Raw genomic sequence first — 57218 nt, 5'->3', positions numbered from 1 at the left:
GCGGCCAAGGGCATGTGGCTGTTCTACGAGCATCCGGAGACCAGCTTTGACGGCCTGCGCCAGCGTTTCCTGGACATCCGCAAACGCGCCTTCAAGTTCCCGAAACTGGGCAAAAAGACCAAACTGGTGGCCATCCCCACCACTTCCGGCACCGGTTCCGAGGTCACCAGCTTCTCCGTCATCACCGACAAGAAGAACGGCAACATCAAATATCCTCTGGCGGATTACAGCCTGACCCCGGACGTGGCCATCATCGACCCGCAGTTCACCTGGTCCATGCCCAAGAGCATTGTGGCGGACACCGGTCTGGACGTTCTGACCCACGCCATCGAGGCCTATGTCTCCGTCATGGCCAACGACTACACCGACGGCCTGGCCCTGCACGCCATCGAAATGGTGTTCACCTATCTGGAGAAATCCTACGCAGGCGACAAGCTGGCCCGTGAGAAAATGCACAACGCTTCCTGCATCGCGGGCATGGCCTTCACCAACGCGTTCCTGGGCCTGAACCACTCCATGGCGCACAAGCTGGGCGGCGAGTATCACATCCCCCACGGACGTGCCAACGCCATCCTGCTGCCCTACGTCATCAAGTACAACGCCACCAAGCCCACCAAGTTTGCGGCGTTCCCCAAATACAAAGAGTATGTGGCCGACGAGCGCTATGCCAAGATCGCCCGCCGCGTGGGCCTGTGCGACGCCAGCACTCCCACGGACAAAGCGGTGGACTGCCTGATCGAAGCCATCGTCAAACTGATGAAAGCCACCGACCGTCCGCTGTCCGTGCAGGCCTGCGGTGTGTCCGAGGCCGAGTTCATGAGCAAGGTCAACGAGCTGTCCTACAAGGCCTTCGAAGACCAGTGCACCACGGCCAACCCGGTGTATCCTCTGGTCAGCGAGATCGAGGATCTGTACAAAAAAGCCTACTACGGCAAATAAGCCCAACGGTTTTCGCCCCCCTGACACCTGTCAGGGGGGCTTTTTTTGCGCGCGCGAAGCCTGTGCCGAAAAAGCAGGGCCCCTTTTGTGAAGATTGAACACTGCAACGTATAAAACAATGTGCTATAATAAAAGAAAAATCAACGGACGGTAGAAGGAGGGGGTTATGGAACAACAAGAGATCACCACGCCCGGTCCGGTTCTGGACCAAAAGGGGGCCATTGCGCCGGGCTATTCCCGCCGGGCGGTGCGCACCTACCGCCGGGCGGAGATCCGCGCGCCGTTTTACCGCATCAAGGAATGGGACTTCTACCAGGCGTCCGACGGCGAAAAGTGCATTCAGTTCACCTACGGGCACGCGTCCTACGCCGGACAGGTGGGCGTGATGCTGTTCGACTTTCAAAAGGGCGAGAGGATCGCGGACATCAGCCGCCTGCTGGCACTGCCCTTCGGCCGGCTGCATCTGCCGGAAAGCGCCGAGGAGGACAGCGACGTCCGTTACGAGAAAAACGGCATGCTGCTGCGGTTCAAAACCCAGGGCGACACCCGCTATCTGTCCTTTGTCACCCAGGACTTTGAGGCGGAACTGACGCTGATGCGCAAAAATCCCAACTCCATTGTGGTGAACGTTCCCTTTGCGGAGTCGCCCACGGCGTTTTATTACAACCAGAAGATCAACTGCATGTCCGCCTGCGGGTATGCCAAATACAAGGACAAGACCTATTATTTCGGCGAGGACGCCTTCGGCCTGCTGGACTGGGGCCGGGGCGTGTGGCCCTTCCACAACGAGTGGTACTGGTCCAACGGAACGGGCCTGCTGGGGGACAAGCTGTTCGGGTTCAACCTGGGCATGGGGTTCGGCGATACCCGCGCGGCCACCGAGAACTGCCTGTTCTATGCGGGCGGGTTTTCCAAGCTGGGGCGAGTGCATTTTCTGCTGGACAAAAACGACTACATGCGCCCGTGGCTGCTGCGGGACGAGGAGGGACGGCTGGATTTGACGCTGAAGCCTTCCTACGACCGGACCACCCGCACCAAAGCGCTGTGGGTGAACAACTGCTGCCATCAGATGTTCGGCCGCTTTTACGGCACGGCCGTGTGGGAAGACGGCACGGTGCTGCACATCGACGGGCTGCCGGCCTTTGCCGAGCACGCCGTCAACAACTGGTGAAAAACAAAAAAAGAGCGCGCGGACCGCACCGGGTCCGCGCGCTTTTTTGTTTGGGGGACAGAGAAGGAATAAGGCTCCCGCGCCCGGGAAATACTGAACAGAAAAGGGCGCAGGCCCGAAAAGGAGCCGTTCTCATGAAAATGGACAATCAAACCTATGACGAAATGCGAAAGAAAGCGTCGCCGCCCTCTCCGGTGGTCCGGGACTGCCTGTGGGCGTTTTTTGTGGGCGGGGCCATCTGCTGTGCGGGCGAGGGCCTGGGCACGCTGTACCGGGCACTGGGCTTTACGCTGACCGATGCGGGCACCCTGACCAGCGCCACGCTGGTGGCGCTGTCCGGCCTGTTCACCGCCCTGGGCTGGTACCAGAAGCTGGCGGCCAAGGCGGGCGCGGGCACCCTGGTGCCCATCACGGGGTTCGCCAACGCCGTGGTGTCGCCGGCCATCGAGTTCCGCAGCGAGGGGCTGGTGCCCGGCGTGGGGGCGAAAATGTTCATCATTGCGGGGCCGGTGATCGTGTACGGCATGCTGGCCAGTGTGGCCTGGGGCGTTCTGTACCATGTTCTGCGGCCCTGGATCGGAGGTTGAAACAATGAAAAAAGGCGATACCATTCCCTTTGAAAAGCTGCCCCGCCCGGCGCACAAGCCGCCGGAGAAAAAGGGCCGGACCATTTCCTTTGAAAAGCTGGGAGGCGGGCACAAGTGAGACGAAAGGGCGATACCGTTTTGTTTGACAGACCGCCCCGGGCGGCCGCCTGGGCGGCGGTGGGAGGCAAAAAGGAAAGCGAAGGCCCGCTGGCGGACGCCTTTGACCTGCTGCTGACCGACGCCAGCTGCGGCGAAAAGAGCTGGGAAAAGGCCGAGAGCGATTTTGCCCGCTACACGCTGGAAGCCGCCCTGAAAAAGGGCGGGTTGTCCGCGGCGGAGCTGGACGGCGTGTTCGCCGGCGACCTGGAGTTTCAGTGCACGGCGTCCGCCTATGCCATGCGCGGGTTTGACGTGCCCTATCTGGGGCTGTACGGCGCGTGCAGCACCATGGCGGAGGGCGTGGGGCTGGCCGCCTGCATGGTGGAAGGCGGGGCCATGCGCCGGGCGGCCGCCATGGCCAGCAGCCATTTCTGCGCGGCGGAACGGCAGTTCCGCACCCCGCTGATGTACGGCGGCAAGCGCACGCCCACCGCCCAGTGGACCGTGACCGGCGCGGGCGCGCTGGTGCTGGACGCCGCCCCGGGCGGGCCCCGGGTGCAGGCCGTCACCTTCGGCCGGGTGCGGGATTACAACGTGACGGACATCAACAACATGGGGGCCGCCATGGCGCCTGCCGCCTGCGAGACCATTCTCAACTATCTGGCGGACACGGGCCGCACCCCCGAGGACTTTGACGCCGTTTACACCGGCGATCTGGGCCTGGTGGGAAGCCGGCTGCTGGCCCAGCTGCTGGAGCGGGAGGGCGTGCGCCTGCCCAACCATCAGGACTGCGGCCTGCTGGTGTACAGCGTGGACAGCCAGAACGTGCAGGCCGGGGGCTCGGGCGCGGGCTGCAGCGCCGCGGTGCTGTGCTGCCACGTGCTGCCCCTTCTGGCCGAAGGGCAGCTGCGCCGGGTGCTGTTTCTGTCCACCGGGGCGCTGATGAGCCAGACCACCTTTTTGCAGGGGGAGAGCATTCCCGGCATCGCCCACCTGCTGGAGCTGAGCAGCGGGGAGGAAGGACAATGAATTTTGTGTGGGCGTTTGTGGTCGGCGGGCTGATCTGCGTGGTCGGCCAGCTGCTGATGGATTACACCGGCATGACGCCGGCGCGGATCCTGGTGGCCTATGTGGTGGCGGGCGTGGTGCTGTCGGCGCTGGGCTGGTACGACCCGCTGGCCGAGTTTGCCGGTGCGGGGGCCACGGTGCCGCTGCTGGGCTTCGGGCATCTGCTGGCCCAGGGCGTCGTAGACGCGGTGGAGCAGCAGGGGCTGCTGGGCGCGCTGACCGGCGGGTTCACCGCCGCGGCCGGCGGCGTGACCGCCTCGCTGACGGTGGGCTTTCTTTTGAGCCTGGTGGCCAAAAGCCGGGACCAGAACTGACAAAAGGAAAAGCCGCCGCCCAAACGGGCAGCGGCTTATCAAGTTCAATCATTGAGCAGCTTTGTTCGCAGCTTTGGCAAGGCGGGCAACTTTGCGGGAAGCGGTGTTCTTGTGCAGAACGCCTTTCGCAGCGGCCTTGTCGATCGCGACGACAGCGGCTTTCACCTTTTCGTCTTTATCAGCAGCGCCGGTGGAAATGGCGGCGTCAGCCTTCTTGACGACTGTTTTCAGGTTGGACTTGATGACCTTGTTGTGCATGGCCTCTTTCTTGGCTTGCACCACGCGGTCTTTCTGAGATTTAATGTTAGGCATCGTACCACCTCCTTAGTACCCATAACAGTGCACTTTATGATACCACTTTTTGCGCTCGGGCGCAAGTGTTTTTTGAAAAAAGTTTTTTCAAAACAGCGCCGTTCCGGGCGCGGGAAAGGAAGGATTCCAGTATGGGCATGTATACGGATATCGCGGCGGAGATCTATCCGCCGGGCAAGGGGACGGTTCCCCAGGGAGTCAAGATCTATACCGCCAGCGCGGCGGGCATCGGGCTGACGCGGGTGGACGTGGAGCGCTCGGGTCTGCGGCGGCCGCAGGGGCGTTACATCACCCTGGATATGCCCCAGTTTGCCGCCATTGACGACAAGAACGAGGCCTATGTGTGGGCCATTGCCAGCCAGCTGCGCACCCTGCTGCCCAAAGAGGGGCTGGTGCTGGTGGCGGGCGTGGGAAATCCGGGCGTGACGGCGGATGCCCTGGGCCCGGCCACCGCGGCCAAGGTGTTCGTCACCCGGCACATCTGCGAAGCCGGGCAGCTGCCCCCCGGCACGCGCCTGCGCCCGGTGGCGGCCTTTGCGCCGGGCGTGGAGGGCACCACCGGCATGGCCACCGCGGAACTGCTGCGCAGCATGATCCAGCAGATGCGGCCCGCGGCGGTGCTGTGCGTGGACAGCCTGTGCACTTCGGACGCGCGCCGCCTGGGGTGCAGCGTGCAGCTGTCCACCGCGGGGCTGGTGCCCCAGAACGCGGCGCCCCTGACCCAGCAGACGCTGGGGGTGCCGGTGATCGCTGTGGGGGTGCCCACGGTGATGGAGGCGGACAGCCTGCAGACCGGCGGCCGCCCCATGGTCATGACGCCCAAGGACATCGACGCCATCATCCGCCACGGCGCGTCGCTTTTGTCTCTGGCCATCAACAAGGCGCTGCAGCCCGCCTTCAGCGTAGGCGAGCTGACGTTCCTCACATCCTGAGCTCCGGCCGGCCCGAAACAGGGGCCGGCCTTTTCCGTTGCCCGCTGTTTTTTAGAGATTTTGCCAAAATTGGAAGAAAATTTTCGTCAAATATCATGGTTTGTCAATTGCAATTTTTGATTTAATCATTAAAATAGTAATGTAATAAGATTAAAATGGAAGATTTATATCGCAAAGAGAAAAGGATTTGGAATGAAAATAGGGCTTGACATTGGTTCCACCACCATCAAGTGTGTGGTTCTGGATGGAACAGACAGTATCATTTATAAGGCTTACGAGCGGCATTACTCCCACATTGTGGAAAAGGCCGCCGAGGTGTTGGCGCGGCTGGACAAGGAGATCTGCAAGGGCGAAAAGGCGCTTTTGTCCATCTCCGGGTCCGCGGGCATGGGGCTGGCCACGGCCTGCGACGTGCCCTTCGTGCAGGAGGTGTTCGCCACCCGCGTGGCGGCCAAACGCTACGCGCCCGACGCGGACGTGGTGATCGAACTGGGCGGCGAGGACGCCAAGATCCTGTTTTTGACCCACGGCACCGAAGTGCGCATGAACGGCAGCTGTGCCGGCGGCACCGGCGCGTTCATCGACCAGATGGCCACGCTGCTGAAAATGACCCCCGACGAGATGAACGAGGCGGCCCGCCACGCAGAGAAGACCTACACCATCGCCAGCCGCTGCGGCGTGTTTGCCAAAAGCGACATTCAGCCGCTGCTGAACCAGGGCGCCAAAGCCAGCGACGTGGCGGCCAGCATTTTTTACGCAGTGGTCAACCAGACCATTGCGGGCCTGGCGCAGGGCCGGGTCATCCAGGGCAACGTGCTGTACCTGGGCGGCCCGCTGACCTTCCTGCCCCAGCTGAAGAAAAGCTTTGACAAGGTGCTGAAGCTGACCGGCACCTGCCCGGAGAACAGCCTGTATTATGTGGCGCTGGGCGCGGCGCTGTACTCGGACAAGGCCCTGAACCTGGCCGAGGTGGCCGACCGGCTGGAAAAATACAGCGCCACCGCCAGCTATGCCTTTGACCCGCCCCTGTTCGCCAGCAGGGAGGAGTACGAGGCCTTCCGGGCGCGCCACGCAAAGGCCAGCGTGCCCCGCCGCCCCTTCACCGGCGATGTGGGCAAAGTGTACATCGGCATCGACGCGGGTTCCACCACCGTGAAAGCGGCGGTCATTGACGAGGAAGAGAACCTGCTGTTCACCAGCTATCAGCCCAACAGCGGCAACCCCATTCCCATCATCCGCCAGCTGCTGATGGAGATCTACCGCGCCCATCCGGGGCTGGAGATCGGCAGCGTGACGGCCACGGGCTACGGCGAGGACATTGTGAAAAGCGCCTTCGGCGTGGACTACGGCGTGGTGGAGACCGTGGCGCACTTTACGGCGGCCAAGCATTTTATGCCCGACGTGGATTTCGTCATCGACATCGGCGGCCAGGACATGAAGTGCTTTAAAATCGAGAACGGCGCCATCTCCAACATCTTTTTGAACGAGGCCTGCTCCTCGGGCTGCGGCAGCTTTTTGCAGACCTTTGCCCAGGCGCTGGGCTACGACGTGCCCGAATTTGCCAAGCTGGCGCTGTTTGCGGACCGGCCCGTGGATCTGGGCAGCCGCTGCACGGTGTTTATGAACTCCAGCGTGAAGCAGGCCCAGAAGGACGGCGCTTCCATTGAGAACATTTCCGCGGGGCTGGCCATCAGCGTGGTGAAAAACGCGCTGTACAAGGTCATCCGCGCGTCCGGCCCCGAAGAGCTGGGCAAAAAGATCGTGGTGCAGGGCGGCACCTTCTACAACGAGGCCGTGCTGCGCGCCTTTGAACAGGAGATGGGCGTGGAGGTCATCCGGCCGGACATCGCGGGCCTGATGGGCGCCTTCGGCGCGGCGCTGTACGGCAAGGCCAAGGGCCGCAAGCAGTCGACGCTGCTGAGCCTGACCGAGCTGGAAAACTTCACCCAGGAAGTGCGCAACGTGGCCTGCGGGCTGTGCGGCAACAACTGCCAGCTGACGGTGAACCTGTTCCCCGGCGGCAAAAAATACATCAGCGGCAACCGGTGCGACCGGCCCATCACCCACCGGGGCGCCGAGAACCCCCTGAACCTGTACGAGTACAAGCTGCATCTGCTGGAGAGCTACCGGCCCGAGCCCGGCCCGCGGGGCACCATCGGCCTGCCGCTGGCGCTGAACATGTACGAACTGCTGCCCTTCTGGCACACGTTCTTTACAAAGCTGGGCTTCTCGGTGGTGAACAGCGGCGCGGCCAGCCGCAAACTGTACCTGGAAGGGCAGAGCACCATCCCCTCGGACACGGTGTGCTACCCCGCCAAGCTGGTGCACGGCCACATCCACAAGCTGAGCAAAATGGCGGTGGACACCATTTTCTACCCCTGCATGACCTACAACGTGGACGAACACCTGGGCGACAACTGCTACAACTGCCCGGTGGTGGCCTATTACCCCGAGGTCATTGCGGCCAACTGCCACGAGCTGCAGAACATCCGCTTTTTGTATGATTATGTGGACATCCACCGGCATAAGGATTTTGTGAAGAAGATCGGGGCCATTCTGGCCCGGATCTGGCCGGACATCACCCGGCCCGAGGTGTACGCCGCGGCGGTCGCGGCCTATGCCGAATACGACGCACACATGGCGCAGGTGCGCGCCAAAGCCACGGAGATCATTGCCAAGGCCCGCAGCGAGGGGCGGCAGATCATCGTGCTGGCCGGCCGGCCCTACCATGTGGACCCGGAGATCAACCACGGCATTGACAAGCTGATCTGCAGCCACGGCGCGGCGGTCATCACCGAGGACAGCATCTCCCATCTGGTGGAAAAATTCCCCACAAGCATTCTCAATCAGTGGACCTATCACTCCCGCCTGTATGCGGCGGCCAAATACATTGCGGATCAGCCGGACATGAATCTGGTGCAGCTGGTGAGCTTCGGCTGCGGCGTGGACGCCATCACCACCGACGAGACACGCGAGATCCTGCAGGAAGAGGGAAAACTGTACACCCAGATCAAGATCGACGAGATCGCCAATCTGGGCGCGGTGAACATCCGCCTGAGAAGTTTGTTCGCGGCGCTGGAGCAGTGAGCTTCGCGTCTGGCCCATATTGCCCGAAGGAGGGGCAGATCATGGAATATCAGTACCCCCGGTTTACGCCGGAAATGAAGAAGACACACACCATTCTCATGCCCAACATGGCGCCCATCCACTTTGAGATGATCGTGGAGGCCATGCGGGACGAGGGATACAAGGTGGAGCTGCTGGACAACAGCGGCCACGACGTGGCGCAGGAAGGTCTGAAGTACGTACATAACGACACCTGCTATCCGGCGCTGCTGGTCATCGGCCAGTTTATCAACGCGCTGAAAAGCGGCAAATACGATCTGGACCGCACGGCCCTGATCATCACCCAGACCGGCGGCGGGTGCCGCGCCTCCAACTACATTCACCTGCTGCGCAAGGCGCTGGTGAAGGCGGGCTTTCCCCAGGTGCCGGTGGCCAGCCTGAACTTTTCGGGCCTGGAGAAGGACAGCGGCTTTCAGCTGACCCTGCCGCTGATCCGCAAGGTGCTGGCGGCGGTGTTCTACGGGGACGAGCTGATGAGCCTGGCCAACCAGACCCGCCCCTACGAAAACCGGCCCGGCAGCGCGGACGCGCTGGTGCACCGCTGGGTGCGGGAGATCGCGGACCAGTTCGACAAAAAGCACGGCGTGACGCTGGCGGACATGACCGCCAACTTCAACGCCATCGCCCGGGATTTCGCCGCCCTGGATGTGACCTACACCCCCAAGGTGAAAGTGGGCGTGGTGGGCGAGATCTACGTGAAATATTCGCCGCTGGGCAACAACCATCTGGAAGAGTTCCTGCACAGTGAGGACTGCGAGGTCAACCTGCCGGGCCTGATGGGCTTTGTGCAGTACTGCATCGCCAACACGTCCATCACCATCCGCCTGTACGGCGGCAGCCGCCTGGTGGCCCTGGGCGCGGACGCGCTGATGAAATGGCTGACAAGGCGCGAACAGCGCATGATCGACGCCATTGCCCGCTATCCCCAGTTCCACGCCCCCACGCTGTTTGAACACACCATGCAGCTGGCCAAGGGCGTCATCGGCTACGGCAACAAAATGGGCGAGGGCTGGCTGCTGACGTCGGAGATGATGGAGCTGCAGAAAACCGGCTTTGAGAACATTGTGTGCGCACAGCCCTTCGGCTGCCTGCCCAACCACATCTGCGGCAAGGGTATGATCAACAAGATCCGCACCATTTACCCCAACGCCAACATCACCCCCATCGACTACGACCCCAGCGCCACCCGGGTCAACCAGGAAAACCGCATCAAGCTGATGCTCAGCGTGGCGCGGGAACGCCTGAACGACCACGGCAGCGGCAGCGCCGGCACGCCGGCGCCGGTGTACGGCCAGGTGAAGGTGCCGGGCGTGAAGGTGCCCGGGCTGTCCCCGGCGTTTGCGGAAAACTGAGCCGCAGGAAAAACGTTTTTGACCCCTCCGAAGATGTTTTGAGGAGGTACGCAGATGGGAACGGCCCTGTATTCTCTGGGACCCATGCAAGGCGCAAGGCTGTGGCGGTGACCGCCCGAAACAAACGATGGAAATAATAGGCAAAGAACCCCCGGGCCAATGGCCCGGGGGTTCTTTTGGTGGGGGAGAAGAAGGCTAACGCCGCGGCCCGTGGGGAAGGAAAAACGAAAGACGGGCTTCGCGGACGGCTTTCGAAGCGGGGGCGGCATGCAGCGCCCGGTAGCGCTGCCACACGCCGCTGTACAGAACGTTGCACAGCAGGGTGTCCTGCCGGGCGGCGTCCAGCTGTTCAAAGCCCGCCAGACAGCGGGCCATGGCGCCTTTTAAAAGGGCCTGACACTGCTGCTCATAGTCCGGGCTGCCGGCCAGCGCGGCCAGCGGGTTGTAGCGGCCGGCGCGCAGGTCCGCCTGCAGATCGTCGTAGGCGTCCATCAGGTAGGAAAATTCCCCCAGGCCCGCGCCCAGCTGGCGCAGCGCCTCGGCACAGTCGCCCTTGACGGGGGACACCACGTCTGCGGTGAGCTGGCCGAAATAACTGGCGGGGACGGTGGGGTCCGGGCACTTTTGGGCTTCGCACCGCTGCAGCTGCTGCAGGCCGTGGCTGATGGCCAGGCACTGGCGGGGGTACCGGTGGCTGACCGCCGCGTACCGGCCGCGCAGCTGGTGCAAAAGCGCCAGCGCCATGTAGTTGTGGTCGTCGGACCAGTCGTCCTGGGCGCTGTGAAAGGCCAGGGCGATGCTCATGTCCGCGGCGTAGCCGCTGAACCCGTTGGAAAAGCGCGGGTCCAGGGGGGCGGCCTTTCGCCCGTCGCCGTACACATCGGTGAGCAGAATGTCCAGAAAGGTCAGGTCGTGCGACAGAGCCAGCTGTGCCAGCGGGCCGTGGCGCTGGCGCAGCGACTGCGCCAGTGTGCGGCGGTACGCCTGATAGCGCCGGGCGTCGTCTGAACAGAGGGTCTTCCGGTCCAGCGTCACATAGCCAAACATACCGCAGCGCTCCTTTCCGTGAAATGATGGTTCTATTATCCGATATAAATATGGCTACTTTATGAAGAAACGAAAAATTTTCGAAGATTGGATGGAAAAAAACACCGTTTTTGCAAAAAAGGGGAGAGGCGGGTCTGCCTCTCCCTTTTTATGGAAACCGTCAGAAATTGCGGCCGTTCCAGCCCCAGTGCGGGGTCTCCTGGTACTGCACATAAATGCGGTCCGGCTCGATTTGAAAAATGCCGGACAGAATCTCCGTGATGCGGCTGGTCAGATCGTCGTAAGCCTCTTCCGGCGCGCCGCCGTACAGGCTGACCGTGACCATGGCGGCGGGCTCGTACGAGCCCTGAAACCACAGGTAGGCCGCGGGGTCGATCTCCACCATCAGCCAGGCTTCGCTTTTGCCGGGCAGCGCTTCCACCGCGTGGCCCAGGCGCTGCTTGGCCAGCTCACAGGCGATGTCCGGCGCTTCCACATTGGTGCGCACATGAATAAAAGGCATGGTTTACTCCTCCTGTAAATCCTGAATCATTTCCCACATGGCCTGCACCGAGTTGAAATGCTCGGGCACCACGTCTTCGGGCGGGATCTCCACGCCGAATTTTTCGCTGATCTCGTAGATCAGGTTCACCACGTCAAAGGAATCCAGCAGCCCGTCGTCGATCAGCGCCGTTTCGCTGAGAAAATCAATGTCGGGCTTTGCATCCTGTAATAATTCAAGCAGTTCGTCCATTTTGTATTATTCTCCTTTCTTCGAAAATGCGCTGTTCAGAAAAGCCGTGGAAAGCGCGGGGCGCACCACCTGCGCGCCGTTTTGCCCGGTGTACAGCGCCACCAGCGGCAGCGCCCGGCTGAGGAACAGGTACATGCCCTCGGTGACGGAGTAGGCCCCGATGGAGCCGAAGCACAAAAGGTCTCCGGGCTGAGGGTCCGTCAGGGGAAGGCCCTTGACCAGCACGTCGCCCGCCGTGCACAGCGAGCCGCACACGTTCCAGGGGGCGGGTTCGCCCGGGCGCGGGGCGGCGGGCAAAAAGCGCACCGGCGGGATGCGCATACCCAGCGTCTGTCCGTAGTAATTCACGTGGTGGATGCCTCCGTCCACAATGCACCAGCCGCGGCCGGCCGTGGTTTTCACGTCCATCACCTGCGTCAGATACGTGCCGCAGGGCGCGGCCAGAAACCGGCCCAGCTCGCACACCACCCGGCGGGTGCGGGCCGCCTGCCGGACCGCGCCGGCCAGCGCCTCCAGCAGCTGCGCTTCGCCGTCATCCGGGCGGAAGTATTCCACGCCGATGCCCGGGCCGTACTCCAGTTCGGAAATGGAAATGCCGCATTCCGCTTCCAGCCGGGCGGCCAGCGCCTCCAGCGTCTCCAGCTCCTGCCGGAACACCGCGGGCTTGCGCTTCTGGGTGCCGGAATACAGCTGAAGCCCCGTCACCGGAAGCCCGGACCGGCACACCCGGCGCACGCCGTCCTCGTCCATGCCGAACTGGTTGCCGCTGGACAGCCGCACAAGCACCCGGATGGACGCGCCCGTGCGGCGCGCGCACGCCGCCAGCAGGTCCGCCTGGCGCAGCGATTCCACCGTGTACATGATAACGCCTTTTTGCATGGCCCGCAAGAGGTCTTTTTCCTCTTTGTTCACGCCCGAGAGCACGATACGGGCCGGGTCCAGCCCGGCGGCCATGCACAGCTCGAATTCGCCGGGCGAACACACCTCCACCCGGACCGCTTCATCGGGCAGGGCGGCCAGCAGAAAGGGGTTGGCCTTCATGGCATAGCACACCTGCCCCGGCGCCAGCGCCCGGGACACCCCGCGCACCCGCGCGGCAAAGGCGTCCGCGTCAAAAAGATAGCAGGGTGTGCCCAGCCGGGCGGCCAGGCTTTTCAACAATTCATCGGTCAACCGGACCGCCTCCTTTTTCCGTCAGCCGGGCGGTGAGGGCCGCCCGGTCGATCTTTCCGTTTTTGTTCATGGGCAGCTGCTCCAGCCGCAGGTACAGGCCGGGCAGCATGAAGGCGGGCAGCGTTTTGCGCAGCTGGGCGGCCACGTCGGCCTTTTCGGCCGTGCCCGCGTAGCAGGCCGCGATGCGGCGGCGGTCCGCCAGGTACACGCAGCAGGCCCGGTCCACGCCGTCCAGCGCGGCGAGGGCTGCTTCAATGTCCCCCAGCTCGATGCGGTGGCCCATGTGTTTGATCTGAAAATCCCGCCGGGCGGCGTAGTACCACTGGCCGTCGTCCCCCACCCGGGCCAAATCGCCGGTGCGGTAGACCGGGTCCCGGTAGGCGTTGTGCAGCGGGTTCTGCACGAACACGGCCTGGGTGCGCAGCGGGTCGTTGTAATAGCCCAGGGCCAGGGCGCTGCCCGCCACGCAGATCTCGCCCAGGCCGCCCGGCCGGGTGACAAGGGCGTTGTTTTCGTCCAAAAGGAACACCCGTTCGTTGGGGAAGGGCGTGCCCAGGGGCAGGGGCTCGTCGTCGGCAAAGTCCCGGTCTACCACGTAGTACAGGCAGTTGCAGGTGATCTCCGTGGGGCCGTACAGGTTGACAAAGCGGGCGTTGGGCAGGGCTTTGCGCCAGGCGCGCAGATGCTTGGGGGGCATCACTTCGCCGCTGAACAGCACCTGCCGCACCCGGTCGGGCGTTTTATAGTTCAACCCGTTCATGGCGGTGACCAGGCACAGGGCCGAGACCGCCCAGGTCAGAGACGTGACGCCCTGCCGGCACAGCAGGTCCAGCAGGCGGGCGGGCATGGAAAAGTACTTGCGGGCGATGAGATACACGGTGGCGCCCGTGGCCAGGCCGGTGTACAGGTCCTTCACGGACACGTCGAAGTCAAAGGGGGCCTGGTTGCCCAGCACGTCCTGATGGGAGAAGCCGAACAGCCCGGTGAAAGCGTCGATGAAATCGATGGTGGAGCGGTGGCTGACCACCACTGCCTTGGGAACGCCCGTGGAGCCGGAGGTGAAGATGGCGTACAGGGGGTCGGCGTCCGTGGCCTGGGCTCTGCGCGCGGCCAGCAGCGCCGGGTCCGCGGGGGGATCGTCCTCCGGCAGGACCAGCACCCGGCCGGGAAACAGCGCCCGGGCCCGCTGGGCATGGGCGGCGTCCGTCACCAGCAGCGGCGCGTTCAGCACCTGAAACAGGCCCACAAGGCGCCGGTCCGGCAGGCTGGGGTCCGCCATGGCGTAAAAACAGCCCGCGTACACCGCGCCCAGAAAGGCGGCCACCGCCCCGGGGCTTTTTTCCAGCAGCACCGGCACCGGTGTGCGGGGCGCAAGCTCTGCGGCCAGCAGGCTGCCCAGGCCCTGCGCCCGGGCCTGCAGCTGCGAAAAGCTGAGCGCGCCGTCGTCGTCCGCAAAGGCGGTCTTTTGGGGGAACCGCAAGGCCGTGCGCTCCAAATATTCCAGAACATTGATCTGCATTTACAGTCTCTCCTTTGCCTGTTCCGGCGTGTAGAACAGCCCGGACACGTCCTCGCCCGCCGCAAGGCGCTGCAAAAAGGACGCGAAAGCCGCGCTGAACGCCCGGGCGCCGTCCGCGTTCATGTGGGACAGGTCCCGGAACATCTCCGGCCGGGGAGAAAACAGCTCCGGCCGGGCCAGATTGAAGTTGTAATAGGGCACCCCGGCCTGCCGGGCGCTTTCGGCGATGGCCGCGTCCGCCTCAAAGTACCGGGGCATGGCGCGCAGGGCCTGCGCCGGGCGGGGCGTGTTCACCAGCATCAGCTGCGCGCCGTGCTGCCGGCACAGCCGGGCGATCTTCTGCACGTATTCCCGGCTCTCGCCGGTGAAGTCCTCGGGGCCGGTCTCGTCCACGGTGTCGGGCAGGGGCGCGGCGGGGGCGGAGGGGTCCACGTACACGTAGCCGTCCCGCACGTACTGCAGGCCGTCCTGCGGGGCGGGGTCCGGGTCGGGGAACAGCTTTTCCCGCACGTTCTGCAGCGCCGAGCGCGGGCCCTTCACATGGTAGCCCCGCCACCACAAAAGCCGGTCCAGATAGGAGCCGTCCTGGGCGGTGGCCCAGTAGTACCGGGCCCGGATCAGGGGGCTTTTCAGATAGGGCGCCAGCGACACGTAGACCAGCGGGTCCTCCTGCTGGCGGGCGTACTGCCGGGCCTCCACCGCAAGCACCACCAGCCGGGGGCTTTGGGTGCGGAACATCTCTTTTAAAAGGTAATAGCTGGCGGGAAAGTCCGCGCTGGACGCGCCCAAATCGAACACACGGGCGTTCAGCGCCGGTTCCAGCACGTCCGGGTCAAAGTGATACAGCGCCAGCGAAGAGCCGCAGAACACCACGTCCAGCGGTTCGCTGCGGTGCAGGTCTTCCAGCATGCGCCGGGTGAAGTTGCCCGCGGGCATGAGCACGAAATTCAAAAGGCTGTTCACCAGGGCCAGAAACACCAGAAAGGCCGCCGCGCGCACCCAGGCGCGCCGTTCAGAATTGCGCATACAAAAACCCTCCCGTGAGATCGGTGCCCTGGGCCGCCAGCCCCAGCACCGCGATCAAAAGCCCGGTGTAGCAGGTCCAGCGCAGCCAGAGGGGCCGGGCGTCCAGCCCGGTGCGGATGGAAACGCCCCGCTCCTGCAAGACGCTGACAAAAAACAGCACGGCGGTGGCGGCGGCCAGCACCAGAAAGTCCCGGCCGGTGAGGCCCAGCTGCAGCAGGATGCCCTGCCCCAGGGCGGCGATGTCCGGCCGGGCAAAGGTGCGCACCAGCATATCCGCGCCGGCCCGGACGGTGAGCGCCCGGTCAAAGTACCAGCCCACGTTCACCACCGCGAAGGTGCGCAAAATTTGAAACACCCGCCAGCCGCGGCTGTGCACGTTCACCCGCAGGGCGGTTTTCATCCGGTCAAAAAGCGGTTCCAGCAAAGCGGCGCCGGCAATGACAAGGCCGTTGTACAGGCCCCACACCGCGTAGTGCGCGCTGGCGCCGTGCCACACGCCCACCACCAGGAACACCGCCACGTTGGCCAGGCACACGGGCAGCACCCGGCCCACGCTGCGGCCCAAATGCGCCTTGGCCCACTTGCCCAGCCGGGCCATGGGCCGGGAGATGGACAGCGGGTAGAACAGGTAGTCCCGCATCCAGGCGCCCAGCGAGATGTGCCAGCGCCGCCAGAATTCCGACAGGGAGTGGGAAAAATAGGGACGGGTGAAGTTTTCCGGCAGGCGGATGCCGAACAGCTCGGCCGCGCCCAGCACCACGTCGATGCCGCCGGAGAAGTCCGCGTACTGCTGCAGCGAGTAGAACAGCACGCCCACGGCCAGCACGCTGCCGGGGTAGGTGTCGTACGAGCCGAACACCTGGTCCACCAGCACGGCGGCCCGGTCCGCGATGACCATTTTTTTAAAGTAGCCCCACAGCATGCGCTGGATGCCGTGCTGCAGCGCCGTCAGCCGGAAGGAATGGGGCTCCAGCAGCTGGGGGCCGGTCTGGTCCCAGCGGACGATGGGGCCCTGCAGAAGCTGCGGGAAAAAGCCCACGAACAGCGCCAGGCGGGGCAGGCTGCGCTGGGCCTGCACGGTGCCGCGGTACACGTCGATCAGGTACCCCATGGCGCTGAAGGTGTAAAAGGAGATGCCCAGCGGCAGCAACAGCCCGGTGCGGCCCCACAGCGGCCCCACGTATTTCAGCCAGGCCAGCACGCCGAAGTTCAGCCCCAGCACCGCCCAGAAAAAGCGGCGCTTTTTGGCTTTGGCGGCGGCCCGCCGGGCCTTTTTCTCCGCGGGGGTGCACCCCTGGGTGGGGCACAGCCGGTCCACCCGGGCCATGGCCAGGCCGCCCAGCCAGGTGGTCACGATGGTCACGGCCGGAAACAGCAGACCCGCCGGGCCCGCGCAGGCGTAGAACCCGCCGCTGAGCACCAGCAGGCACACCCACTGCCAGCGCCCGGGCAGAAGGTAGTACACCAGCACCCCGACGCACAGAAACACAAAAAAGGAAAAAGAAAACAGGGACATGCCGGGCTCCTTTCAAAAAAGTCGGGTCACAGGACCGCGCGGTATAGTTGGGCCACCTGGCGCAGCGCGTCCACGCTGGCCACAATGTCTCCGGGCACCTCCAGCGAATGGTTCGCGCCGGGGATCTTCGTCAGCCGGACGGCCGGGTCCTGCTCCATGCGGGCGGCGCAGTCGGGCGTCATCAGCGGGTCGGCGTCGCCGTACACGGCCCAGCAGCTGCGCCCGCGCATGTAGGCGTCGTAGGTGCGGGGCAGGGGCGTCAGGTAGATCTGCACGGGGCGCAGGGCCAGACGGCGGGCCACCTCGCCCGCCACCAGGGTACCCAGGCTTTTGCTGACGAACACGCACCGGCCCAGGCACCGGCCCGCCAGCTGCGCCAGCGCGTCGTTGACGCAGCCGGACAGCGCGGCCTGGGCCTGCAGCGGCGCCGGAACGGACGGGTCCGGCGAGAAGGACGGGTAGTCCACGCAAACCACTTCGCTGCCGGTTTGCTGCGCCTGTTTGCGGGCGTAATAGAACAGCGGCCGGTCCACGCCGTAGCCCATTCCGGGAAAGAAAACAACTGTCGTATCCAAAAACGATTCACTCCCTGAAAAAATTTCATTTTGCCGTTTTTTTTCATGCACAGTATAGCACGTCCGTGCCCCGGGGACAATTGAACCGCCAGGGAAAGTGTGGTATACTGTTGATAAAATCAGCATCCTGTGAGGAGAGTTCGGAGCATGGAAGAAAAAATCAGCAATTTCCTGACGGAAATCATCGACAAGGACCTGGCCCAAGGCCGTGTGAAAGAGATCCACACCCGGTTCCCGCCCGAGCCGAACGGTTATCTGCACATCGGCAGCGCCAAGGCCATCTGGATCAACTGGAGCATCGCCAAACAATACGGCGGAAAGTTCAATTTGCGGTACGACGACACCAACCCCTCCCACGAGGATGTGGAGTACGTGGACAGCATTCTGGAAGATCTGCGCTGGCTGGGGGCGGAACCCACCGGCGGCATCTATTACGGCAGCGATTATTTCGACCAGTGCTATGAATACGCCGAGCAGCTCATCCGCGAGGGCAAGGCCTATGTGGACGATCTGACCCGGGAGCAGATGCAGGAGTACCGCGGACAGGACGCGGGCAAGCCGTCCCGCCCCAGCCCCTGGCGCGACCGCACCCCCGAGGAGAACCTGGATCTGTTCCGGCGCATGCGCGCGGGCGAGTTTGCGGACGGCACCAAAACTCTGCGCGCCAAGATCGACCTGGCCAGCCCCAACATGAACATGCGCGACCCGGCCATCTACCGCATCATGCGGGCCCACCACCACCGCCAGGGCGACAAGTGGTGCATCTACCCGCTGTACGACTTTGCACACCCCATTCAGGACGCCATCGAGGGGATCACCCACTCCATGTGCAGCCTGGAGTTTGAGAACCACCGTCCCCTGTACGAGTGGGTCATCGACAACCTGCATCTGGGGCCCTTCCCCATTCAGAGAGAGTTTGCCCGTTTGAACATCACCCATACGGTCATGAGCAAGCGCTATCTGCGCAAGCTGGTGGAAACGGGCGTGGTGGACGGCTGGGACGACCCGCGCCTGCCCACCCTGTGCGCGCTGCGCCGCCGCGGCTACACCCCCGAGAGCATTTTCGAGTTTGTGAAAAAGGCGGGCGTGGCCAAGGCCAACAGCCTGGTGGACAACCGCCTGCTGGAGCACTGCATCCGCTCCGAGCTGGACCCCGTGGCCCCGCGCCGCGTGGCGGTGCTGGACCCGGTGAAGCTGGTCATCACCAACTATCCCGAGGACAAGACCGAGGAGTTCCAGCTGCCCAACAACCCCAAGGACGAGAACGCCGGCACCCGCGCGGTCCCCTTCACCAGAGAGGTGTGGATCGAGCGCAGCGACTTTGCCGAGGTGCCGCCGCCCAAGTATCAGCGCCTGAAGCCCGACGGCGAGGTGCGCCTGATGGGGGCGTACATCGTCAAGTGCACGGGCTTTGAAAAGGACGAAGCGGGCAATGTGACCAAGATTTTGTGCACCGCCGATCTGGAGACCGGCAACGGCATGCCGGCCGACGGCCGCAAAGTGCGCGGCACCATCCACTGGGTGAGCACCGCCCACGCGGTGGACGCCGAAGTGCGCCTGTACGGCGATCTGTTCGGCGAGGAGAACATGGGCGAGCTGCCCGAGGGCAAGACCTACGACGATTACCTGAATCCTGAGTCGGTGCAGGTGCTGCCCAACGCCAAGCTGGAGCCCGCGCTGAAGGACGCCCGCCCCGGCGAGCGCTTCCAGTTCGTGCGCATGGGTTACTTCACGCCGGATTCCAAGCATCCGGGCGTGTACAACCGCATCGTCACGCTGAAGGACAGCTTTTCCAAAACGCTGACGCAGAAATAAGAACAGACAGGGACGGCGCGCGGCGCCGTCCCTGCTTTGGCTTGCAAGGAGGGAAATGCCATGCAGCAAACCATGCTGGCCGCCGTGTGGGACGGCGGCAGCGCCCCGGTTCTGACCCGGCGGCCGGTGCCCGTTGTGCACGAGCCGGGCGACGCCATTGTGCAGGTGACCCGTTCCACCATCTGCACCAGCGACCTGCACATTCTGCACGGGGCCGTGCCCCGCGCCGTGCCGGGCATTGTGCTGGGGCATGAATTTGCGGGCCGGGTGGTCGCGGTGGGCCCGGGGGTCACCCGGCTGCGTCCGGGCGACCGGGTGGCCGCCAACTGCGAGAGCTTCTGCGGGGACTGCTGGTTCTGCCGGCGGGGCTATGTGAACAACTGCGAACAGGGCGGCTGGCTGCTGGGCTGCCGCATCGACGGCTGCCAGGCGGAGTATGTGCGGGTGCCCTTCGCGGACCAGTGCCTGTACCCGCTGCCCCACGGCGTCAGCGAGGAGAGCGCGCTGTTTGTGGGGGACATTCTGGTCAGCGGTTACTGGGGCGCTTTGCAGTGCGACATCCGCCCCGGCGACACGGTGGCGGTGGTGGGCGGCGGCCCCGTGGGGCTGTGCGCAGCCCAGTGCGCCCGCTTTTTGGGGGCGGGCCGGGTGGTGCTGCTGGAGCCGGACCCCGCCCGCCGGGCGCTGGCCCTGGCCCAAAAGCTGGCGGACGAGGTGCTGGACCCCTGCCGGGAGGACGCGCCCGCCTTTGTGCAGCGCCTGACCGGGGGCCGCGGCGCGGACAGCGTCATCGAGGCGGCGGGCGCGCCGGACACCTTCGAGCTGGCCTGGCGCGTGGCCCGGCCCAACGCCGTGGTCAGCGTGGTGGCCATGTACGAGAGCGACCAGATTCTGCCGCTGCCCCGGATGTACGGCAAAAACCTGATTTTCAAAACCGGCGGCGTGGACGCCAACTGCTGCCCCCGTCTGGTGGAACTGATCGCCGCCGGGAAGCTGCGCACGGATTTCCTCATCACCCACCGCGGCCCGCTGGAAGCCATTCCGGACGGGTACCGCACCTTTGCCGCCCGGCAGGACGGCTGCCTGAAATGGGTGGTCACAGGCCCTTGTAAAACAGAGGAAAGTGTTTCATAATAAGAATGAAAAAATGGTTGCAAATTATACAAATATAGTATACAATAGAAGCGAACAAAAAAGGAGGCCTTTTTGAATGGGTGCAATCAAAGCAAAAGAGCATATTTGGTATGTGGGTGTGCAGGACCCGGACCTGCGTGTGTTTGACATCATCATGCATTCGGACTACGGCACCAGCTACAACGCATATCTGGTGCAGGGCACGGAGAAGACGGTGCTGTTCGAGACCAGCAAAGCGAAATTCTTTGACGAGTTTCTGGACAACATCCGCCAGGTGACGGACCCCGCCAAGATCGACTACATTGTGGTGGACCACACCGAGCCGGACCACACCGGCAGCATGGAGAAGCTGCTGGAGCTGGCCCCCAACGCCACGGTGCTGGGGTCGGGCACGGCCATCACCTTTTTGAAGGAGATCGTCAACCACCCGTTCAACGCCAAGGCTGTTTCGGAGAAGGACCGCATCGATCTGGGCGGCCTGACGCTGACCTTCCTCAGCGTGCCCATGCTGCACTGGCCGGACAGCATGTACACCTACATCCCCGAGCTGAAGGCGCTGTTCACCTGCGACAGCTTCGGCTGCCACTACGCGGATGAGCGCGTGTTCAACGATTTGATCGAGGGCGATTTTACCGAGGCGTACAAATATTACTTCGACAACATCATCGGGCCGTTCAAAAACCCGTTCATGCTCAAGGCGCTGGACCGCATCAAGGACCTGCCCATCGAGTTTGTGGGCAACGGACACGGACCGGTGCTGCGCAGCAACATCCAGCATTATTTTGATCTGTACCGCGCCTGGAGCACGCCCCAGCCCCGGGACAAGAAAGTGGTGGCGGTGGCCTATGTGTCCGCTTACGGATACACCCGCCAGCTGGCCGAGCAGATCTGCAAGGGCCTTTCCGAAAGCGGTGTCGAGGTGAAGTGCTTCGATCTGGTCAGCGACGACAACGCCGCGGCCAAGGCCGCCATTGCGGACGCCGACGGCTTTTTGCTGGGCAGCCCCACACTGGTGGGCGACGCGCTGCCCCCGGTGTATGAGATGCTCATCGGGCTGAACCCCATCATCCACAAGGGCAAGTTTGCCGCCGCCTTCGGCAGCTACGGCTGGAGCGGCGAGGCCGTGCCCAACCTGACGGCCCGTTTGCAGCAGCTGAAGCTGAACATGCCGTTGGAGGGCATGAAAGTGCGCTTTAAACCCACCCAGACCGATCTGGACGCGGCCAAGCAGTACGGCCTTGCGTTCGGCAACGCGGTGCGCGGCGTTTAAACGCCCGCGGCTTCCCCATACTAAGAAAAAAGAAAGGAGACTCTCCCCATGAAAAAGTGGCTTTGCACCATCTGCGGCCAGGAATTCGAGGGTGACCAGCCTCCCGTGCCGTGCCCCGTGTGCGGCGCCGGCGAGGAAGCCTTTGAAGAAGTAGCCGAGTAAGAAAAACAGCCTTCCGCTTTTGCGGAAGGCTGTTTTGTTTGGCGGGCAGCAAAAAGGCCCTCCGCAAAGGCGGAAGGCCGCAAGCACATTATTTCTTTTCGGTGACGTAGGCGCGCAGCGCGGTGCACACCGCGTCCAGGTCGATCTTCCGCTCCTGCAGAAAACGGGACTGGCCCAGCAGGGAACGGAACTCCTTCACGGTGTAGTGGCCGGTGCTGCGGGGCAGAGCCAGCGAGGCAACGGGGTTGGTGAACACGCACACCGTTTCCACGGGAATGTTTTTCAGCTTGGCGCTGAACAGAATGTCGCGCACCAGACGGGTGTCGCGCTCGGCTTCCAGAATGGGGTTGGCGAAGGAGATGCGGTCCTGGTTTTTCACCTGCAGCCACATGGCGTCCCCGGCGCTGCCGTAAATGGAGCCGCCGCGGCCCACGCATTTGACGCACAAAACGCCAAAGGTGCCCACCAGAATGAAATCCAGGTCCGCCAGCTTGCCGTCCTTGGCCAGGCACGCGGGGGAGATGACCTGGTAGCCGTTCATCAGCGCCATGCGCCGGGCGGCGCCCAGGGGCTTATCCGCTTTTTTGGCGTCGGGCAGGTCTTTGGGTTTGCGGCGGAAAAGCGGGGAATCGCTGCGCCACAGAAAATAGATGATCAAAAACAGGCACAGGAGGGTGATGATCACAATGCCGACAATCAGATACAAGTCTTCCACGAAAAAACCTCCAGAAAAAGCCGTTCGACCGGCTTTTTAGAATCATTTTTATCAGTATAGCAAAAAGTGAGAAAAAACACAATTGAACCGGCCAATTCGGCGCAAGAATTTTGGTGAAAATTGACCGGTCAAAAATGAAAAAAATCATTGACAATCCGATAATGCTGTGGTATGATAATTCATGCACTCAAGAGTGCGAAGTGAAAATGCGCTGCTAGCTCAGTTGGATAGAGTGTTTGGCTACGAACCAAAAGGTCAGGGGTTCGAATCCCTTGCAGCGCACCACGCCGGAGCAGAATTTCTGCTCCGGTTTTTTTGTGTTTGCGGCGTGCAAGGAAAAACGCCTTCTGACGCGCGTCAGAAGGCGTTTTTTGCGTGAAGGTGCCGGTCAGCGGCAGGGCTTGGGCGTCAGGGCGTAGCATTGGCGGATGATGGTGTCGTACAGATCGTTGTAATAGTCCAGGTACGCTTTCCGGCGCTGCCGGTCGGCGCGGTTTTGACGCTGCATTTCGTCCCAGACGGCGCAGTGCTTGTGGCAGTTTTCGCAGTAGCGGTCGCAATGGCTTTTACACGGAAGCATGGGGCAGTCCTCCTTCTTGCATTCACCTTGGCTTCAGTGTAGCGCGTTGCGCCGGGTTTGACCACGGATTTTGGGTCAAATGTTTGAAAAGTTTTTGTGAAACCGCCCGGTTTACACAGATTTGGCCCATTCTTTTCAAAAAAAGGGTGGCACACCGGGCGGGACTGTGATACCTTTTTAAGAAGAGAAGTGTGCCGCGCAGCCGGCACGGGAGAGGAAGAGGAGAAATGATGGAAAACGAGTGCTTTGAAAACCGGGAGCTTTCCTGGCTGCGCTTCAACGAGCGCGTGCTGGAAGAGGCCGAGGACGCACGGGTGCCCCTGTGCGAGCGGCTGTCCTTCCTGTCGATTTTTCAGAGCAATCTGGATGAATTTTTTATGGTGCGCATCGGCAGCCTGCACGACCAGATGCTGCTGGACAAGGACAGCCGGGAGAACAAGACCCACATGACCCCCGGCGAGCAGATCGACGCGGCGCTGGACCAGGTGCGAAGCCTGTGCCGCCGCCGGGACGCGGCCTACACCGCCCTGATGGGGCTGCTGGAAGAGCAGGGCGTGACCATTGTGGACTTTCACAGCATCCGCCCCGAGTCGGAAAAATATCTGGAGACCATGTTCCGGCGGGAATTTCTGCCGTTGCTGTCCACCTTCATCATCGGCAAAAAGCAGTCCTTCCCCTTTCTGGCCAACAAGGACATTTACGCCATTGCCGTGCTGAACACCAAGACCGAGAAAAAGAAGATCGGCATTGTGCCCTGCGTCAGCGGCCTGTTCCCCCGGCTGATCCCCGTGCCCGAGCGCGCCGGCTGCTACATTCTGGCCGAGGAGCTGATCCTGCACTGCCTGCCCATGATGTTCCCCGGGTACAAGATCACCAGCAAAACGCTGGCGCGGGTGACCCGGAACGCGGACATTGACGCCGACAACATTTACGACGAGGAACTGAACTACCGCGACCACATGGCCGAGGTGATCAAGCTGCGGCGCAAGCTGTGCCCGGTGCGCATGGAGCTGAGCCGCGCCATCGACATCGAGGTGATCGAGACCCTGTGCCGCCAGCTGAAGCTGGACACAAAGCGGGTGTATGAGTACGACGCGCCGCTGGACCTGTCCTTCCTGTACATGATCCGGGACCATCTGCGCACCCGCAGCGAGCTGTTCTACGCGCCGCGCCACCCCCAGGACAGCCCCGAGGTGGACCTGAAGAGCTCGGTGCTGGAGCAGATCGCCCGCAAGGACATTCTGCTGCACTACCCGTACCAGAGCATCCGCCCCTTTTTGCAGATGCTGAGCGAGGCTGCCCGGGACCCGGAAGTGGTGTCCATTAAAATGACGCTGTACCGCCTTGCCCGGGACAGCAAGGTGGTGGAAAGCCTGGAGGAAGCCGCCGAGAACGGCAAGCAGGTGGACGTTCTGGTGGAGCTGAAGGCCCGGTTTGACGAGGCCAACAACATCGCCTGGAGCCGCCGCCTGGAGCGGGCCGGCTGCCATGTGATCTACGGCCTCAGCGGCATGAAGGTGCACAGCAAGCTGTGCGTCATCACCCGCAGAACGCCCCAGGGCATCCAGTACATCACCCAGATCGGCACCGGCAACTACAACGAGCGCACCAGCCGCCTGTACACGGACCTGTCCCTGATGACGGCCCGCCGGGAGATCGGCATGGAAGCGGCGGCCGTGTTCCAGGCGCTGACCCTGGGCGAGACCGTGGACCACACCCAGCACCTGCTGGTGGCGCCCCACTGCCTGCAGAACAAGCTGCTGGACATGATCGACGATGAGATCTGCAAGGCGCGCCAGGGCGGCGAGGGCTATCTGCGCATCAAGATCAACAGCATGAGCGACAAGACCCTCATCGACAAGCTGATCGAAGCCAGCCGCGCCGGTGTGCGGGTGGACATGATCGTGCGGGGCATCTGCTGCTTGCGGGGCGGCGTTCCCGGCTGGACCGACAACATCCACATCATCAGCGTGGTGGGCCGGTATCTGGAGCACTCCCGCATTTACATTTTCGGCAGCGGCGAGGACGTGCGGGTGTACATCGGCAGCGCCGACTGGATGACCCGCAACACCTTGCGCCGGGTGGAGGTGGCCGTGCCGGTGTACGACCAGGGCCTGAAGCAGCGGCTTTTGCGCATTTTTGACGTGATGTGGCGCGACAACCGCCAGGCCCGGGACCAGCAGCCCGACGGCAGTTATGTGCGGCGCATGCCCAACGGCGAGCCCGCCCTGGCCTGCCAGGACTGGCTGTACGACGAAGCGTACCGCCTGGCCGGCCGCAAGCTGGAACAGAGCGAATCCTGAAAAAAGCCCCGGAACGACGGTTCCGGGGCTTTTTGCACTTATTTTGCGTGTTTGCAGATGGCCAGAAGGATCTTGAACGGGAACACCACCACCAGTAAAACCAGATACAAAAGCAGTTTCATGGGTCAGCCTCCTTATTTTAAAAGGTTGTGACGGACGAACTCCAGCACCTTCTGCTCGGCGGCGGGGCACAGAAGCCGGGGCAGCTGATGAGCGGCCAGCCACGCCAGCGCCGTGGCCACGCCCAGACCGCCCACGGCCAGGCACAGGGTCTTGGCCGGGTCCGGCGAAGTGAGCGCGGCGGCCAGCGCCGCCACCCACACCAGCGCGCCCACAGGGCGCAGAATGTGCACGGTGTGCGGGTCCGGGCCGAATTTGCCCTGAATGATGCAGCCGCCGGCGGTCTCGGTCACCGCGGCGGTCAGGCACAGGCCCCGGGGTTTGTGCGGGCCGGGCGCCCAGGCCAGCACGAAGCCGTCCCGGGTGGGGCGGCTTTCCAGCTCGCCCGCGGCCGGCGCTTTGCGCTGCATTTCCCGGGTGCCGTGGCGCAGGCGCTCCAGCACCTGGCGGCGGGTCAGGGTGCTTTCCAATCGCATGGGGGCACCTCCTCGTTCAAAAACTGTTCCAGAATGTCCGCGGCGCTGCGGGCCAGCTCCGGACAGGGACGCTTGCGGTAATACTCCGGGGTGCGCGCCTCGGGCCGGGGCGTTCCCTCGGGCCGGTCCAGGCCCAGCAGCTCCTTGCAGACAATGCTTCCGTGGCACTGCCGGAACCGGTTTGCCAATGCCTGCACGTCGGTGTACACAGCGGTTTTCTCCTGCAGGTCGCCGGGCACGCCGTAGCCCCGCAGGGCGCTGTACACAAAGGTCATGCCGCTGACGCAGCCGCACACTTCCCGCAGGCGGCCGAAGCCCCCGCCGAAACCGCTGACCATCCGGGCCACGGTCTCCAGCGGAAGGCCCAGCTCATCGGCAAAGGCGCCGGCTACGGACTGGGCGCAGTTGTAACCGCTGCAGAACAGGCGGCAGGCTTCGTCTCCGTGCGCGCTCATACCTGCTCCTCCTGCACGGGTGCGAAGCGCACCACGTCGAACAGGCCCCGGTCGGTCAGGCGCAGCTCCGGAATGACCGGCAGCGCCAGGAACGACAGGCTGGTGAAGGGGTCCACGTGATAGGGGATGCCCATCTGGGACGCCTGCTTGAGAATGGCTGCGGTGTTGCGCTGCACGTCTTCCCAGGGGTCGGTGCTCATCAGGCCGGCCACGGGCAGGGGCAGCTGGCCCAGCACCTGCCCGCCGGACACCAGCACATAGCCGCCGCCCATGGATTTCAGCTGATTGATGGCCAGGGCCAGGTCTTCGTCGTTGTCGCCGGCGGCGATGACGTTGTGGCTGTCGTGGGCCACGCTGGTGGCGATGGCGCCGCCCCGGATGCCGTAGCCCTTCAGCGGGCACACCGCAATGCCGCCGCTGCGGCCGTGGCGCTCCACCACGCACAGCTTGGCGTAGGTCTCGTTGGGAACAAACAGGCCGTTTTCCGAGGGGACCGGCTCCACCACGTGTTTGGTCACGATCTGATAGGGCACCATCTCGATGCAGTGGGCCGTCTCGCCCACGGGCAGGCGCAGGTCCTGCGCGGTCACGGGGGAGAAGCGCACGGTGTTCAAAAGCGCGTCCGGAACCGGGGCGGGCCGGCAGGCGGCCAGCGCCTCTTCCACGGGAACGCCGTCCTTATAGACCTGCTCCACCTTGACCTTTTTCAGGCTGCTGAGCAGCACCAGGTCCGCCCGGTAGCCCGGCGCCACAGCGCCCAGGTCCCGCAGACCGTAGACCCGGGCCGCGTTGATGGTGGCCATTTTGATGGCGGCCACCGGGTCCATGCCCAGGCGGATGGCCTGGCGCACGTTCCAGCGCACATGGCCTTCCCGGGAGATGTCGTCCAGATGTTTGTCGTCGGTGCAGAACAAGAAACGGTCCGCGGGCAGCTTGGAGTCCAGCAGGCCGTTGACCAGAGCGGTCAGGTTTTTGGCGGCGCTGCCCTCGCGCACCAGGACCGCCAGCCCCGCCCGCAGCTTTTCGGCTGCCTCGGCAAAGCTGGTGCACTCGTGCTCGGTGCGCACGCCCGCCGCGGCGTAGGCCTGCAGCGGACGCCCGGTCAGGCCCGGGGCGTGGCCGTCCACCTGTTTGCCCGCGGCTTCGGCCGCGTTCAGTTTTTCCACGATGGCATCGCCGGCGGCCACCACGTCGGGGTAGCACATCACCTCGCCCAGGCCCAGCACCCGGGGATGGTCCCAGAAGGGAGCCATGTCCTGGGCGGTGAAGTCCGCGCCGTTGGTCTCAAAGGCGGTGGCGGGCACGCTGGAAGGCAGCATCAGATACACGTTGACGGGCAGCTGCTCGGTGGCGTCCAGCAGATAGCGCACCGCCGCCGCGCCGCACACGTTCACGATCTCGTGGGGGTCTGCGATCATGGTGGTGGTGCCGCTTTTGGTCACAAGCCGCGCCAGCTCGAAGGGCGTGGCCAGGGTGGACTCCATGTGCAGGTGGGCGTCGATGAAGCCCGGGCACAAAAACTTGTCCGTGCCGTCCACTTCCCGCACGCCTTCGTAGGAGCCCAGGCCCACCACGCAGCCGTCGGCCACGGCTACGTCGGTGGTGACCACCTCTTCACTGAACACGTTGACCACATTTACATTTTTAAACACCAGGTCCGCTTTCACGCGGCCCATGGCGGCGTCGATCCTCTTTTTTCGATCCATTTGGGGAGCACCTCCGTTCTTTGATTCTTATTATATCATGATGCGAAAGCAGAATGGTATAATTCGCCCTCTTTTTCGGTTGCCCCTTCGGGGCGAGAAAAAGGGCGATTTAAAATAGAGTATAATGGTCGTTTTGCGGCCATTATACCATATTTTGGCCCGGGGCGGTAGGGAAAAGACGACGGGGGATTTGTGGATAAATTGTAAAAGTTGAAAAATTTTTCGCATTTTGGCCCGCAGCTCTTGACATACTAAAAAAGTGTTGTACAATAATTTTAGCACTCGGGAACATAGAGTGCTAAAACGATGAGAGAGGAAGCGATGCAAATGCCGATCGACGATCGAAAGCAGCGCGTGCTGCGGGCGATTGTATCGCTGTATTCCGACGACGGCGAGCCGGTGGGCTCGGGTCTTCTGGCCGAACATTTCGGCCGGGCGGTCTCATCGGCCACGCTTCGCAATGAGATGGCGGCGCTGACAAAGCTGGGGCTGCTGGAGCAGCCGCACACATCCGCCGGCCGGGTGCCCAGCGCAAAAGGGTACCGGTATTACATCGACAATCTGCTGGACACTTCGCTCAAGCTCAGCGAGAGCGAGAAGCGGGCGGCGGAACAGGCGTTTCGGGAGATGGATTACGACCCCGAGCGGCTGGCCCAAAGCGCGGCCCGGGCGCTGGCGGACTGGACGGGGTACACGGTGGTGGCCACCACGCCCAAAAGCGAGGATATGTGCATTGCGCATTTTGAGGTGATGCAGGTGGGCCGCTACACGGCGGCCGTTCTGGCGGTCACCGGCGCGGGCGGCGTGCGCACGCGCACCGCAAAACTGGACTTTGAGCTGCGGCCCGGCGACGCCGAGCGGCTGGCGCAGACGCTGAACGAGCACCTGACCTTCCGCAGCGCGGCGGACGTGAGCCAGCCGCTGCTGCACGCGGCGGCCGAGGGCATGGGCGCCGGCGGCGCGGTGTTCTATCCGGTGATCAGCGCGGCGTACACCCTGCTGAAGGAAGCGGGGCGCCCCAACGTCTATCTGGAAGGCCAGCAGAACGTGCTGGGATACAGCCCGCAGGAAGAATGCCTGCGCACCCTGATGGAATTTTTCGGGGACGAGGAAGCGGTCAAGCGCTTCATCAGCCCCAAGTCCGAGCGGACCACGGTCCTGCTGGGAGACGAGATGCCCGAGTACCGGATGCCCGGTGTGTGCATCCTGTCCAAGCGGTACGTGGCGGGCGGCGGTCTGACCGGCGCCATCGGCATTGTGGGCCCCACCCGGATGCGGTACCGCGAAGTGATTCCGCGGCTTGAATATTTTGCGTTGCTGCTGGGACAGTGCATGTCGGGCAAGACCGAGCACGGACAGCGACAGGAGGAGTAGCCAACATGGCAGAGAAAGAAAAGAAAGAGAAAAAGGTCTCCGAACAGCCGGAGACGCAGCCCGAGAGCCGGGAGCAGGCGCAGCCGTCCGCGGACTGCGAAGCGGAGCTGGCCGCGGTGAAGGAGCAGCTGGAAAAAGCCGCCAAAGAGCTGGCCGACGCCAAGGAGACGCTGCTGCGCACCGCCGCGGAGTACGACAACTTCCGCAAGCGCAGCGCCAAGGAAAAGGACGCCGCCTTCGGAAACGGCGTGAGCTTCGCCGTGGAAAAGCTGCTGGGCGTTCTGGATACGCTGGCACTGGCTGCCAACGCACAGACCGAAGACGAGAGCTATAAAAAGGGCGTGCTGATGACGCTGGACAAAGCCGGCGCCGCCTTCAGCGCCATGGGCGTTGAGGAGATCGAAGCACAGGACAAACCCTTTGACCCGGAACTGCACGCCGCCGTGATGCAGCAGCAGGCGCCCGAAGGCGTGGAGAGCGGCACGGTGGTACAGGTGCTGCAGAAAGGGTATACGTACAACGGCAAAGTCATCCGCCACGCGGCGGTGGCCGTTGCGCAATAAACCGCCGAAAGCGCACCGCGCTTTTTGCATAGAAACTGAAAACCATTCCAACTTTGAATTGCAATAAAAGAGGAGCGATTATTTATGGGAAAAATCATTGGTATCGACTTGGGCACCACCAACAGCTGCGTGTCCGTCATTGAGGGCGGCGAGCCCGTTGTCATCGCCAACGCCGAGGGCGCGCGCACCACGCCCAGTGTGGTTGGCTTCACCAAAACCGGCGAGCGTCTGGTAGGCCAGGTGGCAAAACGCCAGGCCATCACCAACCCCGACCGCACCATCTCTTCCATCAAGCGCCACATGGGCACCGACTACAAGGTGGAGATCGACGGCAAGAAATACACCCCGCAGGAGATCAGCGCCATGATCCTGTCCAAGCTGAAAGCGGACGCGGAAAGCTACCTGGGCGAGAAGGTCACCGAGGCGGTCATCACCGTGCCGGCCTACTTCAACGACTCGCAGCGTCAGGCCACCAAGGACGCCGGCGCCATTGCGGGCCTGGATGTAAAGCGCATCATCAACGAGCCCACCGCCGCCGCGCTGGCCTACGGTGTGGATAAGGAAAACGACCAGAAGATCATGGTGTACGACCTGGGCGGCGGCACCTTCGACGTGTCCATCATCGAGATGGGCGACGGCGTGACCGAGGTTCTGTCCACGGCCGGCGACACCCACCTGGGCGGCGACGACTTCGACAAACGCATCATCGACTGGCTGGCCGACGAGTTCAAGAAAGAGAACGGCGTGGACCTGCGCCAGGATAAAATGGCGGCGCAGCGCCTGAAAGAGGCGGCCGAGAAAGCCAAGATCGAGCTGTCCGGCGTGGCCTCCACGGCCATCAACCTGCCGTTCATCACGGCGGACGCCACCGGCCCGAAACATCTGGACACCACGCTGACCCGGGCGAAATTCAACGAGCTGACCGCGGACCTGGTGGAGCGCACCATGGGGCCTGTGCGCCGCGCTTTGAGCGACGCCGGCCTGCAGCCGGGCGATCTGCACAAGGTGCTGCTGGTGGGCGGTTCCACCCGTATCCCCGCCGTGCAGGAAGCTGTGAAGAACTTCATGCACACCGAGCCTTCCAAGGGCATCAACCCGGATGAGTGCGTGGCCATCGGCGCGGCCATCCAGGGCGGCGTTCTGGGCGGCGACGTGAAGGGCCTGCTGCTGCTGGACGTCACCCCGCTGAGCCTGGGCATTGAGACCATGGGCGGCGTGTGCACCCGCATCATCGAGCGCAACACCACCATCCCCACCAAGAAGAGCCAGATCTTCTCCACCGCGGCCGACAACCAGCCGTCGGTTGAAGTCAACGTGCTGCAGGGCGAGCGTGAGTTTGCCCGCGACAACAAGTCTCTGGGAACCTTCCATCTGGACGGCATCGCCCCGGCTCCCCGCGGCGTGCCTCAGATCGAAGTCACCTTCGACATTGACGCCAACGGCATTGTGAACGTGTCCGCCAAAGACCTGGGCACCGGCAAGGAGCAGCACATCACCATCACCTCTTCCACCAACATGAGCAAGGAAGACGTGGAGAAGGCTGTGAAGGAAGCCGAGCGCTATGCCGCCGAGGACAAACAGAAACGTGAGGAAGTGGACACCCGCAACGCCGCGGACCAGATGGTGTTCACCACCGAAAAAGCCCTGAACGAACTGGGCGACAAAGTGACCGCCGAGGAGAAGGCGGACATCAATGCCAAGCTGGATGCGCTGAAAGAGGCGCTGAAAGGCTCGGACATCAACGCCATCAAGGCAAAACAGGAAGAGCTGCAAAAAGCTTTCTACGCTGTGAGCGAGAAGGTCTATAAAGAGGCCGCGGCGGCCCAGCAGGCTGCGGGCGCGCAGGCCGGCCCGGATATGGGCGGCCAGCAGGCAGGCAGCGGCAACGGCGACGACAACGTGGTGGACGCCGACTACAAAGAAGTTTAAACCATATCTCTCACAACAAGGGCGGGCGGCGTGGCCGCGCGCCCTTGTGCCGTGAGGACGAGGGAGAGAAAGTATGGCAGAAAAACGCGATTATTATGAGGTGCTGGGCGTGCCCAAGACCGCTTCGGACGACGAGATCAAAAAGGCGTACCGCAAGCTGGCCAAAAAATACCATCCGGACCTGAACCCCGGCGACAAAGTGGCCGAGGAGAAGTTCAAAGAGGTGGGCGAGGCCTACGAGGTGCTCAGCGACAAAGATAAAAAGGCACGGTACGACCAGTTCGGCCATGCGGGCGTGGACCCCAACTACGGCGCGGGCGCCGGGGCCGGCGGCTTCGGCGGCGGGTTCGGCGGATTTGGCGGCGGCATCGATTTGGACGACATTCTGGGCTCCATGTTCGGCGGCGGGTTCGGCGGCTTCGGCGGACAGCGCCGGGCCAACCCCAACCAGCCCCGCCGCGGCGCGGACATCCGCGTCAGCCTGGTGCTGAGCTTTATGGAGGCGGTGCACGGCTGCACCAAGACCGTGACCGTGAACCGCCAGGACGTGTGCCCGGAGTGCGGCGGCACAGGCGCGGCCAAGGGCACCAGCCCCGAGACCTGCCCGGACTGCCGCGGCACGGGTTTTGTCACCGTGCAGCAGCGCACGCCCTTCGGCGTGATGCAGTCCTCGCAGCCGTGCCGTAAGTGCGGCGGCAAGGGAAAGATCATCAAGACGCCCTGCTCCAAGTGCCACGGCGCGGGCAAGGTGTCCAGCACCAAGCGCGTGGAGGTCACGGTGCCGGCCGGCATTGACGACGACCAGAGCCTGCGTTTGGCGGGCCTGGGCGACGCGGGCCAGAACGGCGGCCCCGCCGGCGATCTGATCGTCATCGTCACCGTGCGGCCGGACGCCATGTTTGAGCGCGACCGCTACGACGTACATGTGACCGTGCCCATCACCTACAGCCAGGCGGTGCTGGGGGCGGATGTGGTGGTGCCCACCATCGACGGCAAGGTGCAGTACACCGTGCCCGAAGGCACCCAGTCCGGCACCACGTTCCGGCTGCGGGGCAAGGGCATCCAGTACGTGAACGGACGCGGCCACGGCGACCAGTACGTGCACGTGGTGGTGGAGATCCCCAAAAAGCTGACCAAAACCCAGCGCGAGGCGCTGAAGACCTTTGAGGACAGCCTGAAGGAAGACAACTACGAACAGCGCAAGGGCTTTTTCAAATCCCTGCGCGACATGTTCGGCGGAAAAGAATAAAAAAAGACGCGGCTCCCACCGGAGCCGCGTCCTTTTTTTGTTTACAGCAGCTGTGTGATGCGGGCGCACCCCCTCTTCAATGGGGCCGCGCAGGGCCAGCGCCCCGTCGGTATCGCCCGCGCGCAGGGCCTCCACCTGCCGGGTCAGCAGCTGATGCAGCTGCGTGAAGGACAGGTTGCCGCACACCCCTTTCAGGCTGTGGGCCGCGGCCAGCGCCGCCGCCCAGTCGCCTTTGTCCAGCGCGGCGGACAGGGCCGCGGGGTTGGGGTCTGCCGGGAACTTGGACAAAAACCGCTCCCACAGGGCCTCGTTGTTCATGAAGCGCTCCAGCCCTTCTTCCACATTGACCCCCGCATCCCGCAGGGCCTGTTTTCTGCTCTCGTCCATGCTCAATTCTCCTTTCGCCGGTACAGACGCCGGATCTCGTGCTCCACAGAGAAGAAGCTGTCCAGCAGCTGCGGGCTGAACACCCCGCAGGCGCCGGTGCGGATCATCTCCAGCGCCTGCTCGACCCCGAAGGCGTCTTTGTAAATGCGCTTGCTGACCAGCGCGTCGTACACGTCCGCAATGGACACCGCCTGCGCCCAGACGGTGATCTCGTCCCCGCGCAGCCCGTCGGGATAGCCCCGGCCGTCCCACCGCTCGTGGTGGTGCCGGGCAATGTCGCAGGCATAGGGGAAAATGGGGTGGCTGCGCATTTGGGGAATGCGCTCCAGCAGGCGGGCGCCCTGCACCGTGTGGGTCTTCATAATCTCGTACTCCTCGGGCGTCAGGCGGCCGGGCTTGTTGAGAATGGCGTCGGCAATGGCGATCTTGCCCACGTCGTGCATGATGGACGCCAGGGCGATGTGCTGGATCTGCTCCTCGCTGAGACCGTCCCCCAGGCGGGTGCGGCGCAAAAGCAGCCCCGTGATGTCGTGAATGCGGTGGACGTGCTCGCCCGATTCGCTGCTGCGGAACTCGATGGATGTGGCCAGAGCCTCGATCATGCCCCGGTTCAGGTCCACGATGGTCTGGGTCTGGCGGCGGATCTCCTCTTCCTGGCGCTGCACCATGTGGGCCAGTGCCCGCCGGTTCCGGAACAGCTCCACCACCGAGTTCACCCGCCGGGTGACGATGTAGGGAACCACCGGCTTTTCGATCACGTCCATCACGCCCAGGCGGTAGGCCTCCCGGCTGACCTGGGACGCTTCGGCTGTGATGAGAAACACCGGGGGCCGCCGGTCCGGCGCAAAGGACGCGTTGATCCGGCGCAGCATCTCCATGCCGTCCATCACGGGCATCTGCACGTCCAAAAGCACGGCGCACACCTGGCTGCGGTGCTCTTCCAGCAGGCGCAGGCCCTCGGCCCCGTCGCCCGCCTCCAGAATGAAATAGCTCTGTTTGAAAATCTCGGCCAGAATGGCACGGTTCATTTCCGAATCGTCCACGATGAGCAGTGTGTTCAGCATGGAAGACGGTGATTTTGGCTCGTCCATGGGAAATTCCCCCTTTTTCAACTGGAATTATTATACCAAAAAGAAAAGAATTTGTCAGCCGCGCGGGAACATGGTATCATAGGGGTGCGCACATGCGCGCGGGAGGATTTATGAACAGGAAACAGAAAAAATGGAAGCACGTTCTGCTGACGCTGGTGCTGGCGATGCTCTGCGTGGCGGGCTTCAATATTTTCAGTATGAACCGCATTCTGCTGGACGAAGCACAGGTGATGGGCACCGAGATCGCCAAGCGGCTGGCCGCCCAGGAGATGCACAACATTGTACAATACCAGTGGGTGCTGGACACGCTGGAGGCCTCCATGCGGCCCCAGAACCGCACCGAGGACACCGCCGCCTGGATGCAGGAGTACCTGGTGTACGCCAGGGACCTGACCGGGCTGGATGAAATTGAGATCTACGCCTCGGTGGACGGCAAGATCGTGGCCGCCACCTACTGGGAGGGCGACGAGGACTACGGCCCCACCGCCTCGCAGTGGTATCAGCAGGCCATCGAGGCCGGCGGCGGGATCGTGTACACGGACGCATACATTGACGTGCGGCTGCAAAAGCCCGTGTTCACCATTGCAAAGCAGGTGCGGGGCACCCAGGACGTGGTGGCCATGGACATCTATTCCGACCAGCTGGGCGTCAGCGGTATTCGGGAGGAGCTGCCCGAGGAGGGGCACTATTACCTGTGCGATTCCCAGGGGCAGCTGCTGTACTACGTGGCTCACGGCGAGGCATCCCCCGAGGTGATTCAGGAGCAGATCAGCCAGCTGTTCAACGAGATTCAGGCCGGGGAGCACACGTCCTATCAGTCCTTCACCCAGGGCATTGACGGCCGCAAGCGGGGCGTGTATTATCATCCCATGGAGAACGGGTGGTGCTCCATCATCACCATCCCCTATTCCACCCTGCTGGCCCAAAGCGGAAAGGTGTGGCTGCCCTTTGCGGTGCTGCTGGGGCTGTTTGCGGCGGCCTCGGCGGCGTATCTGGTGTCCCAGTGGCGCAGCCGAAAAAGCGCGGCCCTGTACAACTCCATTGTGGGGGTGCTGAGCAACTCCTACTATGCGCTGTATCAGGTGGATTTGAACCAGGGCACCTACGAGATGCTGAAGGGCTCGGACTACGTGCGGGAGAACGCGGGCAACGCCGGCGACTACGCCCTGCTGCTGCAGAAGCTGGCCGAGGTCATTGAGCCGGAGGCCTACGAGGAGTTCAGCGGCTGCTTTGACATTGAGAACATGCGCCAGCTGATGAAAAAGCGGGTGCGCAACTACGGCGGCGACTTCAAGCGGCTGTTCAACGGCCGGTACCGCTGGGTGCACGTGCAGATGCTGTACGACGAATCGCTGCAGCCGGGCAAGGTGGTACTGTGCTTCCGGGACGTGCACGAGGAAAAGGAGCACGATCTGGCCCGGATGGAGCTTTTGCAGAACTCCATCCACTCGGTGACGGAGATGGCCGATTCCAAAAACCGGTTCTTCTCCTGCATGTCCCACGACATGCGCACCCCGCTGAACGCCATTCTGGGCCTGACCAGGCTGGCGGAAGACCAGGTGGACCAGCCGGACAAGATCCGCGCGGCGCTGGGCAAGGTGCGGGCCGCGGGCGAGCAGCTGCTGGGGCTGATCAACGACATTCTGGAGATCTCCAAGCTGGAAGAGGGCAAGCTGGACATTGTGCACCAGCCCTTTGACCTGGCCGAAAACCTGCGCCAGACCGCCGAGCTGTTCAGCCTGCAGGACGGCGGCCAGCGGACCTTCCGCTGGAAGACGGACCTGCGGGACACGGCCGTGGAGGGCGACTGGCGGCGGCTGCAGCAGATTTTGAACAACCTGCTGTCCAACGCCTTCAAGTACACAAAGCCCGGGGACTCCATCGACTTTGAGGTGACGGAGTTCGCCGACACCCAGAGCCGGTACCCCAACTTCCGCTTTGTGGTGCGGGACACGGGCGCCGGCATGAGCAAAGAGTTTCTGGGGCGGCTGTTCGTGCCCTTTGAACGGGAAGTCCGGTTCGGCGCGGCCAACGTGGCGGGCACGGGGCTGGGCATGCCCATCGTGCACGATCTGGTGCGCCAGATGGAGGGCCGCATCGAGGTGGAGAGCGCCCTGGGCAAGGGCACCACGGTGACGGTGACGCTGCCGCTGCGCCTGGCCGAGGAGCGCCGCCCCGAAGAGACGCCCCCTTCCTACGAGCCCGCGGACATGACCGGCAAGCGGGTGCTGCTGGCCGAGGACAACGAGATCAACATGGAGATTGCCTGCGCGGTGCTGGAGATGCACCATCTGGAGGTGACCCAGGCCTGGGACGGCCGCCAGGCGCTGGAGCTGTTTGAAAACAGCGAACCGGGCCATTTTGACGCGGTTTTGATGGATATGCAGATGCCCGTGATGGACGGCTGTGCCGCCGCCCGGGCCATCCGCGCGCTGCACCGGCCCGACGCGGCCACGGTGCCCATCATCGCGGTGACGGCCAACGCCTTTTCCGAGGACATTGCCCGCCCCCAGCAGGCGGGCATGAACGCGCACATTTCCAAACCCATCGACTTCAACGTGCTGGAGCAGGTGCTGGGCCGCCTGCTGGCAGCCCCTTCCAACAGACAGGAGAGTGAACCATGAGTTACGCAGACGATTTGTTCCTTGCCAACTGCAGGGATATTCTGGAAAACGGCGTGTGGGACACGCAGCTGGAGGTGCGGCCCCGCTGGGCCGACGGCACCCCCGCCCACACGGTGAAAAAGTTCGGCATTGTGAACCGGTACGACTTGAAAAAGGAGTTTCCGGCGCTGACGGTGCGGCGCACGGCCTTCAAGTCCTGCGTGGACGAAATGCTGTGGATCTGGCAGAAAAAGTCCAACCGCATCGCGGACCTGCACAGCCACATCTGGGACCAGTGGGCCGGCCCGGACGGCACCATCGGCAAGGCGTACGGCTATCAGCTGGGGGTCAAGCACCAGTACCGGGAAGGCATGTTCGACCAGGTGGACCGGATGCTGTACGATTTGAAGCACAACCCGGCCTCCCGGCGCATCATGTCCAACATTTACGTGCACGCGGATCTGCACGAGATGAACCTGTATCCCTGCGCCTACAGCCTGACGCTGAACGTGTCCGGCAACACGCTGAACGCCATTTTGAACCAGCGCTCCCAGGACATGCTCACCGCCAACAACTGGAACGTGTGCCAGTACGCGGTGCTGGTGCACATGTTTGCCCGGGCCAGCGGCCTGGAAGCGGGCGAGCTGGTGCACGTGATCGCGGACGCGCACATCTACGACCGGCACGTGGACATTGTGAAAAAGCTGATGGAGCGCCAGCCGTATCCCGCGCCCCGGCTGTGGATCAACCCGGACGTGACCGATTTCTACGCCTTCACACCGGAGGATTTCAAGCTGGAGGATTACCGCTTCCACACCCTGGAAGAGAAGATCCCCGTGGCGGAATAAGGAGGAGCCCATGGAACTGATCGTAGCCGTGAGCAAAAACTGGGGCATTGGAAAAAACGGCGATCTGCTGTTTTCCATCCCCGAGGACATGAAGTTTTTCCGCACCAGCACCCAGGGAAAAACCGTGGTGATGGGCCGCAAGACCCTGGCCAGCCTGCCCGGGGGCAGGCCCCTGAAGAACCGGCGCAACATTGTGCTGACCCGGGACGCGGACCTGCAGGTGGAGGGCGCCCTGGTGTGCCATACCCCCGACGAGGTGCGCGCCGCTGTGGCGGATGTGCCCGGCGACCAGGTGATGGTCATGGGCGGCGCCCAGATCTACCGCCTGCTGCTGGACGACTGTGACAAGGCCTATGTGACCCGGGTGGACGCCGAGGCCGAGGCCGACAGCTTCTTCCCCGACCTGGACCGGCGGGAGGACTGGGTGCTGGACAGCCAGAGCGAGGAAAAAGAGCACGAGGGCCTGCGGTATCGTTTCTGCACCTATGTGCGCAAATAAACAGGAGGACCCGGCAGCGGAACCGCTGCCGGGTTTTTTGTGGGAAGAGAACAGGAGGCTTTTGGCCTCCTGTTTCTTTATACCAAAAAGTAATTTAAACAATAATTAATATGAATGGTTTATTTGTTTTGTTTATATTGCCAACAAGTATTTCCGTATGCTATTATAACTACAGGAAACACGGAAAACCAATAACTATTTTACATAGAAAGCAGGGGATCGCGTGAAACTGGGACTGGTACAGATGATGGCCGCGCCCATGGAAGCGTATGAGGAGACCGCGCAGCGGATTCTTCGGCTGACAGAGCAGGCCTGTGAACAGGGGGCGCAGCTGGTGCTGCTGCCGGAATGCGCCTACCCGGCCTACATGATCGGCCGGGACCCGGAGCGCCGGTTTTTGCAGCGGCTGCCCTCGCTGCTGGAAGAGCTGGGCCAGCTGGCCCGCCGCCGCGGCGTGTACGTGGTGATGGGCGCGGCGCTGCCCGGGGAAGACGGCACGCTGGAAAACGGCGCGGTGGCGCTGGGGCCCGACGGCACGCAGCTGGGCCGGGCGGCCAAGTCCAACCTGTGGCACTTTGACGGAAAGTGGTTCACCGCAGGGCGCACGTCCTTCTTGTTCGACACACCTTACGGCCGCATGGGCGTGATGATCTGTGCGGACGGACGCATTCCCGAAATTGCCCGCATGCTGCGGCTGCAAGGCGCCCAGATGATTTTGGACACGGTGAACCTGGTGGCTTCGGCCGCGGCGCCGGCGCAGCTGTCCAACCAGCAGTATCAGTTTATCCTGCCCATCCGCGCCTGGGAAAACGGTGTGCCCATTGCCGTGTGTGACAAGGCCGGGTTGGAGAGCGGCGCCGTGTGCTGCCTGGGCCGCAGCTTCATCGCTTCGGCCGAAGGCGAGATCGTGGCGCAGTGCTCGCCCGACAAAGAGGAGATCCTGGTGTGGGATGTGGAGCCGGCCGAGCCCCTGCCGTTGCAGGGACGGCGGCCGGAGCTGTACGGCGCGCTGTGCAATGGGCACACGCCCCGCCCGCAGCTGCCCCGGGACCCTGCGGACGCGGAACTGTTCGCGGCGCTGGTCCGCTTTGAGGCGGACACGCCCCGGGAATATGTGGAAAAAGCCTGCGGCGCGCTGGAGCTGTGCCGCATGATGGACGCCCGGCTGATGGTGCTGCCCGCGGCCCGCGGGTTTGCGCTGAGCCCGGAAGACACCGCGGCGCTGTGCGCGGCGCTGGGGGAAGGGGACGCGGCCGTGGCGGACTGGGGCCAGGGACCGGAACGGGGCGCCCATGTGCTGCGGCACACCGGCGAAGCGGACCGGCTGATGCCCACCCACCTGCCCGGTGCGGATTCACCCATCCGCACGGTGGAACTGTGGCCCGGATGCCGGGCGGCGGCGGTCTTTGACGGCGAGATGGCGGTGCCCGAGCTGGCCCGGGTGGCCATGCTGGAGGGCGCGGACCTGGTTCTGTGGTTTGACGCCCAGGGCGGCACCCCGGACTTTGCGCTGGCGCAGACCCGGGCGGCCGAAAACAAGATGTTTGTGCTGCGCAGCGGCCCCGCCGGTGAGAAGGGACGCAGCTACGCGGTTTCGCCCGACGGAGCACAGCTGTTCACCACGTTTTTCACCGCCGAGCAGATCGGCGCGGGCATGGTGAACCTGGCTTTGAGCAAATGCAAGACGGTGGTTCCGGGAACGCACATTCTGGACGGAAGAATCCCGGATTTTTACAAATCAATGACAGAGTGAAAAGGAGTTGAAAAGATGGAACGAGGAGATCTGTTGATTCAAAATGCAGTGGTGGTCAGTTCCAAAAACTGTACCCCGGCGGACATTCTCATCCGTGAAGGAAAGGTGCTGGCGCTGCTGGCCCCGGACAGCGGAGCCGAGGCGGACCAGGTGGTGGACGCGCAGGGCAAGTACGTGATGCCCGGCTGCGTGGACGGCCACACCCACATGATGGACCCCGGCTTTACCGAGCGGGAGGACTTCACCACCGGCACCATGGCGGCGGCGGTGGGCGGCATCACCACAGTGGTGGACCATCACCGCACCACCCCCGCGGTCTATTCGGTGGGACCGCTGCTGGAGAAAATCGATTATCTGAACCAGAAATCCTGCGTGGACTTCGGCCTGAAGGGCGGCATCTCGCCCGACAACGTGGAAGAGCTGGAAGCCATGTGGAACGAGGGCATCACCGGCTTTAAGACCTTCACCTGCAATCTGCACGGCGTGAAGGCCATGCACTCGGCCTTCCTGATGCGCAGCATGACCGAGGTGGCCCGCCTGGGCGGCACGGTGCTGATCCACTGCGAGGACGACGGCATCTGCCAGTACAACGAAGAGACGCTGCGGGCCGCGGGCCGCACGGATTATCACTCCCAGTACGAGTGGCGCTCCAAACTGGCGGAATACGTGGCGGTGCAGACGGTGATCTCGGTGGCAAAGGCCACCCGCTGCCGCACAGTGATCGCCCACGTCAGCCAGCCGGAACTGCTGGAGCAGATCCGGGCCGCGCGGGAAGAGGGCTACGAGATCTACGCCGAGAGCTGCCCCCACTATTTCAACCTGACGGTGGAAGATCTGGAGCAGCTGGGCCCCTGGGCCAAGTTTACCCCGCCCATGAACACCGCCGAAAAACAGGCGCAGCTGTGGAAGCTGTTTGATTTGGGCCTGGTGACCACCATCGGCTCCGACCACTGCCCGTACCCCAAAGAGCAGAAGGAGCCCGGCGAGAAAAACATTTGGGACGCACCCAACGGCATTCCCGGCGTGGAGACCTCGCTGCGGCTGATGCTGGACGGCGCGGCCAAGGGCAAAACCACCATCAACCGGGTGGTGGAATGCATGTGTGAAAACCCGGCCAAAGTGTACGGCCTGTACCCCCGCAAAGGCCATTTGAACCCCGGCGCCGACGCGGACCTGGTCATTGTGGACCTGCAGCGGGAAAAACAGGTGCGCAACGAGGACATTGTGTCCAAGTGCGGCTGGTCCCCCTTCAACGGGCGTGTGCTGAAAGGCGTGCCGGAAAAAGTGTTCGTGCGCGGCACCCTGGTGGCCGAGGACGGCCGCTTTGTGGGCAAACCCGGATACGGCCGGTTTGTGCGGCGCATTCGGTCCTGCCTGAAATAAGTGGAAAGAAGCTGTTTGGCATACATACATAATAAGGAGGAAGTATTGTGATGAAAAAGCGTTTGTTGTCCGTTGTGGCCGCACTGGTAACGGCCCTGTCCCTGCTGACTGCCTGCGGCGGCGGCGCCGCATCCACGGCATCCACCGGTGAGACGGCGTCCACGGCGTCCACGGCCGCCGAGAACACCGGCGATAAGATCGTCATGAAGATCAGCCACGTGTCCTCGCCGGGCAGTGCCCGCGACCTGGCCTGCCAGAAGCTGGCCGAAGTGGTGGAAGAAATGACCGACGGCCAGGTGGAGTGCCAGATCTATCCCTCGTCGCAGCTGGGCGGCCAGCGCGACCAGGTGGAAGGCGCGCAGTTCGGCACCATCGAGTGCGTGGTGGTTCCCACCTCGTATCTGGGCGGCACCGTGCCCATGCTGACTCTGCTGGACACCCCCTATCTGCTGCCGGAAGACCCCGAACAGCTGTTTGAGCTGTATCAGTCCGACGCCATCAAGGCGCTGCTGGACACCACCCAGGAAAAGGGCATTCTGACCCTGGGCCTGTGGCAGACCGGCTACAAACAGTGGTCCGCCAACAAACCCCTGCTGGACCCCTCTGAGATGAACGGCCTGAAGATCCGCGTCATGAACTCTCCCATTCTGTTCAAACAGGCGGAAGTGCTGGGTGCCACCGGCATCACCATGGACTTCGGCGAGACCTACGGCGCACTGCAGAACAAGGCCATCGACGGCCAGGAGAACCCCATCGACACCATTTATGACATGAAGTTCCACGAAGTGCAGACCGACATCACCATCACCAACCACTCCGGCCTGGACCAGGTGGTCATGTTCAACAAAGCCTGGTACGACGGCCTGCCCGCCAACGTGCAGGAAGCCATCAACGAAGGCGTGAAACAGGGCGCCCGCGTATGCCTGGACGAGACCCTGGCCCTGATCGAAAAAGACACCCAGCTGATTCTGGACACCGGCAAGACCCAGATCCACGAGCTGACCGACGAGCAGAAGGCCGCCTGGCGCGAAGCGCTGGTGCCGGTGCAGGAGTTCGCACGTTCCAGCCAGGGCGCTGAGGGCGAAAAAATCTACGACGACATCGTGGCAGCGCGCAAGGAGATCACCGGAGAGGTATAAGCCATGAAAGAGAAAGAGCAAGCGCCGCAAGGCATTTTCGGCAAGATCGATTCCGTCACGGAAAAGGTGGAGAACTGCATCATGAGCATCGGCCTGCTGCTGATCTCCGTCATCGTGTTCGCCAACGTGGTGGCCCGGTACTTCTTTGACCACTCCTTTGCGTGGTCGGAAGAGCTGTCCCGCTACATCATCGTGTGGGTGACCTTCTTCGGCATCAGCTCCTGCGCCCGGTACGACGGCCATGTGTGCGTGGACCTGCTGCCCAACATGCTCAAGGGCAAGGCCAAACAGGTGCAGCAGCTGGTGGTGTGCCTGATCAGCCTGGCGCTGTCCGTGTACATGACGGTCATCAGCATTCAGTTCACCATCACGCAGTTTGAGGGCGGCAACACCAGCATCGCCATCGCCATTCCCATCTGGGTGATCTATCTGTCCACCTGCATCGGATTCTTTTTGATGAGTTATGTGTATCTGCGCAAACTGGGCAGCCTTTTGAAGAAAAAGGCTGCTCAGGAAACAGGAGAGGAGGAAGCGGCATGTTAGCCATTTGCGGCGTTCTGTTCTTTGTGCTGCTGGTGCTGGGCGTGCCCATCTTCATGTCCATGGTGGTGGCCTGCCTGGTGGCGCTGCCCATGAGTTTCCCCGGCATGGACATGGGCCTTGCCATCCAGCGCATCGTGGGCGGCATTGACACGTTCTCCCTGCTGTCCATCCCGTTTTTCATGTACGCGGCGGACATTATGTCCAAGGGCGACATCGGCCACAAACTGGTGAACTTCGCCAACCGTCTGGTGGGCCATCTGCCCGGCGGCCTGGCCATCACCACCGTTGTGACCTGCACCATCTTCGGCGCCGGAGATGGCGCCGGCCCGGCCGCCATTGTGGCCATCGGCATGATTTTGTACCCGGCGCTGTGCGACCACGGGTATGACTCCTACAAGGCCATCGGCTGCATCACCGCATCCAGCACCCTGGCCATGCTGATTCCCCCGGGCATCGCCATGATCTTGTACGGCGTGTCCTCGGGCGCGTCCGTGGGCAAGCTGTTCATGTCCGGCTTGTCCGTGGGCGTGGTGGTTGCCATTGTGTTCAGCCTGTATGTGTGCGTGGACGCCATCAAAAACAAAATTCCCCGGCAGAAACCCGCCACCTTCCGCGAGGTGCTGGATGCCACCAAAAAGGCCATCTGGGCGCTGGGTCTGCCCCTCATCATCCTGCTGGGCATCTACGCCGGCGTGATGACCCCCACCGAGGCCGCGGCTGTGGCGGTGGCCTATGTTTTGATCGTGGAGCTGTTCATTTACCGGTCCATCACCTTCAAGGAAGTGTTTGAGATCGGCGTGACGTCCGGCCGCATGGTGGCCATGATCTTCATCCTCATCGGCGCGGGAAGCCTGCTGTCCTGGATTCTGACGGCCGCCCAGGTGCCCCAGAGCATCGTGGCGCTGACCAGCGGCACCTCGCCCTATGTGGTCCTGCTCATCATCAACGCCCTGTTCCTGGTGGCGGGCATGTTCATGGACCCCAACTCCATCGTCATCGTGCTGACCCCGCTGGTGCTGCCCATGGCACAGGTCGTCGGCCTGGACATGCTGCACCTGGGCATGATCGTGGTGCTGTGCTGCGCCATCGGCATGCTGACGCCGCCCTTCGGCCTGAACATCTTCGTGTCCGTGGGCACCTTCAAGCAGCCCTTTGAAAAGGTGGTCAAACCGCTGTGGCCCTACATCGTTATGATGCTGGGCGTGCTGGTTCTGGTGAACCTGTTCCCGCAGATCAGCCTGTGGCTGCCAAATCAGATGCCGTAAATTGACTTTTGGCCGCCGTTTGGGTTACGATAAAAGAAAACGGATGGTGGCCGTATGGATATCAAGCAACTGAAGTATTTCATGGCGATCGCGGACGTGCAGAGCTTTTCCGAGGCGTCCAAGCGGCTGTATGTGTCCCAGCCGACGCTGAGCAAATCCATGAAAAACCTGGAGGAAAAGCTGGGTGTGGAGCTGTTCTGCCTGGTGGGCAAAAAAGTACAGGTGACGGACTACGGCAAACGGCTGTACCAGAAGGCGCAGCTTTTGATCGAGCAGTACGACGCGCTGTACAACGAGATCCGGGACCTGACCACGCTGCAGACCGGGGTGATCCGCATCGGCATCCCGCCCATCATCGGCACCTGTGTGTTTCCGGGGCTGATTGACGGGTTTTTGCAGAAATACCCCGGCGTGGAGCTGGCCATCGACCAGCACGGCGCCAAAAACATTCAGGAGCGTGCGTACCGGGGCAAGCTGGACCTGGGTCTGACCATTCGCCCGGTGATGGCGGACGCGTTTGACGTGATCGACGTGGTGTCGGACAAAAACGTGCTGATCGTGCCGCCCAACCACCCGCTGGCCGGCCGGACCAGCGTGCGCTATCAGGAGCTGGAGAGCGAGAAGTTCATCTTCTTGGGCGACGAGTACATGCTCACCAGCAACGTGGTGGCCGGCTGCCGCGAGGCGGGGTTTGAGCCGCGCACGCTGCTGCAGGTGACCCAGTGGGATTTTGCCGTGCAGCTGGTGAAGCTGAACATGGGCATTTCCGTGCTGCCCCGGCGCATTCTGGCCATGTACCCCGAGCCGGGCGTGGTCCAGATCCAGCTGGACCATTCGTCCAGCGCCTGGGATGTGGTGATGGTCACCAAAAAGGGCCAGTATCAGTCCTTTGCGACCCAGGCCTTTATGAAGTACATTCAGGAAAACGCGGGAACGCAGCAATAAGCGCAAAAAAGCCCGGGCACGCTTTCAAAGCGTGTCCGGGCTGTTGTTTTTACAGGGCCAGACGGCTCTCCAGCAGAGCCACCGTATACTCCAGGCCGTACGCCAGCGCCTCTTCGTCCAGCCGGTAGCGGGGGTTGTGATGGGGCGCGTCGCTGCCCACGGCCGGGTTGGCCGCGCCCAGCTCCACAAAGAAGCCCGGGCACTTCTGGCTGTAATAGCAGAAGTCGTCCCCCGGGGCGATGGGCGACAGGTCCGCCACGTACGCCTCTCCGAAGGTGTCCGCGATCAGGGCCCGGCCCATCCGGGTCAGCTCCGGGTCGTTGACGATGGAGTCGTATCCCCGGGAATAGGCCACCTGCGCCGAGGCCCCGTGGGCGGCCGCGATGCCCTGGGCCAGGGTGCGGATGCGCTGCTCCACTTTGGCGCGCACGCCCTCGTCGTAGGTGCGCACCGAGCCGGTCACTTCGAAGGTGTTGGGAATGACGTTGTAGGCTTCGCCCGCGCGCACCCGGCACACGGACAGCACCGCCGCGTCCGACGGCGCCAGCGAGCGGGACACCACCGTCTGCAGCGCGCTGATGAGCTCGGCCCCGGTCACCACCGGGTCCACGCACTCCTGGGGCATGGAGGAATGGCCGCCCTTGCCCTGCACGGTCACGTCAAAGCGGTCGGTGCTGGAGGTGAGCACCCCCGGGCACACGCCGAAATGGCCCGTGGGCAGAATGCTGGTCAGGTGCAGGCCGTACACTTCGTCCACGCCCTCCAGCACGCCCGCGGCGATGACTTCCACCGCGCCGCCCGGGGGCGTTTCCTCGGCGTGCTGGAAAATAAAGCGCACCTCGCCGCCCAGGCGGGCCGCGTCCTGACACACAAGGCGCACCGCGTTCAGCAGAATGGCCGCGTGGCCGTCGTGCCCGCAGGCGTGCATGGCGCCGGGATGGATGGAGCGGTATTCCAGCTCGTTTTCCTCGTGGATGGGCAGCGCGTCAATGTCCGCCCGGATGGCCACGGTGCGGCCGGGCCGGCCGGTGCGCAGCACGGCCATCACGCTGGTGGGCGTGGGGCGGGACAGGGTCAGCCCGCCGATCCCGGCCAGCGCGTTCTCCAGATAAGCGGCGGTCTCGGTCTCCTTCCAGGAGAGCTCGGCGTGCCGGTGCAGCCAGCGCCGGTCCTCGATCAGCCGGTCTTTGGCCGCCAGGACCCGATTGTGAAGCTCGCTCATAACAAAACCTCCTTGCAAAAAAAGGCCGCCCCGCCGGGGCGGCCATGGGAATGCATCAGAATACGAAATACAGGACCATCAGAACGCCCAGCACCCAGGCCGGCCACTTGGGCAGGTAGGATGCGTTTTTGCGCAGAATGGCGCGCAGCACGCTGATGACCAGATAGGTGAACATGCCCAGCGCGATGCCGCCCACGTAGTCGAACATGTAGGCGGTGACCAGCAGCATCACGGCCACGGGCAAAAACTCCACGGGCTCAAAGTCGATGCCGCGCAGGGTCTCCAGCATGGAGATGCCCACCACCACCAGAGCGGAGCCGGTGGCCGCGCCCGGGATGATCAGGAACAGGGGGGCAAACAGCATGCACAGCAGGAAGAAGAAGGCGGTGCTCAGGTTGGACAGGCCCGTGCGGCTGCCGGACTCCACGCCGGCGGCGGACTCGGCAAAGCAGCTGATGGTGGTGATGCCGAACAGAGAGCCGGCGATGGTGGAGGAAGCGTCCACCAGGAACACCTTGCCGAAGGCGGGGAAGTTGCCGTCCTCATCCAGCAGGTTGGCCTTGTTGGCCATGGCGAAGCCCGTGCCCAGGGTGCCGAAGAAGTCGTTGATCAGCAGCATGATGATGAAGGGCAGGTACTCCAGACGCAGCGCGCCCAGAATGTCCACCTTGAAGGCCATGTCGCCGATGGAGCTGATGGCGCCGGAGGTGAAGATGCTTTCGGGCAGGGTGACCACGCCCATGAAAATGCCGATGATGGTGGTCAGCACGATGGAGATCAGCAGCGCACCCTTGATTTTCACACGGCGGCCGTGATAGTCAAATTCCACATAGCTCAGGAACAAAGCCAGAACCAGGCCGATGACGCTGAGCTGCACGCTGGGCTGGCTGAAGTCCGCAAAGCCGCTGACTTCCGGGGTGACCAGGCCGCAGGAGTTCAGGCCGATGCGGGCGATCAGCAGGCCGACGGCGCCGCCGATGCCGATTTTGATGTTCTTGGGCAGGCTCTCCGCAAACAGCTCCCGCAGTTTGAACACCGAGATCAGCAAAAAGACGATGCCGGAGATGGCCACAGTGCCGAAAGCCACGCCGTAGTCGGTGCCTTCGGCGATCATGGCGGCCACCAGGTTGGGGATGACCAGAACCGGCGCCAGCACGATGGGCACGTTGGCGATCAGGCCCATGGCGATGGTGGAAACCGCCGTCAGCAGGCAGGTGCACAGCAGAACGCCCGTCAGGTTGATGCCGGGCGCGGCGGACATGGCCGAGGTCATGTAGGCCAGGATGTACGCCATGGTCGCAAAGGTGGTGGCGCCGCCGATCAGCTCGGTGCTGATGGACGAGCCGCGCTCCTGAATGCGGAACCGGCGCTCAAGCAGATTTTTCATGGATGAGATTCCTCCTCTTTTTATCTGAATCCTCTGAATCAGAGGGATTCGTCCAGATGGAACAGGCGTTTGGCGTTGGCCAGCGCGATGGACGCCACTTCGGCGGCGCTGACGTCGCCCCGCACCCGGGCAATGGTCTCGGCCACTTCGGCCAGCATGTCCGACGTGGCGCGCTGCCCCTCATGGGAGCAGGTGGGCAGAAACGGGCAGTCCGTCTCCAGCAGCAGCCGGTCCAGGGGCATGGCGCGCACCACTTCCACCAGGTGCCCCGCGTTGGGATAGGTGATGGCCGGGCCGATGCCCAGGCTCAGGCCCATGTCCAGGAAGGCAAAGCCGTACTGCGCCTGGCTGAAAAAGCGGTGGATCATGCCCGGCACCGGGTGGCGGCGCAGCATGTCCAGCATGTCCTCGTCGGCGTCCCGGTCGTGGATGACCACGGGCAGGCCCAGCCGCGCGGCCAGCTCCAGCTGGGGTTCAAACACCCGCTTTTGCGCCTCCCGGTCCGCGTCCGGCAGAAAATAGTCCAGCCCGATCTCGCCGATGGCCACCACCTTCGGGTCCCGGGCCAGGGCTTCGATCTGCTCCAGCCAGCCCTCCGGCACGGTGTAGGCCTCCAGTGGGAACACCCCCACCGAGGCGCGCATGAAGTCAAAGTCACGGGCCAGCTCCACCGACCGCCGGGACGACGGCACGCTGGAACCGGAATTCACGATCAGCTGCACGCCGCTGTCCCGCATGGCGTTCAAAACGGCGGTGCGGTCCGCGTCGAACACGGTTTCGTCGTAATGGGTATGTACGTCGCTGAGCGGATACTGCATGTTCCTTCCCTCCCAAAAAGAAAAGAGGCGCATCGGTCAAGGATGCGGCCTCGGATACTTTACTTCATTAGAATACCAGAGCGAACGCCAAAAATCAACGGGGTTTGACAAAAAAACCGGAAAAAAACGGCTCAGGAAGCGTTGGCCGGAGGCAGGGGATTGCCCTCTTCGTCGATGCCTTTTCCCACAGGCGGCGGGCGAAAAAGCTGCTGGCCAGCGCGTACAGCACCGCGAACACCGGCACGCCCACCACCATGCCCGCGAAGCCGAACAGCCCGCCGCTGACGATGATGGCCACCAGCACCCACAGCGCCGAAAGGCCCGTGGAATCGCCCAGGATTTTGGGGCCCAGAATGTTGCCGTCAAACTGCTGCAGCAGCACGAGCACCGCGAATTTCAGCGCGGCGATGGGGTCCACGATCAGCAGGATCAGAATGCTGGGCACCGCGCCGATGAAGGGGCCGAAAAAGGGGATGATGTTGGTGACGCCCACGATCACGCTGATGAGCACCGCAAAGGGCAGGCGCAGCAGGGTCATGCACACAAAGCACAGCACCCCGATGATGCTGCTGTCGATGATTTTGCCGATGATGAACCCGCCGAACACCCGGTTGGCGCGGGAGCACACCTCCAGCACGCTGCGGGCCCGGGGCAGCGGCAGCAACGCCAGCACGGCCTTGCGCAGCTGGCGCAGCAGCCGGTCCTTGCCCATGAGCATGTACACCGACGAGATCAGGGCGGTGACGGCGCTGATGAACCCGTTGCCGATCTGGGGCAGCACCATGCGCAGCAGAAAGCCCACCACCAGGAAGGCCAGCACGTAGGAGATGAGGATGCTCAGTTTGCGCCGGCCGCCCAGCTTGCTTTCAAAAAAGCGGACGGGCGCGTCCAGCAGGTAGGCGATGACCAGGCCCCACACAAAGGGCGAGAGAATGCCCAGCCAGGCGCGCAGCTGGGCGCGCAGGGCGTCGAAGTTGGACAGAGCCATGTAGAAGGCCACGCCGGCAAATACCACGATCAGATTGGAGGCCACACGCCCGGTCACCTGCCATTTGTTTTCCTTGCTCACAGCGGTCTCCTTTCAGTTCCTTTTTATTATACAGGAAGCAACGAGAAAATGCCATGCCGGGGCGCGGGTTTCCGCGCTTGTGTTTCGGGGTGGAATGGTATAAATTATAAATAAAAGAACGCGGACGGGGTGAGAGCGTGAAGGAGAAAACGGCACCTTACAAAACACATTTTTACCGCAAAATTCTGATCTGGCTGTTTTTGGGAGTGTTCTTTCTGATGCTCCTGGTGTCTTTCGGCACGTTTTATGTGTATTTCCGGTACTATGTGAACGGCCTGGCCGATTCCGCGCTGCAGAGCACCGCCTATGTGCGGGCGGACCTGAACACCCAGCTGGAAAACGTGACCCTGCTGACGGACAACATGTATTTGGAGACGGAGATCCAGGAGATCCTGACCGGGCCGCAGGGAAACAATCAGGCCCGGATGCAGCGATATTATTCCGGCCAGATCGCGCCCAACCCCTATTTCATGTATCAGATCGACCTGTTCGATTTACAGGGAAACCGGTACATCTACGCCAACAGCGCCACCATTGCCCACAGCTTTCTGGCCGGGTCCTTTGCGGACGAGTGGGGCCCCCGGGTGGAGCAGGCCGGCGGGCGCATTCTGTGGGTGGACGGGCGCGAGATCTCGCCCGGTGCGTCCCATCTGCTGTTTGCGCTGCGGCTCATCAAGAACACCCATTCCAACCAACCCGTGGGCATGGCGGTGGTCAGCGTGATGAAGCGCAGCATCTCGGGCAATCTCAGCCTGTACGCCACCGACACCACGCAGATTTCTCTGGCCGGGCCGGATGGCACGCTGGTGCTGGCCGAGGACCTGCGCCGGGACCCGGAGCAGATGCAGGTGCTGGACATGGACCTGGTCAGCGGTGAGGAGGGGTACTACACGTCGCTGGCCAGCAGCACACTGGTGGTGTACCTGCTGGACGAGGCGACACCCTGGTATGTGGTACAGACCATCCGCCTGCCCACGTTTTTCATGTTCTTACAGCAGGTGCTGGGCGCCATGCCCGTGCTGTTCGTGCTGGTGCTGGTGCTGGCGGGGCTGTTTGTGTGGTCGTTGTACCGGGCGCTGTCCCGGCCCATTCTCACGCTGGTGGAGAGCATGCGCAGTCTGGAGAGCCTGGATTTCACGCCTCCGCAGCTGGACGTGGCGCGGGACGACGAGATCGGTTATCTGAACCGGGGTTACCTGCTGATGCTGGGGGAGATGAAACGCCTGTTTGAAAATCTGGTGCAGGAGCAGAACGCCAAGAAAAACTATGAGCTGGAAGCCCTGCGCGCCCAGATCAACCCCCATTTCCTGTATAACACCCTGACGGTGGTGCGCTTTCTCATCGACATGGGCCAGAACCAGAGCGCCAGCCAGGTGCTCATCAGCCTCATCAAGCTGCTGAAGATCAATCTGGACCCCAAGCGGGAGATGCTGACGGTGGAGGAGGAGATGGAGTACCTGCGCAACTATCTGTCCATCCAGAAGCACCGGTATGACAATTTCGAAGTGAAGTGCAGCGTGGACCCCGGGGCGATGCCCTGCGCCATCCCCCGGCTGCTGATCCAGCCGCTGGTGGAGAACAGTCTGTTTCACGGGCTGAAAAACGGGGCGCTGCACGGGCGCATCGCCATCCAGGTGCGCCGGGAGGACGGGCGCCTGCGCGTGCAGGTGCAGGACAGCGGCGCCGGGTTTCCGCCGGGGTTTGATGTGCGCGCGGCGCGGGTCAACGCCCAGCGCAGCAGCGCCAGCATCGGGCTGCACAATGTAAACGAGCGTCTGCGCCTGTACTACGGGCCGGACAGTCAGCTGCACACCGAAAACCTGCCCGGCACCGGCTGCCGGGTGTGGTTCACCATACCTGTGGAGGAGGGATGAGCATGCTTCGCATTTTGCTGGTGGACGACGACGTGATCGTGCGCAAGTGGCTGCGGCTGGTGTTTGAGAGCCACGACCGGGAGTTCACCGTGGCAGGCTTTGCGGCCAACGGCCGCGAGGCGCTGGAGTTCTGCCGCCGGGAGGGCGCGGACATCGTCATCACGGATATGATTATGCCGGACATGGACGGCATGACCTTCATCCAGGGCCTGCGGGAGTGGGATTTGCGCACCCAGGTGATCATTCTGTCCAATTACGCGGATTTTTCTCTGGCGCAGAAGGGGCTGTCCTTCGGGGCGGCGGAGTATCTGCTGAAAGGGGAGATCACCGAGGAGGAGCTGCTGGAGGTGACCCGCCGGGTGGGCGCGCGCCTGGCCGGTGGCGACCGGCCCGCGGCGCGCTTCTGGGGGTTCGGCACCGTGCAGATCGGCCAGATCATCAGCGGCGGCTGGCCCGAGACCGACGCCGCGCTGGACCGGGAGATGCAGCGCCGGGCCGGCCGGGTGTGGTGTCTGGTGTTCTGCCAGGACGCCCCGGGCCGGCCCGCCGGCCAGGGCTGGGCCCGGGAGGCGGAGGCGATTTTGTCGGGGCTGGGCCTGCGGGCCGGCATGTACGTCATCAGCGACCGGGTGGTGGCCGCCCTGGTGGCGGACGAGGGCGGCGCCCAGTGCGCGGAGCTGGCCGCCCGCCTGCAAACGTGCACCGGCGGAGACGGCGCGCCCTTCTCCCTGGGCATGGACGGCCCCGCCCGCAGCGCCGAAGAGGTGAGGCTGGCCTTTTCCCACGCCTGCGAGGCGGCCCGCCTGCGGTTTTTTCGCGGGCCGGGCTGCGTGTGCGTGTACGAAGAGGACAGCCGGGAGCCGGGCATGGATTTTCAAACCGCCACCCAGCAGGCGTATCAGTTTGTGAAGGCCGGCGAATGGAACCGGCTGAAGGGGCTGATCGACGGGGTGCGCTCCGGCAGCGACCGGTACTCGGTGGAGGACATTGACCGGCTGCGCCGCCTGTTCAACGCCGTGGCGGAAGCGGTGATCCATCACGCCCAGGTGTGCTGCGAGAGCGCACCCCAGCTGCAGGACACCAACCCCATCGCGGAGATCGGTTCCATTTTGTTTTTGGACGATCTGACCGAGTGGCTGTGCCGGCTGATCTGCCAGTGCCGGGACCTGGTGCAGCGCAGCGCCGGCGAGGAGAGCATGCAGCGGGTGCTGGCCTACATCGAGCAGAATTACATGAACGAGCTGACCTTGCACACCATCTCCGAGGTGGCGGGCTTCAGCCCCAACTACTTCTGCAACGTGTTCAAGGAGCGCACGGGCAAGTCGGTCAGCTCGTATCTGACCGACGTGCGCATCGAGCATGCAAAGCGGATGCTGACCACCACCGGCAAGAGCATCCACCTGATCGCTGAGGACGTGGGGTATGAGTCCCCCAGCTATTTTATCAAGGTGTTCAAAGACATGACGGGCGTCACGCCCAACCGGTTCCGCAAGCTCAACCGCTGAGCGGGTCCCGGGCCGCCGCCCCGTGCTTTCGCACGGGGCGGCGGCCTTTTTTTGCAGGGCTCAATGACCCGCAATCGTAAGATTTTAGGGTTTTCTCATAACTTTGCGCTATTCCGGCGCCGGAATAGGAAGATATTCATATTTCTGGTGAAGTTTGAAATACAAGCGCCCGGCGCTTTTTTTTATAATAAGGAGGAAGAGAACCGATGCGCCCGCAGGCGCACAGAAAGGAGCTTTGCCATGAAAATCGGACGGCGGGCCCAGGCGGCACGGCCCAAAAAAGGTGTCACCCTGCAGTCGGAGCGGCGCAACCTGCAGATCGCGTTTTTGCTGCCGCTGTTTTTATCGCTGCTGATCCTGGTGTTGCTGCCCATGGCCAGCCTGTTCGGCCTGTCCTTCACCAACTACAAGATGACCAGCTCTCAGTTCCGGTTTACCGGATTGGAGAATTACATCAACCTGTTCACGGACAAGGGCTTTCGCAACGCCGTGAAAAACACCCTGTTCATGGTCACCTTCGGCGTGCTGATCCAGATGGTGCTGGGCGTGGCCGCGGCCCTGGCCATCCAGCGCATGAAGCATTTGCGCGGGCTGGTGCAGGCGCTGATCGTCATGCCCATGGTGATCCCGCCGGTGATTGCGGGCCTGATCTGGCGCATTCTGCTGATCCCCAAGTACGGCGGTGTGCACGCGCTGCTGTACGGGCTGGGCATCCAGGACGCCCCCGCCTGGCTGACGGACCCGGTGTCCGCCCGGTGGGTGATCGTGCTGGTGTCCGTGTGGGAGTGGATGCCCTTTGTGGTGCTGTTTGTGATCGCAGCGCTGGATTCGCTTCCCGTGTCCCCCTTTGAGGCGGCCCGCATCGACGGCGCGGGCTTTTTGCAGGAGCTGTGGTATCTGACGCTGCCGCTGATCCGCCCGGTGCTGAGCATGGTGCTGGTGTTCCGCGTGGTGGAGGGGCTGAAGATTTTTCCGCTGGTGTTCTCCCTGACCCAGGGCGGCCCGGGCAACAACACCGAGGAGCTGACCTACTTCGCTTATTCCGAGGGCTTTGTGAAATTCAAGATCGGCTATGCCTCCGCGTCTTCCATGCTGATGTTCGGCGTGCTGCTGGTGCTGATCATTCTGTTCTACGGCCGCAAGAAAAAAGACGCGGTCTGAGAGGAGGAATCCGTATGCTGCATCCCAAAACCCGGCAAAAACTGTCCGCGGCCGCCCGGGGCTTGTTTGTGGCGGTGCTGATGTTCGCCACGCTGTTCCCCTTTTACTGGACGCTGCTGATCTCGCTGAAAACCCAGAACGACGCCTTTCAGGTGCCGCCGGATCTGCTGTTTGTGCCCACGCTGGAAAATTACAGCGAGCTGTTTGTCACCGGCGATTTTACAAAGTACTTTTTCAACAGCTTTGTGGTGTGCTTTTTCTCCATCGTGCTGGCGCTGCTGGTGGGCATCCCCTCGGCGTACATCTTTGCCCGGTCCGAGTTCCGGGGCAAAAAAGCCTTTTTCTATGTGCTGCTCATCACCCGCATGAGCCCCGGCGCGGTGTTTGTCATCCCTTATTTTCTGGCGTACAACAAGCTGGGAATGCTGGATACCTATGTGGGCCTGACGCTCATCTACTTTGCCTCCAACCTGGGCATCATCGTGTGGAGTCTGCGGGCCTTCATGGAGGATATCCCGGTGAGTCTGGAGGAGGCGGCCCGCATCGACGGCTGCTCGCTGCTGCAGTCCCTGTTCAAGATCGCCATCCCTCTGTCCACGCCGGGCATTGCCTCCACAGCCATCCTGTCGTTCATTTTCTCCTGGAACGAATTTTTGTTTGCGCTGCTGCTCACCCGCCAGAAGGTGCAGACCGCGCCCATCGGCATTCTGAACTTCATTGTGTTCGAGCGGATGAACTGGGGTGTCATCGCCGCCGGGTCCATCGTCATCGCCTTGCCGGTGGTGGTGTTCGGCATCGCCATCCGAAAGTACTACGTCAAGGGCCTGACCCAGGGCGGCCTGGCCGGTGAATAAGGGGGGAGCGTGTTTTATGAATCATGATAAAGAACGCCCCAACGTGCTGTTTGTACTGACCGATGACCAGGGGTACTGGGCGCTGGGCAGCAGCGGCAACCGGGACATCCAGACCCCCAACCTGGACCGCCTGGCCCGGGAGGGCGCCCGCTTTGAAAACTTTTTCTGTGCCTCGCCGGTGTGCAGCCCGGCCCGGGCTTCGCTTTTGACCGGGCGCATCCCCTCTCAGCACGGGGTGCACGACTGGATCCGCGGGGGAAACTGCGGGTCCGGTTCCATCGAGTATCTGCGGGGCATGCGGGGCTACACCGAGGACCTGGCCGACGCCGGGTACCAGTGCGCCCTCAGCGGAAAATGGCATCTGGGCGCGGCCCAGGTGCCCCAGAAGGGCTTTACCCGCTGGTATGTGCATCAGCGGGGCGGCGGCCCCTACTACAACGCGCCCATGATCCGGGACGGAAAGCCCGTGGAAGAGCCGGGCTACATCACCGACGTCATCACCGACAAGGCGCTGGAATTTCTGGAGGAGATGGTCGGCCAGGACGCGCCCTTCTACCTGGGGGTGCACTACACCGCGCCCCACAGCCCCTGGAGCCGGGCCAACCACCCGGCCGAGCTGTTCGCGCTGTACGAAGACTGCACCTTTGCGGACTGCCCCGTGCGGGAGCCCCACCCCTGGGCCATCTTCTCCGACGCACCCGACGCTCCCACCCGGGAGAACGCCCGCCACCCCGCTGAGACCCTGAAGGGATACTACGCCGCTGTCACCGGCGTGGATCGGAACGTGGGTCGTCTGCTGCAGCGCATGGAACAGCTGGGCGTGCTGGACAACACGCTGGTGATCTTCACCTCCGACAACGGGTTCAACTGCGGCCACCACGGCATTTGGGGCAAGGGCAACGGCACCTTCCCCCTGAACATGTACGACACCTCGGTGAAAGTGCCCCTGATCTGGTGGCACCCGGGCCGCATTCCCGCGGGAAAAGTGGTGCAGAACATGGTCAGCGCCTACGACTTTATGCCCACGCTGCTGGAGTATCTGCACCTGAACGCGCCCCAGCGCCCCCAGCTGCCCGGCCAGAGTTTTGCAGGGCTTTTGCAGGGGGAGAGCTACCCTGTGGACAAGGGCGCCCCGGTGGTGGTGTTCGACGAGTACGGCGCGGCGCGGATGATTCGCACCTACGTGGATAAACTGATCGTGCGCTACCCCTACGGGCCCGACGAGTACTACGATCTGGAGCAGGACCCCGGCGAGGAGGAGAACCGGATCGACGACCGGCGCTGCGCGCTGCGCATTCAGCAGCTGCGCCGGCGCATGGAGCGCTGGTTTGCCCGCTATGCAGACCCGGCCATGGACGGCCGGATGGAGCGGGTCAGCGGCAACGGTCAGCTGGACCGGGCCGGGCTGAAGGCCGAGGGACGGCCTAATTACGCGCCCCTGGGCCACGAGGCCCGCTGGAAGGTGTGAGCTCGCCTGTTTTAACGCTTCTTTCCACAACAAGAGCGCCCGCCCCGGCCGGGGCGGGCGCGCG

Annotated in this window: 50 protein-coding genes, 1 tRNA gene and 1 pseudogene (1 of these 52 running past the window's edge); 32 read left to right on the top strand and 20 right to left on the bottom strand. The window is 63.1% G+C overall.

Translation table 11 applies throughout. The features are described 5' to 3' along the window. The 5 genes from adhE to spoVAE form a co-directional block, all read left to right on the top strand. Positions 1–939, top strand: partial view of a bifunctional acetaldehyde-CoA/alcohol dehydrogenase gene (adhE, locus tag WMO24_RS05815; RefSeq protein WP_349215379.1) — the end only. Its footprint begins 1674 nt before the window's first position; 939 of the gene's 2613 nt are visible here — the last part of the coding sequence; its start codon lies beyond the left edge, outside the window; the stop codon is at positions 937–939. Positions 940–1105: 166 nt separating this feature from the next. Then, positions 1106–2110 carry a DUF2804 domain-containing protein gene (locus WMO24_RS05810; RefSeq protein ID WP_349215378.1) on the top strand — a complete coding sequence of 335 codons (1005 nt, stop codon included), beginning with the start codon at positions 1106–1108 and terminating at the stop codon, positions 2108–2110. Positions 2111–2244: 134 nt separating this feature from the next. Beyond that, positions 2245–2697 (top strand): stage V sporulation protein AC, encoded by a 453-nt coding sequence (spoVAC, locus tag WMO24_RS05805; protein WP_349215377.1) that lies wholly within the window; start codon positions 2245–2247, stop codon positions 2695–2697. Positions 2698–2811: 114 nt separating this feature from the next. Then, positions 2812–3825: a stage V sporulation protein AD gene (locus WMO24_RS05800; protein ID WP_349215376.1), complete on the top strand. Its 1014-nt coding sequence runs from the start codon at positions 2812–2814 to the stop codon at positions 3823–3825. Then, positions 3822–4178, top strand: a complete 357-nt coding sequence (gene spoVAE, locus WMO24_RS05795; RefSeq protein ID WP_349215375.1) for a stage V sporulation protein AE — start codon at positions 3822–3824, stop codon at positions 4176–4178. The genes WMO24_RS05800 and spoVAE overlap by 4 nt, the downstream gene beginning before the upstream one ends. A 48-nt stretch (positions 4179–4226) precedes the next feature. Here the strand turns inward: spoVAE and rpsT are convergent, their stop codons facing one another. Then, a complete protein-coding gene (rpsT, locus tag WMO24_RS05790; protein ID WP_349215374.1) occupies positions 4227–4490 on the bottom strand; it encodes a 30S ribosomal protein S20 in 264 nt (87 codons plus the stop codon). Between the two features lie 131 nt (positions 4491–4621). Here rpsT and gpr point away from each other — a divergent pair, with 131 nt between their 5' ends. The 3 genes from gpr (at position 4622) to WMO24_RS05775 (ending at position 9900) form a co-directional block, all read left to right on the top strand. After that, entirely contained in the window at positions 4622–5422 is an 801-nt protein-coding gene (gpr, locus tag WMO24_RS05785; RefSeq protein ID WP_349215373.1) for a GPR endopeptidase, read from the top strand. A gap of 192 nt (positions 5423–5614) precedes the next feature. Continuing rightward, entirely contained in the window at positions 5615–8509 is a 2895-nt protein-coding gene (locus WMO24_RS05780; RefSeq protein WP_349215372.1) for an acyl-CoA dehydratase activase, read from the top strand. A 41-nt stretch (positions 8510–8550) separates the two neighbouring features. After that, positions 8551–9900, top strand: coding sequence for a 2-hydroxyglutaryl-CoA dehydratase (locus WMO24_RS05775; RefSeq protein WP_349215371.1), 1350 nt, complete (start codon positions 8551–8553; stop codon positions 9898–9900). A 195-nt stretch (positions 9901–10095) separates the two neighbouring features. Here WMO24_RS05775 and WMO24_RS05770 read toward each other — a convergent pair whose 3' ends face one another. The 8 genes from WMO24_RS05770 to WMO24_RS05735 form a co-directional block, all read right to left on the bottom strand. Then, positions 10096–10947 carry a DUF5685 family protein gene (locus tag WMO24_RS05770; protein ID WP_349215370.1) on the bottom strand — a complete coding sequence of 284 codons (852 nt, stop codon included), beginning with the start codon at positions 10945–10947 and terminating at the stop codon, positions 10096–10098. A 160-nt stretch (positions 10948–11107) separates the two neighbouring features. Beyond that, a complete protein-coding gene (locus tag WMO24_RS05765; protein ID WP_349215369.1) occupies positions 11108–11449 on the bottom strand; it encodes a phenylpyruvate tautomerase MIF-related protein in 342 nt (113 codons plus the stop codon). Positions 11450–11452: 3 nt separating this feature from the next. Beyond that, a complete protein-coding gene (locus WMO24_RS05760) occupies positions 11453–11680 on the bottom strand; it encodes an acyl carrier protein (protein WP_349215368.1) in 228 nt (75 codons plus the stop codon). Between the two features lie 6 nt (positions 11681–11686). Then, positions 11687–12853, bottom strand: a complete 1167-nt coding sequence (locus WMO24_RS05755; RefSeq protein ID WP_349215367.1) for a diaminopimelate decarboxylase family protein — start codon at positions 12851–12853, stop codon at positions 11687–11689. Further along, the gene (locus WMO24_RS05750; RefSeq protein WP_349215366.1) at positions 12843–14372 is read right to left on the bottom strand and encodes an amino acid adenylation domain-containing protein; all 1530 of its coding nucleotides are present in this window, start codon (positions 14370–14372) and stop codon (positions 12843–12845) included. Before WMO24_RS05750 ends, WMO24_RS05755 begins: the two co-directional genes overlap by 11 nt. Then, on the bottom strand, positions 14373–15398 hold the full coding sequence (locus WMO24_RS05745; RefSeq protein WP_349215365.1) for an SGNH/GDSL hydrolase family protein: 1026 nt from the start codon (positions 15396–15398) through the stop codon (positions 14373–14375). Next, a complete protein-coding gene (locus WMO24_RS05740) occupies positions 15385–16914 on the bottom strand; it encodes an MBOAT family O-acyltransferase (protein WP_349215364.1) in 1530 nt (509 codons plus the stop codon). The genes WMO24_RS05745 and WMO24_RS05740 overlap by 14 nt, the downstream gene beginning before the upstream one ends. Before the next feature lie 26 nt (positions 16915–16940). Then, positions 16941–17489 (bottom strand): alpha/beta fold hydrolase, encoded by a 549-nt coding sequence (locus WMO24_RS05735; protein ID WP_349215363.1) that lies wholly within the window; start codon positions 17487–17489, stop codon positions 16941–16943. Between the two features lie 147 nt (positions 17490–17636). Between WMO24_RS05735 and WMO24_RS05730 the strand changes: the two genes are divergently transcribed. The 4 genes from WMO24_RS05730 to WMO24_RS05715 all read left to right on the top strand — a co-directional run bounded on the left by WMO24_RS05730 (position 17637) and on the right by WMO24_RS05715 (position 21870). Continuing rightward, the gene (locus tag WMO24_RS05730) at positions 17637–19304 is read left to right on the top strand and encodes a glutamine--tRNA ligase/YqeY domain fusion protein (RefSeq protein WP_349215362.1); all 1668 of its coding nucleotides are present in this window, start codon (positions 17637–17639) and stop codon (positions 19302–19304) included. A 60-nt stretch (positions 19305–19364) separates the two neighbouring features. Then, complete coding sequence (locus WMO24_RS05725; protein WP_349215361.1) at positions 19365–20438, top strand: alcohol dehydrogenase; 1074 nt, start codon at positions 19365–19367, stop codon at positions 20436–20438. 76 nt (positions 20439–20514) lie between these two features. Then, positions 20515–21708 carry an FprA family A-type flavoprotein gene (locus tag WMO24_RS05720; RefSeq protein WP_349215360.1) on the top strand — a complete coding sequence of 398 codons (1194 nt, stop codon included), beginning with the start codon at positions 20515–20517 and terminating at the stop codon, positions 21706–21708. 48 nt (positions 21709–21756) lie between these two features. Further along, positions 21757–21870, top strand: coding sequence for a rubredoxin-like domain-containing protein (locus tag WMO24_RS05715; protein ID WP_349215359.1), 114 nt, complete (start codon positions 21757–21759; stop codon positions 21868–21870). 88 nt (positions 21871–21958) lie between these two features. Here the strand turns inward: WMO24_RS05715 and WMO24_RS05710 are convergent, their stop codons facing one another. Further along, entirely contained in the window at positions 21959–22585 is a 627-nt protein-coding gene (locus WMO24_RS05710) for a nuclease-related domain-containing protein (RefSeq protein WP_349215358.1), read from the bottom strand. 208 nt (positions 22586–22793) lie between these two features. Between WMO24_RS05710 and WMO24_RS05705 the strand changes: the two genes are divergently transcribed. Beyond that, positions 22794–22870, top strand: a tRNA-Arg gene (locus tag WMO24_RS05705). A gap of 103 nt (positions 22871–22973) precedes the next feature. On the opposite strand, the gene WMO24_RS05700 is transcribed toward WMO24_RS05705, so the two are convergent. Next, on the bottom strand, positions 22974–23165 hold the full coding sequence (locus tag WMO24_RS05700) for a hypothetical protein (RefSeq protein ID WP_349215357.1): 192 nt from the start codon (positions 23163–23165) through the stop codon (positions 22974–22976). Positions 23166–23392: 227 nt separating this feature from the next. Between WMO24_RS05700 and ppk1 the strand changes: the two genes are divergently transcribed. Then, positions 23393–25468 (top strand): polyphosphate kinase 1, encoded by a 2076-nt coding sequence (gene ppk1 / locus WMO24_RS05695; protein ID WP_349215356.1) that lies wholly within the window; start codon positions 23393–23395, stop codon positions 25466–25468. Positions 25469–25602: 134 nt separating this feature from the next. Here ppk1 and WMO24_RS05690 read toward each other — a convergent pair whose 3' ends face one another. The 3 genes from WMO24_RS05690 to ade are packed head-to-tail and all read right to left on the bottom strand — an operon-like array spanning position 25603 to position 28225. Continuing rightward, positions 25603–26064, bottom strand: a complete 462-nt coding sequence (locus WMO24_RS05690) for a hypothetical protein (RefSeq protein WP_349215355.1) — start codon at positions 26062–26064, stop codon at positions 25603–25605. Further along, positions 26043–26519, bottom strand: coding sequence for a C-GCAxxG-C-C family protein (locus WMO24_RS05685; RefSeq protein ID WP_349215354.1), 477 nt, complete (start codon positions 26517–26519; stop codon positions 26043–26045). Before WMO24_RS05685 ends, WMO24_RS05690 begins: the two co-directional genes overlap by 22 nt. Then, the gene (gene ade, locus WMO24_RS05680) at positions 26516–28225 is read right to left on the bottom strand and encodes an adenine deaminase (protein ID WP_349215353.1); all 1710 of its coding nucleotides are present in this window, start codon (positions 28223–28225) and stop codon (positions 26516–26518) included. Before ade ends, WMO24_RS05685 begins: the two co-directional genes overlap by 4 nt. A gap of 327 nt (positions 28226–28552) precedes the next feature. Between ade and hrcA the strand changes: the two genes are divergently transcribed. The 4 genes from hrcA to dnaJ all read left to right on the top strand — a co-directional run bounded on the left by hrcA (position 28553) and on the right by dnaJ (position 33340). Next, positions 28553–29599, top strand: a complete 1047-nt coding sequence (hrcA, locus tag WMO24_RS05675) for a heat-inducible transcriptional repressor HrcA (RefSeq protein ID WP_349215352.1) — start codon at positions 28553–28555, stop codon at positions 29597–29599. Positions 29600–29604: 5 nt separating this feature from the next. Next, positions 29605–30162 (top strand): nucleotide exchange factor GrpE, encoded by a 558-nt coding sequence (locus WMO24_RS05670; RefSeq protein ID WP_349215351.1) that lies wholly within the window; start codon positions 29605–29607, stop codon positions 30160–30162. Between the two features lie 84 nt (positions 30163–30246). Continuing rightward, complete coding sequence (gene dnaK / locus WMO24_RS05665) at positions 30247–32091, top strand: molecular chaperone DnaK (protein WP_349215350.1); 1845 nt, start codon at positions 30247–30249, stop codon at positions 32089–32091. 73 nt (positions 32092–32164) lie between these two features. Then, entirely contained in the window at positions 32165–33340 is a 1176-nt protein-coding gene (gene dnaJ / locus WMO24_RS05660; RefSeq protein WP_349215349.1) for a molecular chaperone DnaJ, read from the top strand. 123 nt (positions 33341–33463) lie between these two features. On the opposite strand, the pseudogene WMO24_RS15800 reads toward dnaJ, so the two are convergent. Both WMO24_RS15800 and WMO24_RS05655 read right to left on the bottom strand, forming a co-directional pair. Beyond that, positions 33464–33658 (bottom strand): annotated as a pseudogene (locus WMO24_RS15800) (Hpt domain-containing protein); the annotation flags it as partial. Between the two features lie 71 nt (positions 33659–33729). Further along, positions 33730–34818 (bottom strand): HD domain-containing phosphohydrolase, encoded by a 1089-nt coding sequence (locus WMO24_RS05655; protein WP_349215348.1) that lies wholly within the window; start codon positions 34816–34818, stop codon positions 33730–33732. A 110-nt stretch (positions 34819–34928) separates the two neighbouring features. On the opposite strand from WMO24_RS05655, the gene WMO24_RS05650 reads away from it, so the two are divergent. From WMO24_RS05650 to WMO24_RS05610, 9 genes are all read left to right on the top strand, one after another. Further along, positions 34929–37442, top strand: coding sequence for a hybrid sensor histidine kinase/response regulator (locus tag WMO24_RS05650; RefSeq protein WP_349215347.1), 2514 nt, complete (start codon positions 34929–34931; stop codon positions 37440–37442). Then, positions 37439–38269 carry a thymidylate synthase gene (gene thyA, locus WMO24_RS05645; RefSeq protein ID WP_349215346.1) on the top strand — a complete coding sequence of 277 codons (831 nt, stop codon included), beginning with the start codon at positions 37439–37441 and terminating at the stop codon, positions 38267–38269. Before WMO24_RS05650 ends, thyA begins: the two co-directional genes overlap by 4 nt. Positions 38270–38279: 10 nt before the next feature. Then, on the top strand, positions 38280–38768 hold the full coding sequence (locus tag WMO24_RS05640; RefSeq protein ID WP_349215345.1) for a dihydrofolate reductase: 489 nt from the start codon (positions 38280–38282) through the stop codon (positions 38766–38768). 223 nt (positions 38769–38991) lie between these two features. Next, the gene (locus WMO24_RS05635; protein ID WP_349215344.1) at positions 38992–40521 is read left to right on the top strand and encodes a nitrilase-related carbon-nitrogen hydrolase; all 1530 of its coding nucleotides are present in this window, start codon (positions 38992–38994) and stop codon (positions 40519–40521) included. Positions 40522–40536: 15 nt separating this feature from the next. Then, on the top strand, positions 40537–41904 hold the full coding sequence (locus tag WMO24_RS05630; protein WP_349215343.1) for a dihydroorotase: 1368 nt from the start codon (positions 40537–40539) through the stop codon (positions 41902–41904). Between the two features lie 50 nt (positions 41905–41954). Continuing rightward, positions 41955–43043, top strand: coding sequence for a TRAP transporter substrate-binding protein (locus WMO24_RS05625; protein WP_349215342.1), 1089 nt, complete (start codon positions 41955–41957; stop codon positions 43041–43043). A 3-nt stretch (positions 43044–43046) separates the two neighbouring features. Continuing rightward, positions 43047–43586, top strand: coding sequence for a TRAP transporter small permease (locus tag WMO24_RS05620; protein WP_349215341.1), 540 nt, complete (start codon positions 43047–43049; stop codon positions 43584–43586). Next, on the top strand, positions 43580–44851 hold the full coding sequence (locus WMO24_RS05615) for a TRAP transporter large permease (protein ID WP_349215340.1): 1272 nt from the start codon (positions 43580–43582) through the stop codon (positions 44849–44851). Before WMO24_RS05620 ends, WMO24_RS05615 begins: the two co-directional genes overlap by 7 nt. 54 nt (positions 44852–44905) lie before the next feature. Next, the gene (locus tag WMO24_RS05610) at positions 44906–45796 is read left to right on the top strand and encodes a LysR family transcriptional regulator (RefSeq protein WP_349215339.1); all 891 of its coding nucleotides are present in this window, start codon (positions 44906–44908) and stop codon (positions 45794–45796) included. A 49-nt stretch (positions 45797–45845) separates the two neighbouring features. Here WMO24_RS05610 and WMO24_RS05605 read toward each other — a convergent pair whose 3' ends face one another. The 4 genes from WMO24_RS05605 to WMO24_RS05590 form a co-directional block, all read right to left on the bottom strand. Then, positions 45846–47018: a M20 metallopeptidase family protein gene (locus tag WMO24_RS05605; protein WP_349215338.1), complete on the bottom strand. Its 1173-nt coding sequence runs from the start codon at positions 47016–47018 to the stop codon at positions 45846–45848. Between the two features lie 55 nt (positions 47019–47073). After that, the gene (locus WMO24_RS05600) at positions 47074–48405 is read right to left on the bottom strand and encodes an NCS2 family permease (protein ID WP_349215337.1); all 1332 of its coding nucleotides are present in this window, start codon (positions 48403–48405) and stop codon (positions 47074–47076) included. Positions 48406–48443: 38 nt separating this feature from the next. Then, a complete protein-coding gene (locus WMO24_RS05595) occupies positions 48444–49223 on the bottom strand; it encodes a TatD family hydrolase (RefSeq protein ID WP_349215336.1) in 780 nt (259 codons plus the stop codon). 94 nt (positions 49224–49317) lie between these two features. Continuing rightward, positions 49318–50292: an AI-2E family transporter gene (locus WMO24_RS05590; protein ID WP_349215335.1), complete on the bottom strand. Its 975-nt coding sequence runs from the start codon at positions 50290–50292 to the stop codon at positions 49318–49320. A gap of 137 nt (positions 50293–50429) precedes the next feature. On the opposite strand from WMO24_RS05590, the gene WMO24_RS05585 reads away from it, so the two are divergent. From WMO24_RS05585 to WMO24_RS05565, 5 genes are all read left to right on the top strand, one after another. Then, the gene (locus tag WMO24_RS05585; protein ID WP_349215334.1) at positions 50430–52166 is read left to right on the top strand and encodes a sensor histidine kinase; all 1737 of its coding nucleotides are present in this window, start codon (positions 50430–50432) and stop codon (positions 52164–52166) included. A 2-nt stretch (positions 52167–52168) separates the two neighbouring features. Beyond that, on the top strand, positions 52169–53671 hold the full coding sequence (locus tag WMO24_RS05580; protein ID WP_349215333.1) for a response regulator transcription factor: 1503 nt from the start codon (positions 52169–52171) through the stop codon (positions 53669–53671). Between the two features lie 240 nt (positions 53672–53911). Beyond that, complete coding sequence (locus tag WMO24_RS05575) at positions 53912–54832, top strand: carbohydrate ABC transporter permease (protein WP_349215332.1); 921 nt, start codon at positions 53912–53914, stop codon at positions 54830–54832. A gap of 14 nt (positions 54833–54846) precedes the next feature. Continuing rightward, entirely contained in the window at positions 54847–55686 is an 840-nt protein-coding gene (locus WMO24_RS05570; RefSeq protein ID WP_349215331.1) for a carbohydrate ABC transporter permease, read from the top strand. A 16-nt stretch (positions 55687–55702) separates the two neighbouring features. Next, on the top strand, positions 55703–57154 hold the full coding sequence (locus WMO24_RS05565; protein WP_349215330.1) for a sulfatase family protein: 1452 nt from the start codon (positions 55703–55705) through the stop codon (positions 57152–57154). The last annotated feature ends 64 nt before the right edge of the window (positions 57155–57218 follow it).

Origin of the sequence: Ruthenibacterium intestinale, from assembly GCF_040096265.1 — a bacterium.
Taxonomy (GTDB): Bacteria; Bacillota; Clostridia; order Oscillospirales; family Ruminococcaceae; genus Ruthenibacterium; species Ruthenibacterium komagatae.
Note: the sequence above shows the minus strand (reverse complement) of the source record. Positions and strands in the feature narration are given on the sequence as shown.

Excerpts from the sequence above, each read along its gene's own strand:
- WMO24_RS05595 (WP_349215336.1), bottom strand. The coding sequence starts at position 49,223 with ATGCAGTATCCGCTCAGCGACGTACATACCCATTACGACGAAACCGTG.
- WMO24_RS05760 (WP_349215368.1), bottom strand. The coding sequence starts at position 11,680 with ATGGACGAACTGCTTGAATTATTACAGGATGCAAAGCCCGACATTGAT.
- rpsT (WP_349215374.1), bottom strand. The coding sequence starts at position 4,490 with ATGCCTAACATTAAATCTCAGAAAGACCGCGTGGTGCAAGCCAAGAAA.
- WMO24_RS05580 (WP_349215333.1), top strand. The coding sequence starts at position 52,169 with ATGCTTCGCATTTTGCTGGTGGACGACGACGTGATCGTGCGCAAGTGG.
- WMO24_RS05575 (WP_349215332.1), top strand. The coding sequence starts at position 53,912 with ATGAAAATCGGACGGCGGGCCCAGGCGGCACGGCCCAAAAAAGGTGTC.
- WMO24_RS05780 (WP_349215372.1), top strand. The coding sequence starts at position 5,615 with ATGAAAATAGGGCTTGACATTGGTTCCACCACCATCAAGTGTGTGGTT.
- ppk1 (WP_349215356.1), top strand. The coding sequence starts at position 23,393 with ATGATGGAAAACGAGTGCTTTGAAAACCGGGAGCTTTCCTGGCTGCGC.
- spoVAE (WP_349215375.1), top strand. The coding sequence starts at position 3,822 with ATGAATTTTGTGTGGGCGTTTGTGGTCGGCGGGCTGATCTGCGTGGTC.
- thyA (WP_349215346.1), top strand. The coding sequence starts at position 37,439 with ATGAGTTACGCAGACGATTTGTTCCTTGCCAACTGCAGGGATATTCTG.
- WMO24_RS05670 (WP_349215351.1), top strand. The coding sequence starts at position 29,605 with ATGGCAGAGAAAGAAAAGAAAGAGAAAAAGGTCTCCGAACAGCCGGAG.
- WMO24_RS05605 (WP_349215338.1), bottom strand. The coding sequence starts at position 47,018 with ATGAGCGAGCTTCACAATCGGGTCCTGGCGGCCAAAGACCGGCTGATC.
- WMO24_RS05630 (WP_349215343.1), top strand. The coding sequence starts at position 40,537 with ATGGAACGAGGAGATCTGTTGATTCAAAATGCAGTGGTGGTCAGTTCC.
- WMO24_RS05700 (WP_349215357.1), bottom strand. The coding sequence starts at position 23,165 with ATGCTTCCGTGTAAAAGCCATTGCGACCGCTACTGCGAAAACTGCCAC.
- gpr (WP_349215373.1), top strand. The coding sequence starts at position 4,622 with ATGGGCATGTATACGGATATCGCGGCGGAGATCTATCCGCCGGGCAAG.
- WMO24_RS05770 (WP_349215370.1), bottom strand. The coding sequence starts at position 10,947 with ATGTTTGGCTATGTGACGCTGGACCGGAAGACCCTCTGTTCAGACGAC.
- WMO24_RS05720 (WP_349215360.1), top strand. The coding sequence starts at position 20,515 with ATGGGTGCAATCAAAGCAAAAGAGCATATTTGGTATGTGGGTGTGCAG.
- WMO24_RS05655 (WP_349215348.1), bottom strand. The coding sequence starts at position 34,818 with ATGGACGAGCCAAAATCACCGTCTTCCATGCTGAACACACTGCTCATC.
- WMO24_RS05620 (WP_349215341.1), top strand. The coding sequence starts at position 43,047 with ATGAAAGAGAAAGAGCAAGCGCCGCAAGGCATTTTCGGCAAGATCGAT.
- WMO24_RS05775 (WP_349215371.1), top strand. The coding sequence starts at position 8,551 with ATGGAATATCAGTACCCCCGGTTTACGCCGGAAATGAAGAAGACACAC.
- WMO24_RS05730 (WP_349215362.1), top strand. The coding sequence starts at position 17,637 with ATGGAAGAAAAAATCAGCAATTTCCTGACGGAAATCATCGACAAGGAC.
- hrcA (WP_349215352.1), top strand. The coding sequence starts at position 28,553 with ATGCCGATCGACGATCGAAAGCAGCGCGTGCTGCGGGCGATTGTATCG.
- WMO24_RS05690 (WP_349215355.1), bottom strand. The coding sequence starts at position 26,064 with ATGCGATTGGAAAGCACCCTGACCCGCCGCCAGGTGCTGGAGCGCCTG.
- WMO24_RS05685 (WP_349215354.1), bottom strand. The coding sequence starts at position 26,519 with ATGAGCGCGCACGGAGACGAAGCCTGCCGCCTGTTCTGCAGCGGTTAC.
- WMO24_RS05745 (WP_349215365.1), bottom strand. The coding sequence starts at position 15,398 with ATGCGCAATTCTGAACGGCGCGCCTGGGTGCGCGCGGCGGCCTTTCTG.
- dnaK (WP_349215350.1), top strand. The coding sequence starts at position 30,247 with ATGGGAAAAATCATTGGTATCGACTTGGGCACCACCAACAGCTGCGTG.
- WMO24_RS05650 (WP_349215347.1), top strand. The coding sequence starts at position 34,929 with ATGAACAGGAAACAGAAAAAATGGAAGCACGTTCTGCTGACGCTGGTG.
- dnaJ (WP_349215349.1), top strand. The coding sequence starts at position 32,165 with ATGGCAGAAAAACGCGATTATTATGAGGTGCTGGGCGTGCCCAAGACC.
- WMO24_RS05640 (WP_349215345.1), top strand. The coding sequence starts at position 38,280 with ATGGAACTGATCGTAGCCGTGAGCAAAAACTGGGGCATTGGAAAAAAC.
- ade (WP_349215353.1), bottom strand. The coding sequence starts at position 28,225 with ATGGATCGAAAAAAGAGGATCGACGCCGCCATGGGCCGCGTGAAAGCG.
- WMO24_RS05740 (WP_349215364.1), bottom strand. The coding sequence starts at position 16,914 with ATGTCCCTGTTTTCTTTTTCCTTTTTTGTGTTTCTGTGCGTCGGGGTG.
- WMO24_RS05750 (WP_349215366.1), bottom strand. The coding sequence starts at position 14,372 with ATGCAGATCAATGTTCTGGAATATTTGGAGCGCACGGCCTTGCGGTTC.
- WMO24_RS05600 (WP_349215337.1), bottom strand. The coding sequence starts at position 48,405 with ATGAAAAATCTGCTTGAGCGCCGGTTCCGCATTCAGGAGCGCGGCTCG.
- WMO24_RS05570 (WP_349215331.1), top strand. The coding sequence starts at position 54,847 with ATGCTGCATCCCAAAACCCGGCAAAAACTGTCCGCGGCCGCCCGGGGC.
- WMO24_RS05765 (WP_349215369.1), bottom strand. The coding sequence starts at position 11,449 with ATGCCTTTTATTCATGTGCGCACCAATGTGGAAGCGCCGGACATCGCC.
- WMO24_RS05610 (WP_349215339.1), top strand. The coding sequence starts at position 44,906 with ATGGATATCAAGCAACTGAAGTATTTCATGGCGATCGCGGACGTGCAG.
- WMO24_RS05615 (WP_349215340.1), top strand. The coding sequence starts at position 43,580 with ATGTTAGCCATTTGCGGCGTTCTGTTCTTTGTGCTGCTGGTGCTGGGC.
- WMO24_RS05715 (WP_349215359.1), top strand. The coding sequence starts at position 21,757 with ATGAAAAAGTGGCTTTGCACCATCTGCGGCCAGGAATTCGAGGGTGAC.
- WMO24_RS05725 (WP_349215361.1), top strand. The coding sequence starts at position 19,365 with ATGCAGCAAACCATGCTGGCCGCCGTGTGGGACGGCGGCAGCGCCCCG.
- WMO24_RS05565 (WP_349215330.1), top strand. The coding sequence starts at position 55,703 with ATGAATCATGATAAAGAACGCCCCAACGTGCTGTTTGTACTGACCGAT.
- WMO24_RS05810 (WP_349215378.1), top strand. The coding sequence starts at position 1,106 with ATGGAACAACAAGAGATCACCACGCCCGGTCCGGTTCTGGACCAAAAG.
- spoVAC (WP_349215377.1), top strand. The coding sequence starts at position 2,245 with ATGAAAATGGACAATCAAACCTATGACGAAATGCGAAAGAAAGCGTCG.
- WMO24_RS05625 (WP_349215342.1), top strand. The coding sequence starts at position 41,955 with ATGAAAAAGCGTTTGTTGTCCGTTGTGGCCGCACTGGTAACGGCCCTG.